Source organism: Streptomyces sp. NPDC101490 (genome assembly GCF_044767145.1).
Classification (GTDB): domain Bacteria; phylum Actinomycetota; class Actinomycetes; order Streptomycetales; family Streptomycetaceae; genus Streptomyces.
Map to the genome: position 1 here is coordinate 266603 of NZ_JBIWNI010000004.1, position 57671 is coordinate 324273.

Annotated in this window: 40 protein-coding genes (2 of these 40 running past the window's edge); 28 read left to right on the top strand and 12 right to left on the bottom strand. The window is 74.0% G+C overall.

Annotation, left to right across the window (positions count from 1 at the left end; all coding sequences use genetic code 11):
• The 4 genes from ACIRQY_RS12290 to ACIRQY_RS12305 form a co-directional block, all read left to right on the top strand.
• A protein-coding gene (locus tag ACIRQY_RS12290) for a hypothetical protein (RefSeq protein ID WP_351781330.1) crosses the window boundary here: on the top strand, positions 1 to 95 show its 3' portion. The gene continues 40 nt to the left of window position 1, outside the view; the window shows 95 of its 135 coding nt (coding positions 41-135); its start codon lies off the left edge, out of view; its stop codon occupies positions 93 to 95.
• A 232-nt stretch (positions 96 to 327) separates the two neighbouring features.
• A complete protein-coding gene (locus ACIRQY_RS12295; RefSeq protein WP_403924344.1) occupies positions 328 to 2607 on the top strand; it encodes a TOMM precursor leader peptide-binding protein in 2280 nt (759 codons plus the stop codon).
• A gap of 33 nt (positions 2608 to 2640) precedes the next feature.
• Positions 2641 to 4128: a SagB family peptide dehydrogenase gene (locus ACIRQY_RS12300; protein ID WP_351781334.1), complete on the top strand. Its 1488-nt coding sequence runs from the start codon at positions 2641 to 2643 to the stop codon at positions 4126 to 4128.
• Between the two features lie 81 nt (positions 4129 to 4209).
• Positions 4210 to 5448 carry a sensor histidine kinase gene (locus ACIRQY_RS12305; protein WP_403924347.1) on the top strand — a complete coding sequence of 413 codons (1239 nt, stop codon included), beginning with the start codon at positions 4210 to 4212 and terminating at the stop codon, positions 5446 to 5448.
• 16 nt (positions 5449 to 5464) lie between these two features.
• On the opposite strand, the gene ACIRQY_RS12310 is transcribed toward ACIRQY_RS12305, so the two are convergent.
• The 9 genes from ACIRQY_RS12310 to ACIRQY_RS12350 all read right to left on the bottom strand — a co-directional run bounded on the left by ACIRQY_RS12310 (position 5465) and on the right by ACIRQY_RS12350 (position 15959).
• Positions 5465 to 6070, bottom strand: coding sequence for a response regulator transcription factor (locus tag ACIRQY_RS12310; protein ID WP_351781338.1), 606 nt, complete (start codon positions 6068 to 6070; stop codon positions 5465 to 5467).
• Positions 6071 to 6121: 51 nt separating this feature from the next.
• Positions 6122 to 6868, bottom strand: a complete 747-nt coding sequence (locus ACIRQY_RS12315) for a 4'-phosphopantetheinyl transferase family protein (RefSeq protein ID WP_403924350.1) — start codon at positions 6866 to 6868, stop codon at positions 6122 to 6124.
• The gene (locus tag ACIRQY_RS12320) at positions 6865 to 7473 is read right to left on the bottom strand and encodes a YdeI/OmpD-associated family protein (RefSeq protein WP_351781342.1); all 609 of its coding nucleotides are present in this window, start codon (positions 7471 to 7473) and stop codon (positions 6865 to 6867) included. The genes ACIRQY_RS12315 and ACIRQY_RS12320 overlap by 4 nt, the downstream gene beginning before the upstream one ends.
• Positions 7470 to 9377, bottom strand: a complete 1908-nt coding sequence (locus ACIRQY_RS12325; protein ID WP_403924353.1) for an NAD(P)-binding domain-containing protein — start codon at positions 9375 to 9377, stop codon at positions 7470 to 7472. Before ACIRQY_RS12325 ends, ACIRQY_RS12320 begins: the two co-directional genes overlap by 4 nt.
• A 25-nt stretch (positions 9378 to 9402) precedes the next feature.
• Entirely contained in the window at positions 9403 to 9888 is a 486-nt protein-coding gene (locus tag ACIRQY_RS12330) for a type II toxin-antitoxin system RatA family toxin (RefSeq protein ID WP_403924356.1), read from the bottom strand.
• Positions 9885 to 11474, bottom strand: coding sequence for an aldehyde dehydrogenase family protein (locus ACIRQY_RS12335; protein ID WP_403924359.1), 1590 nt, complete (start codon positions 11472 to 11474; stop codon positions 9885 to 9887). The genes ACIRQY_RS12330 and ACIRQY_RS12335 overlap by 4 nt, the downstream gene beginning before the upstream one ends.
• A gap of 751 nt (positions 11475 to 12225) precedes the next feature.
• The gene (locus ACIRQY_RS12340; protein ID WP_403924362.1) at positions 12226 to 14256 is read right to left on the bottom strand and encodes a hypothetical protein; all 2031 of its coding nucleotides are present in this window, start codon (positions 14254 to 14256) and stop codon (positions 12226 to 12228) included.
• 93 nt (positions 14257 to 14349) lie between these two features.
• Positions 14350 to 15012, bottom strand: a complete 663-nt coding sequence (locus ACIRQY_RS12345) for a response regulator transcription factor (protein WP_351781350.1) — start codon at positions 15010 to 15012, stop codon at positions 14350 to 14352.
• Complete coding sequence (locus ACIRQY_RS12350; RefSeq protein ID WP_403924364.1) at positions 15009 to 15959, bottom strand: histidine kinase; 951 nt, start codon at positions 15957 to 15959, stop codon at positions 15009 to 15011. The genes ACIRQY_RS12345 and ACIRQY_RS12350 overlap by 4 nt, the downstream gene beginning before the upstream one ends.
• Before the next feature lie 222 nt (positions 15960 to 16181).
• Here ACIRQY_RS12350 and ACIRQY_RS12355 point away from each other — a divergent pair, with 222 nt between their 5' ends.
• Both ACIRQY_RS12355 and ACIRQY_RS12360 read left to right on the top strand, forming a co-directional pair.
• Positions 16182 to 16652, top strand: a complete 471-nt coding sequence (locus ACIRQY_RS12355) for a TrkA C-terminal domain-containing protein (protein WP_351781354.1) — start codon at positions 16182 to 16184, stop codon at positions 16650 to 16652.
• Between the two features lie 7 nt (positions 16653 to 16659).
• Complete coding sequence (locus ACIRQY_RS12360; protein ID WP_403924367.1) at positions 16660 to 18090, top strand: cation:proton antiporter; 1431 nt, start codon at positions 16660 to 16662, stop codon at positions 18088 to 18090.
• A gap of 604 nt (positions 18091 to 18694) precedes the next feature.
• Here the strand turns inward: ACIRQY_RS12360 and ACIRQY_RS12365 are convergent.
• Both ACIRQY_RS12365 and ACIRQY_RS12370 read right to left on the bottom strand, forming a co-directional pair.
• Positions 18695 to 20125, bottom strand: coding sequence for a flotillin family protein (locus ACIRQY_RS12365; RefSeq protein WP_403924370.1), 1431 nt, complete (start codon positions 20123 to 20125; stop codon positions 18695 to 18697).
• A 144-nt stretch (positions 20126 to 20269) separates the two neighbouring features.
• Entirely contained in the window at positions 20270 to 20761 is a 492-nt protein-coding gene (locus ACIRQY_RS12370; protein ID WP_351781359.1) for a hypothetical protein, read from the bottom strand.
• Between the two features lie 180 nt (positions 20762 to 20941).
• Between ACIRQY_RS12370 and ACIRQY_RS12375 the strand changes: the two genes are divergently transcribed.
• Both ACIRQY_RS12375 and ACIRQY_RS12380 read left to right on the top strand, forming a co-directional pair.
• A complete protein-coding gene (locus tag ACIRQY_RS12375; RefSeq protein WP_351781361.1) occupies positions 20942 to 21346 on the top strand; it encodes a BlaI/MecI/CopY family transcriptional regulator in 405 nt (134 codons plus the stop codon).
• Between the two features lie 5 nt (positions 21347 to 21351).
• Positions 21352 to 22284: a M56 family metallopeptidase gene (locus ACIRQY_RS12380; protein WP_351781362.1), complete on the top strand. Its 933-nt coding sequence runs from the start codon at positions 21352 to 21354 to the stop codon at positions 22282 to 22284.
• 84 nt (positions 22285 to 22368) lie between these two features.
• Here ACIRQY_RS12380 and ACIRQY_RS12385 read toward each other — a convergent pair whose 3' ends face one another.
• On the bottom strand, positions 22369 to 23616 hold the full coding sequence (locus ACIRQY_RS12385; RefSeq protein ID WP_403924374.1) for an SLC13 family permease: 1248 nt from the start codon (positions 23614 to 23616) through the stop codon (positions 22369 to 22371).
• Positions 23617 to 23882: 266 nt separating this feature from the next.
• Here ACIRQY_RS12385 and ACIRQY_RS12390 point away from each other — a divergent pair, with 266 nt between their 5' ends.
• From ACIRQY_RS12390 to ACIRQY_RS12485, 20 genes are all read left to right on the top strand, one after another.
• Positions 23883 to 24692, top strand: coding sequence for a GntR family transcriptional regulator (locus ACIRQY_RS12390; RefSeq protein ID WP_403924377.1), 810 nt, complete (start codon positions 23883 to 23885; stop codon positions 24690 to 24692).
• A gap of 371 nt (positions 24693 to 25063) precedes the next feature.
• Positions 25064 to 26290, top strand: a complete 1227-nt coding sequence (locus tag ACIRQY_RS12395; RefSeq protein ID WP_403924380.1) for a PLP-dependent aminotransferase family protein — start codon at positions 25064 to 25066, stop codon at positions 26288 to 26290.
• Between the two features lie 603 nt (positions 26291 to 26893).
• Positions 26894 to 27331, top strand: coding sequence for a cell division protein SepF (locus ACIRQY_RS12400; protein WP_351781370.1), 438 nt, complete (start codon positions 26894 to 26896; stop codon positions 27329 to 27331).
• Positions 27332 to 27386: 55 nt separating this feature from the next.
• Positions 27387 to 28742, top strand: a complete 1356-nt coding sequence (locus ACIRQY_RS12405) for an ATP-binding protein (RefSeq protein ID WP_403924383.1) — start codon at positions 27387 to 27389, stop codon at positions 28740 to 28742.
• Positions 28743 to 28806: 64 nt separating this feature from the next.
• Positions 28807 to 29232, top strand: coding sequence for a nucleotide pyrophosphohydrolase (locus tag ACIRQY_RS12410; protein WP_403924386.1), 426 nt, complete (start codon positions 28807 to 28809; stop codon positions 29230 to 29232).
• Positions 29233 to 29359: 127 nt separating this feature from the next.
• Positions 29360 to 29845, top strand: coding sequence for a DUF6099 family protein (locus ACIRQY_RS12415; protein ID WP_351781615.1), 486 nt, complete (start codon positions 29360 to 29362; stop codon positions 29843 to 29845).
• A 348-nt stretch (positions 29846 to 30193) separates the two neighbouring features.
• Positions 30194 to 31117, top strand: a complete 924-nt coding sequence (locus ACIRQY_RS12420; protein WP_403924389.1) for an LLM class F420-dependent oxidoreductase — start codon at positions 30194 to 30196, stop codon at positions 31115 to 31117.
• Between the two features lie 13 nt (positions 31118 to 31130).
• On the top strand, positions 31131 to 32042 hold the full coding sequence (gene mmuM / locus ACIRQY_RS12425; protein ID WP_403924392.1) for a homocysteine S-methyltransferase: 912 nt from the start codon (positions 31131 to 31133) through the stop codon (positions 32040 to 32042).
• Positions 32043 to 32592: 550 nt separating this feature from the next.
• A complete protein-coding gene (locus tag ACIRQY_RS12430) occupies positions 32593 to 34065 on the top strand; it encodes a 3' terminal RNA ribose 2'-O-methyltransferase Hen1 (protein WP_403924395.1) in 1473 nt (490 codons plus the stop codon).
• Entirely contained in the window at positions 34062 to 36611 is a 2550-nt protein-coding gene (locus tag ACIRQY_RS12435) for a polynucleotide kinase-phosphatase (RefSeq protein WP_403924398.1), read from the top strand. The genes ACIRQY_RS12430 and ACIRQY_RS12435 overlap by 4 nt, the downstream gene beginning before the upstream one ends.
• 583 nt (positions 36612 to 37194) lie before the next feature.
• Positions 37195 to 37920, top strand: coding sequence for a Crp/Fnr family transcriptional regulator (locus ACIRQY_RS12440; protein WP_351781617.1), 726 nt, complete (start codon positions 37195 to 37197; stop codon positions 37918 to 37920).
• Positions 37921 to 38012: 92 nt separating this feature from the next.
• Complete coding sequence (locus ACIRQY_RS12445) at positions 38013 to 38993, top strand: hypothetical protein (RefSeq protein WP_403924401.1); 981 nt, start codon at positions 38013 to 38015, stop codon at positions 38991 to 38993.
• The gene (locus tag ACIRQY_RS12450) at positions 38990 to 41506 is read left to right on the top strand and encodes a hypothetical protein (protein ID WP_403924404.1); all 2517 of its coding nucleotides are present in this window, start codon (positions 38990 to 38992) and stop codon (positions 41504 to 41506) included. Before ACIRQY_RS12445 ends, ACIRQY_RS12450 begins: the two co-directional genes overlap by 4 nt.
• Positions 41503 to 43143 carry a hypothetical protein gene (locus ACIRQY_RS12455; protein ID WP_403924406.1) on the top strand — a complete coding sequence of 547 codons (1641 nt, stop codon included), beginning with the start codon at positions 41503 to 41505 and terminating at the stop codon, positions 43141 to 43143. The genes ACIRQY_RS12450 and ACIRQY_RS12455 overlap by 4 nt, the downstream gene beginning before the upstream one ends.
• 254 nt (positions 43144 to 43397) lie before the next feature.
• Positions 43398 to 43844, top strand: coding sequence for a Pycsar system effector family protein (locus ACIRQY_RS12460; RefSeq protein WP_403924409.1), 447 nt, complete (start codon positions 43398 to 43400; stop codon positions 43842 to 43844).
• A gap of 8 nt (positions 43845 to 43852) precedes the next feature.
• On the top strand, positions 43853 to 46450 hold the full coding sequence (locus ACIRQY_RS12465) for a VWA domain-containing protein (RefSeq protein ID WP_403924702.1): 2598 nt from the start codon (positions 43853 to 43855) through the stop codon (positions 46448 to 46450).
• A gap of 101 nt (positions 46451 to 46551) precedes the next feature.
• Positions 46552 to 50508: a tubulin-like doman-containing protein gene (locus tag ACIRQY_RS12470; RefSeq protein WP_403924412.1), complete on the top strand. Its 3957-nt coding sequence runs from the start codon at positions 46552 to 46554 to the stop codon at positions 50506 to 50508.
• Positions 50505 to 53321, top strand: a complete 2817-nt coding sequence (locus ACIRQY_RS12475) for a hypothetical protein (RefSeq protein ID WP_403924415.1) — start codon at positions 50505 to 50507, stop codon at positions 53319 to 53321. Before ACIRQY_RS12470 ends, ACIRQY_RS12475 begins: the two co-directional genes overlap by 4 nt.
• A gap of 635 nt (positions 53322 to 53956) precedes the next feature.
• A complete protein-coding gene (locus ACIRQY_RS12480; RefSeq protein ID WP_403924418.1) occupies positions 53957 to 56278 on the top strand; it encodes a hypothetical protein in 2322 nt (773 codons plus the stop codon).
• Positions 56275 to 57671, top strand: the 5' portion of a protein-coding gene (locus tag ACIRQY_RS12485; RefSeq protein WP_403924421.1) for a hypothetical protein. 1360 nt of this gene lie beyond the right edge of the window; only the first 1397 of its 2757 coding nucleotides appear in the window; its start codon is at positions 56275 to 56277; its stop codon lies beyond the right edge, outside the window. Before ACIRQY_RS12480 ends, ACIRQY_RS12485 begins: the two co-directional genes overlap by 4 nt.

A 57671-nucleotide genomic window follows, 5' to 3' on the forward strand; every position in this document is an offset into this window, starting at 1 on the left:
AGGACCTGGTCATCGAGGACTTCTTCGGTACGGGCGCCGAGCCGTACCAGCCCGGCACCTGCATCTGCTGGACGGGCGACCCGCTCGCCGAGTAGTCCACCCCGTACGACACGCACGGCACGGCTCGCAGCACGTGAGACAGGTACGGCACGGCTCGCACGGCACGTGAGACACGCACGACACGCACAGCGCTCAGGACGCGCACGGGACGACGGGCACACGCACCTCCGCACCCGCACATCCCAGCGCACGGCACGGGCACCGCACAGGCACCGCACGACACGCACCCGAGCAAGGTCCACAGGCCGCACACCAGAGGAGGAATCGGTGGCACAGCGCCAGGGCACCACGCACGGACTCGGATTCAAGGCCCACCTGAGGGCCGAAGTCGTCCCGGGAGAAGGCGTGTTCCTCATCTCCGAACGCGGAGTCACCGCGCTGCGCGGATCCTGCGTCACCACCCTGGCCCCCCTGCTCGACGGCACCCGCACCCTCGACCGGCTCGTCACCGACGCCGGTACCCTCCCCGCCGACCAGGTCCGCCAGGTCGTCACCCGGCTCCTGGACTCCGGACTCCTCACCCACCGCGCCCCCGGCGCCCCCGCCGCGAGCACCGCGGGCGAGGCCTTCTGGGAACTCGCCGGAGTGGACGGGGACGAGGCCACCCGCCGCACCGGCAGCGGAACCGTCGCCGCCACCGGGCGCGGCGGCGAAGCGGGCGCCGGCGCCGAGGAACTCGTCGCCGCGCTGGGCTCCGCCGGACTGCGGGTCCACCGGCCCGGCCAGGGCAGCGGGACACCCGACCTGGCGCTCGTCCTGTGCGACACCTACCTCGACCCCGCGCTGGCCGAACTGGACGCCGCCTACCGCGCCACGGGCACTCCCTGGCTGCCCGTCCGCCTGAGCGGTGAACAGCCCTGGATCGGACCGGTGTTCCAGCCCGGCGACGGCCCCTGCTGGCACTGCCTGGCCGAACCCCTGCGCCGCAACCGCCCGGCGGAGACCTACCTGGGCCGGGCCCTCGGCCGCCCCGTCAGCGTCCCGCCCTCCAGCCTCGCGGCGGGCCGCGCCGTCGGACTCCACCTCGCCTGCCTCGAAGCCGTCAAATGGATGGCGGGTCACCGTCACCCGGGCCAGAACGCCCTGTGGACCATGGACACCCTGACCCTCGCGGGCCGCCACCACCCCGTGCGCCCCCGCCCCCAGTGCCCGTCCTGCGGCGACCCCGGCGTGACGGCCCGCCGCATCTGGGCACCCGTCCGTCCGGCCAGCCGCCCCAAATCCGCCACCGGCACCGGCGAACGCTCCCTGACCCCCGAGGAGATGCTCGAACGGTACGGACACCTCGTCGACGAACTGACCGGCGTGGTCAAGGAGGTCCGCCGCGACCGGCGCGACCCCGGATTCCTCAACTGCTACCACTCCGGGCACAACCCGGCCTCCTCGGTGACCGGACTCGCCTCGGTGCGCGCCGGGCTGCGCAGCCACAGCTCCGGCAAGGGCACCACCCCCCTCCAGGCCCGGGTCAGCGCCCTGTGCGAGGCCGTCGAACGGCACAGCGGCTACCGTCAGGGCGACGAGCCCACCCTGAGAGCCACCTACCGCGAGGTCGCCGACCGCGCCGTCCACCCCGACACCGTCCAGCTCTTCGACCCGCGCCAGTTCGTCGGCCGGGAGGTCTGGAACGCCGAACACGCCCCGGCCCACCGGATCTGCACGCCCTTCGAGGAGGACACCCCGGTCGACTGGACCCCCGTGTGGTCCCTGACCGCGGGCCGCCACCGGCTGCTGCCCACCTCCATGCTCTACTACGACGCCCCCTGCCCCACGGGCTCCTTCTCGGCCCACTCCAACGGCACCGCCGCGGGCAGCTCCCGCGAGGACGCCATCGTCCAGGGCTTCCTGGAGCTCGTCGAACGCGACGCCGTCGCCCTGTGGTGGTACAACCGCACCCGCCAGCCCGGCGTCGACCTCACCTCCTTCGGCGACCACTGGATCGAGGAGATGCGCACGGCCCACCTCGGACTCGACCGCGACCTGTGGGTCCTCGACCTGACCAGCGACCTCGGCATCCCCGTGTTCGCCGCGCTCTCCCGGCGCACCGACAAACCGGCCCAGGACATCACCCTCGGCTTCGGCGCCCACTTCGACCCCCGGGTCGCGCTGCGGCGGGCCGTGGCCGAGGTCAACCAGATGCTCCCGCCGGTCGTCGCCGCCACCGCCGACGGCGACGGCTACACCTGCGACGAACCCGTCCCGCTGTACTGGTGGCAGACCGCCACCACCGACAACCAGCCCTATCTGGTGCCCGACCCCGGCGGCCCGCACCGCACCGCCGCCGACTTCCCGTACACCCCCCGCTCCGACCTCGCGGCCGACGTGGCGGCGGCCGAGGCACTGGCCCGCGGCCTCGGCAGCGAACTGCTGGTGCTCGACCAGACCAGAGCGGACGTGGGACTGCCCGTCGTCAAGGTGATCGTGCCCGGACTGCGCACCTTCTGGACCCGCTTCGCCCCCGGCCGCCTGTACGACGTCCCGGTACGCCTGGGCCGCCTGGCCGCCCCCACCCGATACGAGGACCTCAACCCGGTCCCCCTCTTCCTGTGACACCGTCGCCGTACCATCCGTGAGGTCCCCGCCATGAAGTCTTCCGCCCCGCCCGCGCCGCGGGACACCCGACTGATCGAACTGTGGTCGCTCCGCGAGGACACCAAGGTGCGGACGGCGGCGGACGAAGCCGGGACCGGCCTGGTCAGCACCCTCTGGGAGGACATCCGGCTGCCGCTGTCCGACCCGGTGGTCCAGCGGGCGCTCGAACGCATGACGTACGGCCCGGTGTCGCTGGACAACGTCCTGCCCGGCTTCAGCGCGACCGGCGCCGTCTCCCGCGATCCGCGCCGCGCCGCCCTGCGCTCCACCCTCGACGCGGTCCGCCAGGCCGTGATCCGCACCCTCGCCCTGACCGACGGCACCGAGCAGCTCTCCGTGGTCCCGATCGTGCGCGAGGCCCGCTTCACCCCCCGCATGCCCGCCCCGGAGACCACGCACCGGCTGTCCCGGTTCGCCACCCTGCGCGCCGGCGGCGGGGACATGGTCCTCGAATCCCCGCTCAGCACCCACCGGGTGGTGCTGCACACCCCCCAGGCCATGTGGCTGGTCAGCTGCTACGTCCGGCCCGCCTCCGTCCGCGACACGGCCCGGCTCCTCGACATCCCCCTCGACGTGGTGCGCAAGGCGGTCGGCTATCTGGAGGCGTCCGGGATGCTGGTCCCCGGCTCCGACGGCCCGGACGAGGGCCACTCCTTCGCCGAGGACCGGGACCCCGCACTGGAGCACTGGTCGCCGCGCGAACTGATGCTGCACAACCGCAGCAGGCCCGGACTCCACGACGAACCGCTCGGCCTGGCCCGCAGGTCCGCCGAGGACCCCGGCGACCCGGGGGAGCGCCGCCGGGAGGGCGGCGGGGCGCCGCTGCCGCTGCCGGTGCCCGACCTCGACCGGGTCCTCGCCACCGACCCCCGTCTGACCACCGCGCTCGAAACCCGCCGCTCGGTCCGCGCGGACGACGGACTGCCGCTCTCCCTCGCGCAGTTGGGCGAGCTGCTGTACCGCGCGGCCCGCGCCCGCCCGGCCGGCGGACGGCCCTACCCGAGCGTCGGCTCCGTCTACCCGCTGGAGCTGTACGTCACCGTGGTCGGCTCCGCCGAACTCCCGCGCGGCTCCTACCACTACGACCCGGCGGCCCACGCCCTCCACCCGCTGGACGCCCGGCCCGCCCTGGTGGACGCCCTGCTCGGCGAAGCGGGCGCCACCGCGGGCCTGAGCGCCGAACCCCCCGTCCTGATCAGCATGACGGCCCGCTTCCGGCGGATCAGCGCCGCCTACCCGGGCATCGCCTACAGCGCGCTGCTCAAAGAGGTCGGCGCCCTCCAGCAGACGCTCTACCTGGTCTCCACGGCCATGGGCATCGGACCGTGCGCGCTGGCCTTCGGCGACACCGCGACCTCCGCCCGGGCCTTCGGCCTCGACTGGCGCGCGGAGTCGGGCGTGGGGGAGTTCGTGCTGGCCGCACTGCCCGGCGGGGCACCTTCCACCGATCACGGCCGAACCGGTACGAGATACCCCTGAACGAAAAATACCGAACACCCCCGGCTCCGTCTATGCTGCACTCCACTTCCGTGCGGCACCGAAGTCGAGTAGGGGGCTCCTGTGGGATGGTCTCGGCCCGCCGGTCCAGACATTGTTCGCACTCCCCGTCCCGTCGAGGGAGGTGATCTGGCGCCGAAGGTCGCCGGTACGATCACGCTCGTCGTCATCCTCTGCTTCTTCGCGGTGGGCCTCACCTACGCGGTCGGCGCGGGGATGGGAGCGGGCCAACTGGCCCTCTGCGGCGTCCTGATGCTGACGCTGCTGTTCCTCCAGCTGAACCATTCGTTCCCGTTGTGGATACCCAGAGCGGCCCGCCACCGCGCGCTGACCCTGGCGCTCCAGGCGGTGCTCACCTTCGCCCCCTTCACCCTGTTCGGCGCCGCCTGGCTCGGGATGCCGGGCTTCCTCGCCGCCTCCGCCCTGCTCGTCCTGCGGTCGGCCTGGGGCTGGACGGTCTTCGCCGGGGTCGTCGTCGCCACCGGCTTCGTCCAGTTCGCCGTGGGCTACGGAATGGGCCACCTCGCCTACAACAGCCTGGCCACCATCCTGACCGGACTGGTCGTGTACGGCCTCAGCCGCCTCTCCGGACTGGTCCGCGAAGTACAGATGGCCCGCGAGGAACTGGTCCGGCTCGCCGTGACGCAGGAACGTCTCCGCTTCGCCCGCGACCTGCACGACCTGCTCGGCTTCAGCCTCTCCACCATCACCCTGAAGTGCGAACTCGCCCACCGGCTCATCCGGGTCCAGCCGGAGCGCGCCGAGATGGAACTCACCGAGATCGTCCAGACCGCCCGGCAGGCACTCACCGACGTCCGGTCCGTGGCCAGCAGCTACGTCCAGATGGCCCTGAACCGCGAGGTGGCGTCCGCCGCCTCGCTGCTGCGAGCGGTGGGCATCCGCACCGACATCCAGGTCACCGAGACCCCGCTGCACGCCTCCGTGGACACCGTCCTCGCCACCGTGCTGCGCGAGGGCGTCACCAACCTGCTCCGTCACAGCAAGGCGCAGAACTGCACGATCACGGCGTACGCGGACGAGAGCACCGTCCGGTTCTCCATCGCCAACGACGGTCTGAGCGAGACGGACGCCGCCCACTACGACAGCGACCGCTCGGGCGCCACGGGCGGTGTCGGCCTGCGCAGCCTGACCATCCGCGCCGAGGCGGTCGGCGGACGGCTCGGCTGGAGCGTACGCCAGGACGGCTGGTTCGAACTCGTCGCCGAACTCCCGCTCCGCCCGGCCACGGACACCTCCCGGAACCCCGGTGGTGGCCCCGGGACGACCGGGGCCACCGACTAGCCGGGCCGGTCCGGTCTCACAGCCAGCCGGCGTCCCGCGCGATCCGTACGGCGTCCATGCGGTTGCGGGCGTTGAGCTTGGTCACCACCGTGGTCAGGTAGTTGCGGACGGTCCCTGCGGACAGGAACAGCTTCGTGGCGATCTCAGGAGCGTCCATGCCCCGGGCCGCCAGCCGCAGCACCTCGTTCTCCCGGGCGCTCAGCGGACTGCTCCCCGCCTGGAGCGTGGCCAGCGCCAACTGCGGGTCCACGACCTGCTCCCCGGCGACCACCTGACGGATCGCGGCGGCCAGCCGGGTGGGGTCGGTGTCCTTCAGCAGGAACCCGGACACCTTCGCCTCCAGCGCCCGGCGCAGGTTCCCCGGGCGGCCCAGACTGGTCAGGATGATCGTCCGGCAGGCGGGCAGCTCCCGGCTCAGCAGTTCCGCGGCCCGGATGCCGTCGATGCCGGGCATGTCGATGTCCAGTACGGCCACGTCCGGCCGTGTCTCCAGGGCGACGGGCAGCACCTGGTCACCGTTGCCCGCCTCACCCACCACCTCCAGGTCCTCCTCCAGTTCGAGGAGCGAGACCAAGGCCCGTCGGAGCATCACCATGTCGTCCGCGAGCAGCACTCTGATCACAACAGTCCCCCCTGACGTGCCCCCCCATAGGGCCCGTTTGTAGGGTGAATCCTACGGGGGACAAGCGGAGTTGGCGGGTTTCCGACGGTCGCGCACGGCCCCGGACGGCCCCGGGAACCGGTCCGGCGCGGTCGCCACGGCCGCGGCGTACCCCTCGGGAGCCGACACGTCCGCCACCGCCCAGCCGTCCGGTCCCGCCGCCGGAACGGGCCCCGTCCCCAGGTAGTCCAGGGCCGCCGAGCGCCCGAGACCCGTCCCGATGCCCTTGAGGTACGCCTCCTTGCGCGTCCACGCGCGGGCGAAGGCCACCGGCCGCGACGCCTCGTCCAGGGCGGCCAGTTCCGCCCCCTCCCGGGGATGCAGGGCCGACGCGGTCTCCGCGACCGTCGCCGCGTCCGGCACCCGCTCCACGTCCACGCCGAGCGGCACGGGACCGATCCCGAGCAGCACCAGCGGGCCGGTGTGCGACAGGGAGAAGTGCGCGCCCCCGCCGAGGACCACCGGACGGCCGTGCGGCCCGCCGCAGCACGGGCACGCGTCCCGTCCCAGGCGGACCGCCTCCGGCGCGATCCCCAGCAGATCACCCAGCAGGGTCCGCAGCAGCACCCGGGAGACCAGATGGTTGCGCCGGTCCCCCGGGCGCCGCAGCTCCTGCGCGCGCCGCAGCTCCCCGGCGTCGAGCAGCCGGGGAGCGAGCCGGCCGGCCCAGCCGGCCAGCGTCTCCGCCTCGACCAGCCGCACCGTCACCGGCCGCGCCGCCGTCCCCGGCGCGCGCGGGCCGAGCAGCGCGGACGTCACGGACTCTTCCGGGGCCCGGTCGGCGGATCGCCCGCCGTCAGCCGCTCCACGTACCCGGCGATCCTGCGCGCCCGGGTCTCCGGCCGCACCGCCTTCGCCACGGTGAGCAGGATCTGGTACCTGTTGCTCCGGCTCAGCGCCTCGAACGCGGTCGCGGCGGCGGGGGAGGCGTCGAGCGCCACCCGCAGATCGGGCGGCACCTCCGCCGTGCTCTGCGGCGCGTACGCGGCCTCCCAGCGCCCGTCGGCCCTGGCCAGCTCGATCTGCGCCAGACCGGACGGCCGCATCCGGCCCGCTCCGATCAGCTTCTCCACCTTGGCGCAGTTGATCCTCGACCAGGGGCTGCGCCGCTTGCGGGGCGAGAACCGCTGCGCCCACCAGCCCTCCGGCACGTCCCCGGAGTAGGCCTTGCCGTCGATCCAGCCGTAGCACAGGGCGACGTCCAGGGCCTCGTCCCGGCTGATCGACGGCACCGGCGTGCCCTTCTTCGGCAGGGCGATCCACACCTCGTCGGCGCCCTCGTGGTGCTCCTCCAGCCAGGCGGCGAACTCCGCCACGGAGACGCAGTGCAGATGGCGCTCCGGCAGTGTCACGACCACGCTCACGCGGCCGTCTCCACTTCCACCGGCTCGGCGGTCCGCACGCCCGGACGGGCCGCCTCCGCGCCGCGCACCGGGACGGGCGCGTCAGCGCCCAGCGCCTCGGCGGCGGCCTTGACGCGCTCCAGCGTGACGCGGATGCCGTCGCGCAGCTCCGCCGTGTGGTTCTCGAAGCCGCCGAGCATCGAGTTGGCGAAGGACGCGGTCCGCTTGCTCTGGCCCGCGTTCTGCCCGGAGACGTCCCAGGTCTCGGTGAGCAGGGTGCCGCCCGCGCCGTCCGGCGCCAGCCGGTAGCCCCAGCGCACCCCGTTGGTGGTGGTGCGGAAGGCGAAGGACCTGCCCCGCTCCGACCGCTCCACCGTGTTGGAGGTGACCCACCAGACCCAGCCGCGCCGGTTGAACCCGATGAAGCGCGCGCCGACCCCGCGCTCGCGCCCGCGCCAGCGGCAACTGCGGCACTCCGGGCTCCACTCGCCGATCCGCGTCACATCGCTGACGAGGTCCCAGACCGTCTCGGGGGAGGCGTCGATCCGGATCGACAGCTCCTCCGGCGCGGCGGGCGCCGCCGCGACCGGTGTCCCGCCCCCCTTGCGCGCCAGCTTGGCGCCCGCGCGCCGGGCACCGCGCAGCTCGGCCAGGTACGGGTAGTGGTCCACCTGCATGGTGTGGCGCTTGGACGTCACGTACCGCTTGACGAGCTTCTCCCGGTACCGGGAGATCTCCCGCAGCATCGCCTCCTTCGAGGGCAGCGCGGCCTTGCCCTGGAGCAGGTCCGCCACCCAGTGCGACTGGGCCTCGGCGAGGACCGTGGTCGCGCCCAGGGGCTGGAAGAGGCCCACGAAGTACAGCCCGGGATGCTGGGGGTCGACGACCCGGTGGAAGAGGGACACGTCGTTGTCGGTGGGGGCGATCACGGACTCGTCAAGGAACGGGAAACTGACCTTGTAGCCCGTGCTGTAGATGACCGCGTCGATCTCCTCGCTGCTGCCGTCGGTGAAGTGCACCGTGCCGCCGTCGAAGCGGGAGATGTTCGGCTTGACCGCGAGCCCGCCGTGACCCAGGCGCGGCAGCAGGGTCTCCGAGACGGTCGGGTGGGAGCCGAACAGCTTGGCCTCCGGCTTCGGCAGACCGAAGTCGGTGACCTTCCCGATCGACATCCGCAGCAGGGCGGCCATGACCCAGCGCTGCGTCGCGCGCGGCATCACCCGGGTGATGAACGGGCTGATCATGTCGTCGCCGGGCTTCCCGAACATGAACTTGGGGAACACGTACCCGCCGGTGCGCACGGACAGGAAGGTGCGCTCGGAGACGGCGGAGGTCTCCACCGCGATGTCCGACGCCGAGTTGCCGAAGCCGAGGACGAGGACCCGCTTGCCCGCGTACTCGTCGGGGACCCGGTAGTGGTGGGAGTGGATCTGCGTGCCGGTGAAGGTGTCGGCGCCGGGGAACGCGGGCTCGGGGTCCCGGGGGTCCCAGTGGTGGCCGTTGGCCACGATCACCGAGCCGTAGTGGCGGGTGGTCTCCTCGCCGGTGTCGCGGTGGCGCACCGTCACGTTCCAGCCGCCGCCCTGGGCGGGTTCCACATGGGAGACCAGGGTGCGGAACGTGATGGACCGGCGGAAGCCGAAGTGGTCCACGTAGTCGTCGAGGTACTGGGCGATCTTCGCGTGGCCGGGGTAGTGCGGGTAGTCGGCCGGCATGGGGTAGGCGCGGTACTCGGACAGCTTCTTGGACGTGTTGATGTGCAGGGACTGGTAGCCCGAGGACATCCCGTTGTCGTTCTGGTAGCGCCAGTTGCCGCCGACCTCGGAACCGGCCTCGTAGCAGTCGAAGTCGATGCCGCGTTCGTGCAGGACCTGGCAGGAGGCGAGCCCCGACCAGCCCGCTCCGATGATGCAGACGTTCTCCATGGTGTCCTTCTCCTTGGGGGGATGCTCAGGGCTGCCGGACGTACGCGGACGGGTCACCCAGCCAGTGGCCACCGGCGGTGACGCGGACCTCGCCGCCCGCGACGGCGGAGAGGACCCGGTGGGCGGTGCGGACCAGGACGACGCCGACGGCGGAGTCGATCGCACCGGCGAGGTGGGGGACGCTCGTGCGGAAGTCGACCCGGAAGGCGATCTCGCTGCCGCCGGGGACCTCGGTGGCCGTCCAACTGCCCCCGAACTCCTGGAAGTCCCCGCTGACCTGCTCGAACTCGACGCGGTACGGGGCCTGCCCGTCGCCCGTGCGCTCGGTGCGCTGCACCCAGCGGGCCGAGCCGCCCCGGAAGGCCAGCTCCCACGCCTGGTGGCCGTCGCCGGTGTTGGACACGGACCGGACGTCCTCGGCGTGGGCGGGGAACGCGCCGCCGTCCGCGAGGAGTTCGATCACCTCGGCGGCCGGTGCCGGGACCGTGGCCTTCAGCACGCGGGTCGTCATGACGTGGGCTCCTTGTCGGTGGCCGGGCGGAGGATGCTGACGGCCTGCAGCCGTGTGGTGCGCAGCATGGGGTGGCTCGCCTCTCCGAAGGCGCCGCCGGTGAGTCCGGGGCCGCCCTGGTTGGGCAGGAAGGGCAGGAAACCGCTGTGCGAGTCGTTGATCTTGAGGTTGCCCGCGTTGGTGACGCCTTCGAGGAACCGGTCGGCCGTCGGGGCGTCCTGGGTCCAGACGGAGTTGCGCAGCCCGTACGCGTTGGAGTTCACGAAGGCCAGCACCTCCCGCAGGAGGTCCTCGTCCGAAGCGCCCGCCTCGGGCACGATGATCGGCAGCAGCGGGAAGAAGGTCTCGTCACGGACGACGGAGAACGACCGGGCGTCCCGGAGCCCTTCGACGCGGACGATGCTCGGTTCGACGAAGAACCCGGTCTCCGAGGGCGTGCCGTCCACTTCGAGCCGCCGACCGCCGTGGACGAGCTTCGCGCCCCGGGCGAGCGCCTCGCCGAGGCAGCCGTAGAACCAGTCGATCCCGAGGACGGGGGTGAGGACCACCTCGGGGTCGTCGGGGTAACCGGGCTTGATCTCGCGGGTGGCGACGACGAGCCGCTCGATGAGCTCGTCGGCGATGGCGGGGTGGGCGACGACCTGGTTGGGCACGTTGCAGATCTGGCCGGAGTTCAGGAAGAACTGGGTGATGGTCTCCACGGCGGCGTCGAGGTCGGCGTCGTGCCACACCACGCAGCAGTCGTTGCCGGCCAGTTCCAGGACGGGCTTCTTGCCCGCGGCGACGGCGTCGGCCTCGAACTCCAGGCCCTTCTTGCTGCCGCCGAAGTAGAGGACGTCGTCGACGTGCTCACTGGCCAGCCAGGTCTCCAGCGCGGGCGGTCCGCAGAACGCGTTGACCGTCCCGGCGGGCGCGCCCATCTCCTCCAGGACCGGGGCGACGACCTCCCGCATCGCGTACATGCAGCTGAGCGCGACCCCGCGCGGTGCCCGGACCACGACGGTGTTCCCGGCGAGTAGGGCGGTGAGCCCGTTGAGCGCGTTCACCGTCGCCGCGTTCTGCGGGGGATTGATGCAGACGACCCCGTCGGGGATCCGGCGCAGGATCATCTCCCGGTCGCCGTCCCGGCGCCGGAACTCCAGCTGCTCGGCACACCATTCGAGGGTCTCCGGGCTCCAGCTGGTGTACGGGATCCCCGTGAGCATCCCCTCGGCGGCGGACCGGGGTGTTCCCTCCGCGACCAGGATCTCGACGAGCGGCTCCCGGTGCTGGAGCAGCCGCTCCCCGATCCGCCGCCCGATCTCCAGGCGCCGGGCCAGCGGAACCCGCCGCCACTCGTCGGCGGCCCGCGCGGCCGACTCCAGGGCGAGCGCCGCCATCTCCTCGTCGGCGACGACACAGGCTCCGACGACGCTGTCCCCGGCGGTGCCGGGATCGACGAGGCCCCGGTCGAGATCCTGTTTGAGACGCAGACCGGTGAACGTGTCCTCGATGAGGGAACGCGCGGTGACGGTGTGCACGTACTGCGGATCGTCACCGACGATGTCCCGGCCGCCGATGTAGGCCGGATAAACCCCGAACTTCATTTCGCCCCCTTCGGTCAGTCCGATACGGCTGACGTGTGTCCTCACACGCTAGGACGGCGACTTCACCGCCCCCATGAGTCCACGATCAAACCTGCTTATCGGACCGATGCGGGGCCGCGTCCGGGGCGAGGCTTCTACGGGGAGAAAGCCATGGTCCCCGACCTGTAGGGGGCTTCGGGGCGGAGCGGCCACCGGAATTTGTCCGTGACGGCTCTTCGGCTCCCGGTAACTCGGAGCCCTGGGTTCTTTCGTCGAAAGCGATGAGCCCCGGAGCGGAATGCGCGACCCGATCCACGGGAGCGGAACGCGATTCGGCCATTCGCCGGACGGGTGCATCCAGCGGTCGCCCGCTGCCGCATTCTCCTGCGATCGAATTCCTGTTCGTGATTCTTTGTCCTTAGCCCTCAGCCCTCAGCCCTCAGCCCTCAGCCCTCAGCCCTCAGCCCTCAGCCCTCAGCCGTCGGCCGTCGGCCCTCAGTCGTCGGCCGGGGAGAGCCTGACGCCGGGTGGGTGGTCCCGTGCCAGGCCCTCCGGGTCGAAGCGGTCCATCAGCACACGGACTTCGTTCCCCCGCCGGAGCCGGAGCCGGAGCCGGAGCCGGAGCCGGAGCCGGAGCCGGAGCTGGTGGCCGGAGCGAGGGCCCGGGTCGGGGCCGTCGGTCGACCTGTGACCTGGGACCCGGGCTGATCAGGCCATCAGGTCCCGAGGGCGTCCCCTGGGGAGAGGTCCGCCGGTGCCGGTCGGCGGCGGGTCAGTGCCCGGGGCCCGGGGGCTGGCCGGAGACCAAGCCCTCCAGGAGGGAGCCGTCGAGCAGTCGGCCCTCGACGCGGACCAGGACCGGTTTCGGGGACCTGACCGCCTGGGCGGGTCCCCTGGTCGTCGTGGTGGTGGAGCCCCGGGTCGTGATGCTTCCGACGTGCCTGCTGCCCGCGGACAGGAGATAGCGCGTGCCCGAGGGCGAGACCCACGAGGTGGCGGCCAGGACGTGCTGGCCGAAACGGCTGCACATCGCCGAGTCACCGAGGGCCGCCACCCGCTGGGGCGGGCGGGCACCCGGGGGTTCGAAGGCGATCGTGGTGCGGCCCGGACCCTCCCAGGTGTCCGCCCGGGAGCAGACCCACACCGCCGTGCCCGCCCGCTCCGGCAGGGCCTGGACCGCGTACTCCCAGCGGTTGACCGCACGCACACCCGCGAGCCGCAACGGTGGCAGCGAGCAGGCGGACCGGGCCCAGGCCGCCAGGCCCCGGGGCCCCGCCGCCTCGCGGGGCGAACGGGCCCGCACATCAAGTCCCGGCGCCGGGGTCCAGGTCAGATGTGCCGGGACAAGCTCACCGAGGTCCGCGAGCAGAAAGGCGTGGTCCTCGACGATCCGCTTTGACGAGGTCAGCTGAAGCACCGGAACCCGTTCGCACCCGCCCCCGCTCGCGTACGGCACCGGGGCCGTGACCCCCTCGGCCGTCACAGCCAGCGGAGCCGCCGCGGCGTCCGGCGCCCGGAGGTCCCGTACCTCCGCGCGGGCGATCCACGGGGCGAGGAGGAAACGAGCCCGCCCGTCGCGCCGGGTGAGGACGACCGCCGCGCCCGTCGTGACGTCGCTGTCGTCCGCGCGCGTCACCTGGAGGGAGGCTCCGCTCCGGCCGTCGGCGGCTTCGGAGTACCGGGCGAGCCGCCGTCCGTCGTGGAGGAGGACCACCCCGGAGCCGTCGACCGTTCCCGCGAAGAGCAGAGCGGGCGGCTCTCCCGGCGGCGCCGTGGCCGTGCCGCGCGCCGCCGTCACCCGTACACCGGTGTCCGTACGCCCCGACCAGGAGTCCAGGGCGCGCCGGAGGAGCGCCGTGTCACCGGTGCGGGCGCCGCGCGGGGGCCAGGCGGTGAGGTCGACGCGGGAGGTGTCCGCCCAGCGTTCGGCGGGGGCCCGTACCAGGGCGGTGGCGGTGAGGGCGTTCGAGGCCGCGACCGGCTCCGGGCGCGCTTCCGGTCCGGTACGGAGTCCAGCCGTGGCGACGACGGCGGCGAGCACCGCCGCCCCGGCGAGAACGGCCAGACGGCCGTGGCGACGGCGGCGCAGAAGGTCCGTGGGGCGGGTGTGGACGATGCAGGGATCGAACTCGCCGCCGGAGAGCAGCGCGGCGACATCGGTGCCGGTCCCCGCGCCGAGCCGGTCGGCGGCGCGTACGGCGGCCTCGGGCTCGGGGACGCCCGCCGACGCCAGCAGTTCGAGGACCGCGTCGGCGGGGAGCTGTTCGAGGGCCCGCAGGGCGATCGCCGCCCGGACCTCCGCGCCGACTCCGGCCAGCGCGCGGTCGAGGGAGAGTTCGTCGGAGCCCCCGGCGCGGGGGAACAGCCGCAGACCGAGGACGAGGGGCAGGAACGGGCCGGGGCGGCGCAACGGATGCCGGGGCCTGAGCGCCGTCCGCACGACCGTCGCCCGCAGCCAGGAGGCCACCGGACGCTCGGCGCTCCGCTGCCCGGGGAGCGGCGGCCCGGAGCGGGGAGCCGGGCCGGACCCGCCGGGCTCCCGGCCGGGCCCGCCGGGAGCCGCCGCCCCGGCGGGCCCGTTCCCCGGCCACGGGCCGGGGAGGCTCGTGGCGTCCGACAGGGTCCGCTGGACCAGGGCGTGGGCGGTGAGGACGCGGCGGTGGCGGCCGAGGGACGGCGGCAGGATCAGATAGGCGAGCCGGACGAGTCGCGGGTAGTTCTCGACGAGGGCCGCCTCGGCGGCCTCACGGGCCGGGCGCCCGGCCGGTATCGAGGTGCCTGCGGTGACATGACGGGACAACATGACCGGCCAACGAGCCCCCGGGCGGTGCCGTCACCTCGGACCTGTGACCGTACGGTTCCCCGGGAGCGGGACCACACATCCGGACAAGAGCCGCTAAGGCTCGATCAGACCCACCCTGATCGCGTACCGCGTCAGCTCCAGACGGTCCCTCAGGCCCAGCTTCTGGAGGAGGTTCGCGCGGTGCCGCTCCACCGTCTTGGGGCTGATGACCAGGAGGTCGCCGATCTCCTTCGAGCTGTGGCCCTCCGCCACGAGCTTCAGGATCTCCTCCTCGCGTTCCGTGACCGCCTTGGCGGGCAGGGGTCTGCCCCGCTCCGCCCGGTCGAGGTAGGTGCGGATCAGGGCCGTCTCGGCACCCGGATAGATGAACGGCTCGTCGCGCACGGCGGCCCGGCACGCCTCCACCAGATCGCGGTCCGCCACCGACTTCGGCACGTAGCCGCTCGCGCCCGCCTTCAGCGCCTCGAAGAAGTACTGCTCGTTGTCGTACATCGTGAGCATCAGGATGCGCAGCTCGGGCCGCAGCCTGCTCAGCTCGCGGGCCGCCTGGAGGCCGGTCCTGCGGGGCATCGAGATGTCCAGGACGGCCAGGTCGATCCGCTCGGAACGCGCCAGGGCCACCGCCTCCGCCCCGTCCGCCGCCTCGGCGACCACCGTCAGGTCCGGTTCCGCGTCGAGGATCAGACGCACCCCTCCGCGCACCAGCGCGTGGTCGTCCGCCAGCAGGATGCGGGTGGGTGTCTTCCGTTCCGTCATGACCCTGTCCTCGTGCCCTGTGTGTCCAGGCGGACCTGAGTTCCGCCGCCGTCGCCTTCGCGGACGGTCAGCTCCGCGCCGATCAGCAGGGCCCGCTCCCGCATCCCGAGGAGCCCCGCTCCGTCCGGCGCCCCACCGAGCCCCCGCCCGTCGTCCTCGACCAGGAGCCCGACCCCGCCGTGCGGGAGGCGGCGCAACCGGATGTCGACCTGACCGGCGGCCGCGTGCCGCGCCGTGTTCGTCACGCCTTCCTGCGCCACCCGGTACAGCACCAGCTCGGTGGCGTCGTCGAGCTTCGGCAGACCGGGCTCGATGTGCGCCCGTACGGTCAGGGAGCGCGTGGAGAACTCGGAGGCCAGCGACCGGAGCGCACTGTGCAGCCCCAGCTCCTCCAGGACTCCGGGGCGCAGACGGCGGGCGATGCGGCGGATCTCCTCCAGGCCCGCCCGTGTCGTCTCCTGCGCCTGGTGGAGTTCGTTCCGCAGTCCGGCGGGCGCGTGGTCCGCCGCGTGCTTCAGCTGGAGCAGCACGGCCGTCAGGGTCTGCCCGACCTCGTCGTGGAGCTCCCGCGCGATCCGCCGCCGTTCCTCCTCCTGCGCCGACAGGGCCCGTGCGGTGCTCGTGGCCCGCTCGGCCTCCAGCCGGTCCAGCATCGTGTTGAACGTACGGGTCAGCTCGGCGATCTCACCGTGCCCCGACACCTCCGGACGCCGTCCCGGCCGCAGCAGGTCCGCCGTCCGCATCGCCCGGGTGAGGCGCTGGAGCGGCGCCAGCGCGACCCGCAGCAGGAATCCGTTGGCGAGGAGCATCGCCGTCAGGCCTGCCATCAGCACGATCGCCTCGCCGAAGAGCACGGGCGAGGAGACGGTCACCGGGCCGAACAGCAACAGGACGGCCGTGACCAGGACGGACGCGTTGAGAAGGAAGATGCGCCAGTACAGCGACACTGCTCCGGCTCTCCCGTCGAATCGTGCACCGGGGTCCCGACGGACCCCTGACCTGCGAAAGGACCTGGGTCCCCGCCCCATCCTGACCAGCTCCGCGGGGTCTTGTCCATCCGTGCCGACACCCATGTCCGCCTCCTTCCGCCAGATGGCACGATGGCCCGCGCACCACGACCATCCACCCCACCACCCCAAGGAAGGGACGGGCCCGTGCCTGCTCCGCGGATGAGAACGACACCCCTGCCCGGCATCGGAGTCCAGTACGACTTCACGACCCGGGAACACCGGCAGCTGTCGGTCATCGCCCACCGCGACGGGACCCGGACCGTGAACGTGTACAGGGGCGACGACCCCGACGCCTGCGCGCAGTCGCTGCACCTCACCGAGGCCGAGACGGCCTCCCTGATCGACGCGCTGCTGCCCGCGCACCACAGCCCGAACGTCCTGCACACCACCGACCTGGGCCTCGTCGCCGAACGCATCGAACTGTCCGCGCACGCGTACTGGAACGGGCGCGTGCTCGGCGACACCCGGATGCGCACCGAGGCGGGCGCCTCCGTCGTCGCCGTACTGCGCCGCTCCGGGGCGATACCGTCCCCGACGCCCGACTTCCGGCTCGCGGGCGGTGACACGCTCATCGTCATCGGCACCCGCGAGGGCGTCGACGCCGCCGCCGCGATCCTCGGCCGGGAGTGAGGGCCCGGTGCACTCCGCGGTCTTCCTGATCGAATTCGGCGCGATCATCCTCGGGCTCGGCCTCCTCGGCCGGCTCGCCGGACGGTTCCAGTTCTCTCCCATACCCCTCTACCTCCTCGCGGGGCTCGCCTTCGGCAAGGGCGGCCTGCTGCCGTTCGACGCCAGTGACGAGTTCGTCGCCATCGGCGCCGAGATCGGCGTCATCCTGCTGCTCCTCATGCTGGGCCTCGAATACACGGCCAGCGATCTCGTCTCCAACCTCAAGACCCAGTACCCCGCCGGGCTCGTCGACTTCGCCCTGAACGCCCTGCCCGGCGCCGCCGCCGCGCTGCTGCTCGGCTGGGGCCCGGTCGCCGCCGTCGTCCTCGCCGGAGTCACCTGGATCTCCTCCTCCGGGGTCATCGCCAAGGTCCTCGGTGACCTCGGACGGCTCGGCAACCGCGAGACCCCGGTGATCCTCAGCATCCTGGTCCTCGAAGACCTCGCCATGGCCGTCTACCTGCCGATCATCACGGCTCTGCTCGCCGGGGTCGGCCTCGCGGCCGGCAGCGCCACCCTCGCCATCGCCCTCGGCGTGGCCGGTGCGGTGCTGTTCGTCGCCGTCCGCTACGGGCGGCTGATCTCCCGGTTCGTCTCCAGCGACGACCCGGAGAAGCTCCTCCTCGTGGTCCTCGGCCTGACCCTGCTGGTCGCCGGGATCGCCCAGCAGCTCCAGGTGTCCGCCGCCGTCGGCGCGTTCCTCGTGGGCATCGCCCTCTCCGGTGAGGTCGCCGAGGGCGCCCACACCCTGCTGAGCCCGCTGCGGGACCTGTTCGCCGCCGTGTTCTTCGTCTTCTTCGGACTGCACACCGACCCGAACAGCATCCCCCCGGTGATCCTCCCGGCGCTCGCGCTGGCCGTCGTCACCACCTTCACCAAGATCGCCACCGGTCACTGGGCCGCCCGCCGAGCCGGGATCGGGGTCAAGGGACGCTGGCGGGCGGGCGGCACCCTGGTGGCACGCGGTGAGTTCTCCATCGTCATCGCCGGACTCGCCGTCACCGCCGGGGTCCAGCCCCAACTGGGCCCCTTCGCCACCGCCTATGTGCTCATCCTCGTGGTGATCGGCCCGCTCACCGCCCGGTACACCGAGCCGGTCGCCTCCTACTTCATCCGCCGCCGGACCCCGGCGGCCCCCGACCCGCAGTCGGCCACCGTCCTGGAGTCGGCTGCCGTCCTGGAATCCGCCTCCCTCCCGATGTCGACCGCCGTCCCGGTCGCCCTCCCGGAGCCCGAGCCGGTCCGGACGCAGGAACCGCAGAGGAACCCGGAACCGCCGAGAAACCCGGATTCCCCGAAGAACCCCAGTCCCGTGAAGCGGCCGGAACCGGTGAAGGAGCCGGGCTCGGCCACGGACCCGCTCGACGAGAGCGTCCCCGTGCCGGAAGCCCTTCCCTGACCCACCCGAGCCCCGGAGCCCGCCGACCGCGCCTGAACGAGCCGGGTTGCACCAGTCCGGTCGAACCAGTCCGGTCGAACCGGGCGGGAAGGACCGGTCGGGATGGACCGGTCGGGTCGACGGGTCCGGTCGAACGGGTCCGGACGGACCAGGCGCGTCGGTCCAGCCGAGCGCGGCCGGGTGAACCGGGTGAGGCGAACCGCCCCAACCTGTCCGCCCCTGCCGACCCGTCCCGCGCCACCCGCCCCTGACTGTCCGCCCCCGCCGACCCGCCCCGGTCGACCCGTCCCCGGCAGAACCGTCCACGGCCGAACGGTAAGGACGGCGAGCGGGTGCCATTGGACCGAGCGGGTCGACACGGTTGCCGGAGAGGGGCCGTCGGGTGCGGGTGCGGGTGCCGGGGCCAGGGCCGGGGCCGGGGCCGGGGAACGGTGCCGGTGACCGGCCCCGAGAGCGTGCGTCGGTGAACAGCGGGCGACGAACGCGGGAGGGCGGACACAGCCCACGGAGGCGCGTCGACGAACAAGGACCGACGCATTCGTGTCGCCGAACGCTCCCGGAGCGAGCTGTCCGGACGTGCCGCCGGTGAGCGGGGCCGTGCGCCTCAGCCCGCTATCTCAATCGTCTCCTGCTTGACCGGTTCCCCCTTCGCCGGTTCACGCCCGCCGTCCTTCCGGGTCATGCCCTGGAGGAGCGCCGCGAGGTCCACTCCGGTGGTGGAGGACAGCAGTTCCATACCCTGGGCGACGTTGTCGGTGACCGTACGGGACAGTCGGCTCGCCCCGTCGGTGGAGATGACCGTCAACTTGTCCACCGCGGACAGCGGCTCGGACGCCTTCGCCACCACCTGCGGCAGCACCTCGACCAGCATCTGCAGCACGGCCGCGTCGCCGTACCCGTCGAAGGCGTCGGCCTTCTTCCGCATCGCCTCGGCCTCGGCCGTGCCCTTCGCGGCGATCGCCGCGGCCTGGGCCTCACCCTCGATCCGTACGGCGTCGGCGAGGGCCGCGCGGTGGGCCTTCTCGCCCTCACCGGTGAGCCTGGCCCGCTGCGCGTCCGCCTCCGCCTCCTTCACCAGAGCGATCCGGCGGGCCTCCGCCTCCTGCTCGGCCTGGTAGCGGGCCGCGTCGGCCGGCTTGCGGACCTGGGTGTCGAGCTGCCGGTCGGTGAGCTCGGCCTGCCGTGCGGCGACCTTCTCCTGCTCGGTCAGGATGTCCTGCTGCCGGGCGGCCTCGGCCAGCGGTCCCGCCGCGTTCGCCTGGGCGGCCGCCTCATCGGTCTGGGCCTTGATCTCCGCCTGCTTCAGGTACAGCGTCCGCTGCGCGATGGCGATCTCCTCCTCCGCCTTCAGCCGCGCCTGCTCGGCGGCGCGCCGGGCGACGGCCTCGGCGATGTCCGCCTCCTGCTTGGCGCGGGCGGCCTCGGGACGGCCCAGGTCCTCCAGGTAGGAACCCTCGGTGGTGATGTCCTGGATCTGGAAGGCGTCCAGGACCAGGCCCTGCCCGGACAGGCTGGCCTCCGCCTCCTCGGCGACCTGCCCGGCGAAGGCGGCACGGTCCCGGATGATGTCCTCGACCGACATACGGCCCACGATGGAACGCAGCGCGCCGGACAGCACCTCCTGGGTGAACCCCACGATGCCGTTCTGCTGCATCAGGAAGCGCTGCGCCGCCGCCCGTATCGAGTCCTCGGTGCCGCCGACCTTGACGATCGCGACCCCCTCCAGATTCGCCTTCACCCCGCGCAGGGTCACCGCGCCGCGCACCGCCACCGGGATGTGACGGCTCGACAGGTCGAGGGTGAACTTCTGCTGGACGAACGGGACGACGAACACGCCGCCACCCACCACGACCTTCTGGCCGCTGTTGTCGGTGAACACCCGGCCGGTGGCCGGATCGGTGGCCTTCTTCCCTCGTCGGCCGGTGATGATGAACGCCTCGCTGGGACCGGCGACCTTGTAGCGCGTGACGACGACGAGGCCGAGCAGCACGACGAGGACGACGATTCCCACCACGGCGGTGAGGACAGGGCTCATGAAGAAATCCCCTTGAAGGAAATGAACGGAAGAAAAGGCGTGAACGGGGAAGGGGGTGGGCGAGAGGACGGGGAACCGAATTCCACGCGGCAACCGCTACCGGATGGGCGCGCCAGGAAGAGACGCCCCGGAACGGCGGTGCCGTCAGCGGTCCACCGGACGGACGGTGACCGACGTCGGCGACAGAACGGAATCCACCCAGACCTCGGCGCCCCGCGCGACCGGCCCGGCCGACTTCGCCGCGTACTTCACCGGCTGGCCCGCGAGATACAGCAGCACCTCGCCGTACCCGTCGACGGGAATCGCGGTGACGACCGCCCCCGACGTACCCGCCAGGTCTTCTCCCCGGGGCGCCGGGACCTCCCCGCTCCGTATCAGAGCGCGGCTGAACCACCAGGTCGACCAGCCCACGACGACACCCGCGACGACCCCGGCGAGGGTCGCGACGAGCGGCCCGGCGCCAGCCGCGCCCCTCACGACGGCGCCGGTGAAACCGAGGGCCGAGACGAAGCCGGCGATCACCGGGAGTGAGAGGAATCCGTCGAGGCCGCCTATGCTTTCCAGGAGCCCGTCGAAGACGAGCGCGAGCGCCAGGACGACCAGTCCCGCGATGCCGAATCCCAGAAACCATCCCATGCGAACCGGTCCCCCTCGTTCTTTCTCGTGCCCTCTCGGTCCCCTTGATCCCTTTCCTATTCCAAATTGTTCCACGTGGAAGTCCTGGGGGATATGGGTGTTACCACCCATTGACTCCCCTAGGGGATCGGCAGCCGTTCAGTACGATGAGTCGCTGATCCGAAGCGGAGGAGGGGCCACATGACGGACCTGAGCGAGGACGGGGCCGAGTTCCCCGCCCGCAGACGCGGCCAGGGCGAACTGGAGATCCAGGTGCTCGCCGTGCTGCGCGAGGCCTCGGAGCCCGTCCCGGTGGCCTGGGTGCGGGAACGGCTCGGCGGTGGTCTCGCGTACACCACTGTCATCACCATCCTCACGCGTCTCCGGGCGAAGGGTGCCGTCGAACGCGAGCGCGCCGGACGATCCTTCCGGTGGACGGCCGTCGCCGACGAGGCGGGGCTGGCCGCCCTGCGGATGCGGAAGGTCCTGGACGCGGAGGCCGACCGGCAGGCGGTCCTGGCCAGTTTCGTGACCGCACTCCCGCCGAACGAAGAGCGACTCCTTCGTGAACTCCTCGCCCAGAACGCCGAGGAGGAGGAAGGCTGACCGTCATGGGAGTCTTCGTCTTCCTTCCCCTGGTCCTTCCGCTCACCGCGTGGCCGGTCGCCCGCCTCGCCGCACAGCGGCTCCATCCGCGTACCGCCACCCGGCTGCTCTCCGCCGTCGCCGGGGTCTGCGCCGTGTGCAGCACGCTCTGCCTCGGCCTGCTCATGATCGTCGGCACCGCCCAGCTGCCGGGCAACCCCCTCCCCGACAGCTGGTCCGACCCCGATGTGCGCGCCGCCGTCCCCTACGACGAGATCGCGGGGCGTGCCGCCATCCCCGCGCTCCTCGCCGTCCTCGCCTCCTGCGGTGTGGCCGCCTGGCGCCAGCTCAGGGTGCGCCGCCGGGCCACTGGCGCACTCGCCGGGCTGCCGCCGACGTCCGTCGCGGTGCTGCCGGACCGTACCCCCTACGCGTACGCGCTGCCCGGCGGGCGGGGCCGGGTCGTCGTCAGCACCGGCATGCTCGCCGGGCTGACCTCGGCCGAGCGCCGCGCCCTCTTCGCCCATGAGCGCGCCCATCTGGCCGGGCGGCACCACCGTCACCTCCTGACGGTCCACCTGGCGGCGCGGGCGAACCCGTTCCTCCGGCCGCTGCGTACCGCCGTGTCGTACACCGCCGAACGCTGGGCCGACGAGGAGGCCGCCGCCGAGGTCGGCAGCCGTCGCGTGGTCGCCCGCGCCATCGGGAAGGCGGCGCTGCTGGCACCCCGGGCTCCCGCGGCCACGCTGCCCGCGCTCGCGGGCGCCGGGCCCGTACCCCGCAGGGTCGCGGCCCTGATGCGCCCGGCCCCGGCCGGTCACGCCTGGCCGCCCGCCTGGACGGCCGTCGGCCTCGCCGCCTGGTGCGCCGCGTTCGGCGCGACCGTGTCGGCCCTGTCGTCCGCCAACTCGGCGGTCGCGCTGTTCCTCGTCCTGCGCGAGGTCGCCGCGCCGGTGTGAGCCGCCGCGCGAGAGGCGGTGCGGGGCCCGCCCCCGACCCGATTCGTCCTCACTACAGGTCGAATTCGTGCGGGGGTGGGTCCGTCAGAGGCCCGCGAGTCGGAGCGAGGCCCACAGGGCCACCGTCGAGGCCGCGAGGGCGGCCGGAACCGTCAGGAGGCCCAGCCTGGTGAACTCCCCGAGGCTCACCGGATGCTCGTGCTCCCGGGCGATCCGGCGCCAGAGGAGCGTCGCGAGGGACCCGGCGTACGTGAGGTTCGGCCCGATGTTCACCCCGAGCAGGACCGCGAGCACCGCCCCCGGGCCCGAGGCCGCCACCAGCGGGACCAGGGCGAGGGTCGCGGGCAGGTTGTTGATGAGATTGGCGAGCACGGCGGCGACCACGGCGATCCCGAGCAGCGCCGGAAGGGAGGTGCCGTCCGGCAGGACGTGGTCGAGGAGAGCCCCGAGGCCGTTGTCGACGACGGCCCGTACGACGACGCCGAGGGCCAGGACGAACGCCAGGAACGGCAGCGCGGCCGAACGCGCCAGCGCGCGCGGGGTCGTGTGCCGCCGCGCCAGGGCCCGTACGGCCAGGACGGCGGCGCCCGCCGCCGCTGCCCACGCGGGGTCGATCCCGGTCGCCGACGCGACGGCGAAGCCGACCAGGGTCGCGGCCACGGTCAGCAGGGCGAACAGGGGAACGGGGGCGGGCGGCGGAAGTTCGACCGGAGTCGCGGGAGCGGCCAGATCGCGCGCGAAGAAACGCCGGAAGACCACGTACTCGATCGCGATCGCGGTCAGCCAGGGGAGCAGCATCAGCAGCGCGAACCGGGTGAAGCCGAGGCCGCTGGCCGTGAACGCGAGCAGGTTCGTCAGGTTGGACACGGGCAGCAGCAGTGAGGCGGTGTTCGAGAGGTGGGCGCTCGCGTAGGCGTGCGGTGCGGGACGGGCTCCCATCCTCGCGGCGGTCACGAACACCACCGGAGTGAGCAGGACGACCGTCGCGTCCAGACTGAGGACGGCGGTGATCAGCGAGGCCAGGGCGAACACGGCGCCGAGCAGCCGCCGCGGGCGACGGTCGGCCCAGCGGGCCGTCCAGGTGCCGCACGCCCGGAAGAGCCCTTCGTCGTCGCAGAGCTTGGCGAGAACGAGGATGGCGGCCAGGAAACCGATGACCGGACCGAGGCGTTCCGCCTCCTGGAGCGCCACCTCTGGAGTGATCGCGCCCACGGCGAGGACGGCGCCCGCGGCGGGTACGGCGAAGACCGCCTCGGGCAGCCGGAACGGACGGACGACGGCGCAGACCAGCACCACGGCGAGGGCGAGTGCGGACACGGACGTGACGAGCATGTGCCCGATCATCCGGGGTGCCCGAAGTCGGCGGGTCGGCGGGTACGGCCAGGGGTGCGCGGCCCGGCCGGAGGGCGTTCGGCTACGGGGCGATCCACGGCGGAGGTCCGCCCGGCGGCGGATTCGGGGAATCCGGTACGGGGAAGCGGCCGGTCCGACGGTTACGGGGAAGTGGTCGGCCAGGCGGTCGGAAGGTGTCCGTACCCCCGACTTCTGCAACGTGACATTGTACAATGCGACCTCGGTAACTTCCCGGAGGGCGCACGATGGGTGACCTGAGACAGTACGGCCTGGTCAGGGCGCAGGAACGGCTCCGCGACCAGGTCGGCCACGCCCTCCGTGCCGCGCTCATCGCGGGTGAACTGCGCCCCGGTCAGATCTACTCCGCACCCGGACTCGCGGGCGACCTCGGCGTCTCCGCCACCCCGGTCCGCGAGGCCATGCTCGACCTGGCGCGGGAAGGGCTCGTCGAACCCGTCCGCAACAAGGGCTTCCGCATCACCGAGGTCAGCGAACGGGACCTCGACCAGTACACCGAACTGCGCACCCTCATCGAGGTCCCCACCGTCGGGCGCGTCACGCGGACGGCCGACCGGGAGCAGTTGGAGGCGCTGCGGCCGGTCGCCGAGGAGATCGTCGCCCGCGCCCGGCAGCACGACCTCATCGGCTATCTGGAGGCGGACCGCCGCTTCCATCTGGCGGTCCTCGCCCTCTCCGGCAACAGCCGCCTGGTCGAGACCGTGGGCGACCTGCGCAAGCGCTCCCGTCTCTACGGTCTGAACGGGCTCGACGAGGCGGGCAGGCTCGTCTCCTCCGCCGAGGAGCACCTCGAACTCCTCGACCTGATGATCGCCGGGGACGTGGCGGGCGCCCAGGCGTGCATGACGCGCCACCTCGGTCACGTCCGTTCCCTGTGGGCCGTCGCCCACGACGAACCGGCCGTCGCACGCGAACCGGGTCGAGCCGCCGCGCGTGAACCGGATCACGCCCTCACGGACGGACCGGGCCGTCCCGCCGCGAGCGCACCCGGCCGGGCCGCCGCCCGGGGTCTGGAACCGGCCGGGCGCCCCGGCTGACGGAGCGGCGGGCAAACACCCAGGGAACCCCGAGACGTCCCGGACCCCGCGACGACGTCGGGCCCCGGAAACACCTCGGGGACCCGAAAGAGACCCGGACATGAACCCGGACATGAACCCGGACGTGCCCCGGAGGCGAACCCGGACGGTCCCCGGACGCGCCTCCGACGCGAACCCGGAAGCGACCCGGATCCCAGGAGTCCGGAGACGCCCCGGAAACATCCGGCGGGCACCCCAGGGGCACCCCCGGGAGCGCCCCGGAGCGCCCGGGGAACCCGCTCCTCCCGCACGCTCCGGAATCCCCAACTCGCCCGGGGCGGGCGGGAATCCCACCATCTGGACAGCATCTTGAAGCTCTATATGCTGACACCATGCTTTCTGCCGCCTCCGCGCCCGTGAACGCCACCCCTCCCTTCCCCGTCGCGCCCGTCCCGGCCACCGCCGCCCGGCTGGCCGACGTCGGCTCGTCGCCGGTACGGGAGATCCTGGCGCTCACCGCACGGCCCGAGGTGATCTCCTTCGCGGGCGGCCTCCCGGCGCCGGAACTGTTCGACGTCGAGGGCATCCGGGCGGCCTACGACCGGGTTCTGACGGACAACCCGGAGTACGCGCTCCAGTACTCCACGACCGAGGGCGACCCGGAACTGCGCGCGACCGTCGCCGACCGGCTCACCGCCCGCGAACTGCCCACCGGGCCCGACGACCTGCTCGTCACCACCGGCTCGCAGCAGGCCCTCACCCTCCTCACCACCGCGCTCGTCGAGCCCGGCTCCGTCGTCCTCGTCGAAGACCCCTGCTACCTCGCCGCCCTGCAGACCTTCGGCTTCGCCGGTGCCCGGGTCGTCCCCGTGCCCACCGACGACCAGGGCATCGTCCCGGCCGCCCTGGAGGAGATCGCCGCCCGCGAGAAGCCCACCCTCCTCTACCTCGTCCCCACCTTCCAGAACCCGACGGGCCGCACCCTGCCCGCCGAGCGCCGCCACGCCGTCGCCGAGGCCGCCGCCCGGTACGGCTTCTGGATCGTCGAGGACGACCCGTACGGCGAACTGCGCTACGAGGGCGAGCACGTCCCCTTCGTCGCCGCCGACCCCGCCGCCGCCGACCGCACCGTGCTGCTCGGCTCCTTCTCCAAGGTGATGGCCCCGGGTCTGCGGCTCGGCTACCTGCGCGCGCCCGCCGGACTACGGCGCGCCTGCGTGATCACCAAGCAGGCCGCCGACCTGCACACCTCCACCGTCGACCAGGCGGCCGCCGCGCGCTACCTGCGGGACAGCGACCTCGACGCGCACGTCGAGGTGATCCGGGCCGCCTACCGGGAGCGCCGGGACGCGATGCTCGAAGGACTGCCGGGAGCCCTGCCCGAGGGCAGCGGGTGGAACAGGCCGGAGGGCGGCATGTTCATCTGGGCGACCCTGCCCGAGGGGCACGACGCGACGGCGCTGCTCACCACCGCGATCGGCCACGAGGTGGCGTACGTGCCCGGTGCGCCGTTCTTCTGCGGCGAGCCGGACCCGGGCGCGATGCGCCTCTCGTTCACCACGCACTCGCCGGACGAGATCAGGGAAGGGCTCCGGAGACTGGCGAAGAGCTTCACGTAGGGCCCATCCACCGCACCCCTCCACGCGAGGCCCGTGGAGAGCCGAACAGCATGACCCGGTACGACCTGGACATCCTCCGCCCCGACCTCGCGGGGCTTCCCCACCGGGACGTTCGGCGGCTTCCGGCGCGGAGGAGCGCGGGTCGTACCGCCCAGGACGACCCTCTGGCCCATGAGGCGGCGGCGGCAGACCGGACCTGACAGAAGCACGCTCCGGCCATCAGGACACCGAGACCCGTGCCGTCGCCCTCCGGGGCGGCACCAGGATCGTGGTCCCGAGGACAGCGACGTCCAGGTGCGCGGCCTCGGGCCGTTCGGCGTCTTCGACGGGTGCGCCGCCGGAACGACCGGCACCCCGGGAGTTCCACGCGCCGTCATCAAGGGACTTGCACTCCTCGGCCCGGTGCCGACCCGCACCGAGAAGTGACGGCCCAGCCGTGGAGCACCGTGATCCGGACCCGGCTCCACCCGTCCTCCGCGCGTGCGGGCGAGGAGGCGCCCGCACCCGGGCCGACCGGCCCTCCGACCCCAGCACGGTCTCCTCTCACGTCATCACCTCGTGTCGTTGTTGGGCCGAACGGGTGAGGAGCGGGAGGATGGGCCCATGAGTAGGTACGAGAGGTACGACGTCACCGACGAGCAGTGGGAGGGCCTCGCCCAGGTCGTGCCCCTGCGCGGTCGCGACGAATGGCCGTCCAGGGTCGACCACCGCACGATGCCCGAGCAGTACGAATCCGCCGAACAGCGCCGCATGGTCGTGCTCCGCGTGCAGGTGTTCGCCGACGCCCGCGAGGTCGCCGAGTACCTCACCGCACAGATCCCGGTGCTCCTCGATCTCACCAGCGCCGACACCGAGGTCGCCAAGCGCATCCTCGACTTCAGCAGCGGCGTCGTCTTCGGACTCGGCAGCGGAATGCACCGCGTCGACCGGAACGTCTTCCTCCTCGCCCCCGCCGGCACCGAGGTCGAGGGCGCCGAAGGCGAAGGAGAGGACGAGGAGGACGTCATGAGCGGCAGGACCGCCGGAGTCCCCCGAAGGTAGGAAGGTCATCTAGACGTAACGGTTCGTCAGGGAATGGACTGCGTACGGTCCGGGCATGGATCTCACCGGCCGCCCCGCGCTCGCCCGCACCCCAGACGCCCCTTTCCCCGCCGCCTCCGCCCCCGGCCCTGCCGCAGCCGTCGCCCCTCCGGCATCGGCCGCCACCGGCCCGGCCGCCGACGCACCGGTCCCGGCCCAGGCCGGTCCGGTTCCACGCGTCCCGGCCCCCGCCGCTCCTGTCGCCGCCGCCTCCGCCTCACCAGGGCGGCGGGGCGGGAGCGGCGGGCAGCTCCACGCCCGGCCCGCCGTCACCGAGCTGCGCCTGTCCGCCTTCGCGGGCCACCGTTCCGCCGTCCTCCCCCTGGGGCCCGTCACGCTCTTCGCCGGACCCAGCGGCAGCGGCAAGTCCACCACCCTGAGGGCGTACGAGGCGCTCGCCCGGCTCGGCGCGGGCGACCCGCTCGAAGAGGTCTTCCCCGACGCCGCCGACCTCGTCCCCGAGCGCGCCAGGCCCGACGCCCAGGGCAGGCGCGGCTTCCGCATCGGATGTACCGTCGACGGGCCCGAGGGCCCTGTCCACCTCGACCTCGCGGTCCAGGCCGAACCCGAGCTCCGCATCGTCGGCGAACGGCTCACCGGCCGCGGCCGCACGCTGCTCTCCACCGCACTGCGCGATCCCGGCCGCTCCAGCGTCCAGGCCGAATGGCACACCGCGGGCACCACCCCCGTCACCCGCGCCCCGCTCCCCGACGACCTCCTCGGCACGGCCCTGTTGCCGTTGAGGGTCGCGGGCAAGACCAAGGGACAGCTGGAAGTCCTCGCCGCCGCCGAACAGGTCGTCATCGGCCTCCGGTCGGCCTTCTCCTGCGACCCCCGGCCGGAGGGGATGCGGGCGCCCGTACCCTTGGGCGAGGGACGCCTGCGGCGCGGCTGCGACAATCTCGCCGAGGTCCTGCACCGCACCCACAACGACTGCCCGCGCCGCCACCAGCGCTTCGCCGCCGTGGCGGGGGCGGGCTGCGTCGGCGCCGTCACGGGCGTCGCCGTCCAGGAACTGCCCGAGGGCACCGTCCGTGCGGTCCTCGAACGGGGCGGTCGTCCCGTCACCCCGCTCAGCCGCCTCGGCGACGGCGAACTGCGCTACCTGGCACTCGCGCTGACACTGCTCACCGGCCCCGGGGTCCTCGCGATGGACCGGATCGCGGAGGTCCCCGACGCCATGCAGTCCCTGACACTGCTCGCGGACGGCCTGGACCGGGGGCTCGACGAGCGCCAGGCGCGCGGACTGCTCGACCTGGCCGTGGACATCGCCGCCGACGGACACATCCGGCTCGCGGGCACGGCCGGAGCGCGGACGGGGGCGACGGCACGCGCGATGCCGGGGGTGACCGTGGTGGACCTGGAGCCATGAGGGGCGCTCCTGCCCGCCCGGCCCGTGACGAGTGGGGGAGGAGAAGGGTGGTAGACCTGGGCGGATGACGGACAACGACGTAGCGGGACTCCAGCGCAGGCTGGCCGCATTCGCGGCCGCCCGCGACTGGCAGCCCTTCCACACACCCAAGAACCTGGCCGTGGCCCTCAGCGTGGAGGCGTCCGAACTCCTGGAGATCTTCCAGTGGTTGACGCCCGAGCAGGCCGGACGGGTGATGGAGGAACCCGATTCCGCGCACCGGGTGGCGGACGAGGTGGCGGACGTGCTCGCCTACCTCCTCCAGTTCTGCGCGGTGCTCGGGGTCGATCCGCTGGAGGCACTCGCGGCCAAGATCGACCGGAACGAAGTCCGCTTTCCGGTGCGGAAGAGCGGCGAAGAGACGGAGAAGGCCCCGGCGACGCCCCCGGGAGCCGTCGCGGAAGAGACCTCCAGGACGGCTCCGGATGGAGATCGTCACTCTTCGGAGTGATCGACTTGTCCCCGTCGGGCCGCCTGTCCACAGATTTCCGAATTCCCCTGCCGTTGGGGCTCAGGCTGCCTCACTCTGGGTAATGGAATGAATGAGTGGACAGGTCGTTCGAACGGGGGCGGTGTTGATGGAGGCGGAACGGCTCATCGGGCTCGGCCGACAGGCGTTGGCGGAGAGCGGCACGGCACAGGACATCGTGGCGGAAGCCTGGCAGGCCCAGGCCCTCGCCCAGGCCATAGGGAACCGGCTCGCGCTCTGCGGACCGCAGGAACTGCGGGGCGAGGCGCGGGGACTGAGCGAGACCGGCGACTCCCCGGCCTGGGGACCCGGCGGACCGAGGGCGGCCCGGCTCACGGAAGTGGCCGACCCCCAGGGGGCGTTGACCGCACTGGGGGCACTGCTCGGAGAGGTGGGGATCGCCCTCGTCGGGGTGGCGTGTGCCACCGATGAGGAAGGGCTCTACTGGGCGTGCATCGAGGCCATCGACGCGGCGGACGAGTCGAGCGACCGGGTACGGGGAATGCTGCACCGCCTCGCGGTGCGCGACGGGGAGCGGGCCCGCCCTCCCGACCCGGTGCGCGGCCGGGCGGGCCCCGGGCGGGGGCCGTCATGAGGGGACCGGTGTGTGGTGACCGGCGCCTCCTGCGGACCGGTCCCCTTTCGGACCGCGCTCCTCCGGGCGAAGCTCCGTAGTGCGGTGTTCCGCCTCCTGGCGGTCGGTGGCGGACCGGCGGTCTGCGTCCGACCGGGTGAGGCCAGGCGGAGAGCGGCACACCGGCATCGGCCGTCGGCACGCGGGCCGGGCGGTCCGGCTCCGCCTGAGCTGGCGACCGGCGCCGGGCCACGGTCACTGAACGGGGCGGACGCAGCCCACCCGGGGCGCGATGTTCACCCGACCGGGCCGGGCCACCAGCGGACTGACGGAGAGGTTGACACGCACCGGGCGGTGCAGGATGGAGGCATGGACCTTCGCATCTTCACGGAGCCCCAGCAGGGGGCCGACTACGACACCCTCCTCGCGGTGGCCCGCGCCACCGAGGAACTCGGATTCGACGCCTTCTTCCGGTCGGACCACTATCTCCGGATGGGTTCCGCCGACGGGCTTCCGGGACCGACGGACGCCTGGATCACCCTGGCCGGGCTCGCCCGGGAGACCCGGCGGATCAGGCTCGGCACACTGATGACGGCCGGTACGTTCCGGCTGCCCGGTGTCCTCGCCATCCAGGTCGCCCAGGTGGACCGGATGTCCGGAGGCCGGGTCGAACTGGGACTCGGCGCGGGCTGGTTCGAGGAGGAACACAAGGCCTACGGCATTCCGTTCCCGAAGGAGAAGTTCGCCCGGCTGGAGGAGCAGCTGGCGATCGTCACCGGTCTGTGGGAGACCGAGGTCGGCGAGACCTTCAGCTACGACGGCACGTACTACCAGCTCAGCGATTCGCCCGCACTGCCCAAGCCCGCGCAGGGCCGTGTCCCGGTCCTCATCGGCGGACACGGAGCGAGTCGCACACCGCGTCTGGCTGCGCGGTACGCGGACGAGTTCAACATTCCGTTCGCCTCCCTGGAGGACACCGAGCGGCAGTTCGGCCGGGTCCGGGCCGCCGCCGAGACCGCCGGACGTGCACCCGGTGACCTCGTGTACTCCAACGCGCTGGTCGTCTGTGTCGGCAAGGACGACGCCGAAGTGGCCCGGCGTGCCGAAGCCATCGGGCGGGAGGTGGACGAACTGAAGGCCAACGGGCTCGCGGGCTCGCCCGCCGAAGTCGTCGACAAACTGGGGCGGTACGCGGATGTCGGCTCCTCCCGGGTCTACCTCCAGATCCTCGACCTGGACGACCTGGAACACCTGGAGCTGATCTCCTCCCAGGTCCAGTCGCAGCTGGGATGAGCGGGACAACCGGATGAAACCGGCCCGCACGCTGGCCGAAGCCCTCAGGACGGGCGTCCTCGTCCTCGACGGCGGACTCTCCAACCAACTGGAGGCGCAGGGATGCGACCTCTCGGACGCGCTCTGGTCCGCCCGGCTCCTCGCGGACGGTCCCGAGGAGATCGAGGCGGCCCACACGGCGTACGTGCGGGGCGGAGCGCGGGTGCTGATCAGCGCCGGCTACCAGGCGACCTTCGAAGGCTTTGCCGAGCGGGGCACGGACAGGAGGGAAGCGGCACGGCTGTTCGCCCGGAGCGTGGACCTGGCGAGGGCGGCCGGTGAACGAACGGGTGAGGAGGTGTGGGTCGCCGCGTCGGTCGGACCGTACGGCGCGATGCTCGCGGACGGTAGCGAGTACCGGGGACGGTACGGGCTGTCCGTACGGGAACTGGAGGCGTTCCACCGCCCACGGATCGAGGCGCTCGTCGCGGCCGGGCCCGACGTGCTGGCGCTGGAGACCGTGCCGGACATGGAGGAGGCCGAGGCCCTGCTGCGGGCCGCCGAGGGGTGCGGGGTGCCGGTGTGGCTCTCGTACACGGTGGATGGCGGCCGGACCCGGGCCGGACAGGACCTCGCGGAGGCCTTCGCGGTCGCCGCCGGGAACGAACAGGTCGTGGCAGTCGGAGTGAACTGCTGCGACCCGGCCGGGGCGAGGGACGCCGTGGCACTTGCCGTCGCCGTGACCGGGCGGCCGGGCGTGGTCTACCCGAACAGCGGGGAACGCTGGGACGCCGCCGCGCGTGACTGGCATGGCGGCCCCACCTTCGACCCGGCCCACGCCATCGACTGGGCCACGGCGGGCGCCCGCCTGATCGGCGGCTGCTGCCGAGTGGGCCCGAACGTGATCAGGGACGTCGATGTGGCTTTGTCGACGTATTGGGCCTGAGGGGAGAGGGGGGAGGGGAGGGAGGGAGGGAGGGTGGGGCGGGGGGATGGGGGGGCGGGGATCCCCCCATTCCCCCTCTGCGGGGGCCCACTGGAAACAGCACCCCAGAGTGAGCCCTCAGGGGACGCACCCCCGAAGGGGAGACCCCAGAGGAAGACCCAGAGGGTGGCCAGAGGAAGACCCCAGAGGGCCCCAGGGAAGTAGGGCCCTCAGGCGAGAGTCTCCTGAGGGAAGCGCCCGAGGGAAGAACAGAAGAGCCTCGGAAGGCTTCCGCCCGGACAGGCTTCCGGGCGGAAGCCGCCGGAGGGAAGCCTCCGAGGGGAAGCCGCCGAGGCAAGCCCTGAGTGGAGCCCGCAGGCCAAGCGGCTCTCCGCTCTCCCGCACCGCCCTCCCCTCCCGCACTGCCCTTCCGTCTCCCGTATCTCCCTCCCTTCCCGTCGGCGTCTTCCTCCCGCACCTCCTTCCTGCCCCTCCCTTCCTCCGGTCCTCCCTCTCCGGCCTCTCCGAAAATGCCTGGTCGCCGTAGGTGGCGGTCGACATACTCGACAGGGTGTTCCTGACGATCAGTACGACCGGCAATCCGGAGAGTCCTGCGACCGATCTCGGTTTTCTGCTGCACAAGCATCCTGAGCGGGCGCAGGCGTTCTCGACTTCTCACGGCACGGCGCACGTCTTCTATCCGGAGGCGGGCGTCGAGCGGTGTACGGCGGCGCTCCTTCTGGAGGTGGACCCCGTGGCGCTGGTGCGCCGGGGGAAGGGCAAGGGCAGGGGTGGCGCGCCCGACTCCGCGCTGGCGCAGTATGTGAACGACCGGCCCTATGCGGCGTCCTCGTTGCTGGCGGTGGCGTTGGCGAAGGTCTTCAAGACGGCGTTGCACGGGGTGTGCGGGGCGCTGCCGGAGCGGGCGGCGGCGCCTTTGCCGCTGCGGGTGGAGGTGCCCGTACTGCCCGCGAGGGGCGGGCCCAGGCTGGTGCGGGCGTTGTTCGGGCCGTTGGGCTGGGACACGGTGGAGGCCGAGCCGCTGGCCTTGGACGGGCGGTTCCCCGAGTGGGGCGACTCGCGGTACGTGCGGCTGGTCCTGGAGGGGGAGCTGCGGCTCGCGGACGCCCTCAACCATCTGTACGTCCTGCTGCCGGTGCTCGACGACGCCAAGCACTACTGGGTCGCGCCCGACGAGGTCGACAAGCTGCTGCGGGCCGGTGACGGCTGGCTCGCCGGGCATCCCGAGCGGGAGCTGATCACCGCCCGGTACCTGTCCCGGCGCCGGGGTCTGGCGCGGGAGGCGACGGAGCGGCTGGAGCTGCTGCGGCTCGCTGAGGCCGAGGGGCTGGACGTGGACGACGTGGACAACGCCGTCGACGAGACGGAGGACACCGAGGAGCGGCCGGTGCCGCTGGCCGAGCGGCGGCGGGCTGCGATCCTCGCCGCGCTGACGTCGGCGGGTGCGGCCCGTGTCCTTGATCTGGGCTGCGGTCAGGGGCAGTTGGTGCAGGCGCTGCTCAAGGACGTCCGGTTCACGGAGGTCGTCGGCGTCGACGTGTCGGTCCGCGCGCTGACGGTGGCCGCGCGGCGGCTGCGGCTCGACCGGATGGGGGAGCGGCAGGCGGCCCGTGTGCAGTTGATGCAGGGTTCGCTCGCGTACACCGACAAACGACTCGGCGGTTATGACGCGGCCGTGCTCAGTGAGGTGATCGAGCACCTGGACCTGCCGAGGCTGCCTGCCCTGGAGTACGCCGTGTTCGGTGCGGCGAAGCCGCGCACGGTGGTGGTGACGACGCCGAACGTCGAGTACAACGTGCGCTGGGAGTCACTGCCCGCCGGGCACGTCCGGCACGGCGACCACCGTTTCGAGTGGACCCGCGAGGAGTTCCGGAGCTGGGCGGAGACGGTCGCCGGGCGGTACGGGTACGGCGTCGGGTTCACCCCCGTCGGCCCGGACGACCCGGAGGTCGGGCCGCCCACCCAGATGGCCGTCTTCACCCGTACCGCCGACCTGCCCGTGGAGAAGGAGGGACAGGCATGACCGTTCCCGTAGAGCGCCGGGAGCTTCCCGTCCCCGATCTGTCCCTGGTGGTGCTCGTCGGGGCCACGGGTTCCGGCAAGTCCACTTTCGCGCGGCGGCACTTCAAGCCGACCGAGATCATGTCCTCCGACTTCTGCCGGGGGCTCGTCGCCGACGACGAGAACGACCAGTCGGCGAGCGGGGACGCCTTCGACGTCCTCCACTACATCGCGGGCAAGCGCCTCGCGGCGGGGCGACTGACGGTCGTCGACGCGACCAATGTGCAGCAGGAGGCGCGGCGGCAGCTGGTCCGGCTGGCCCGGGAGCACGACGTGCTGCCCGTCGCGATCGTCCTCGATCTGCCCGAGGCGGTGTGCCGGGAGCGCAACGAGGGCCGTCCCGACCGGGCGGGCATGCCCGCGCACGTCATCGGACGGCACCGGCGCGAGCTGCGCCGCTCGCTGCGCGGCCTGGAGCGGGAGGGCTTCCGGAAGGTCCATGTGCTGCGTTCCGTCGAGGAGGTCGAGGCGGCCGAGGTCGTCATGGAGCGCCGGTTCAACGATCTGCGCCATCTGACAGGGCCGTTCGACGTGATCGGTGACGTGCACGGCTGCCGTTCCGAGCTGGAGACCCTGCTCGTGCGGCTCGGCTACGCCGACGGCCGCCACCCCGAGGGGCGTACGGCGGTCTTCGTCGGCGACCTCGTGGACCGGGGGCCCGATTCGCCGGGGGTGCTGCGCCGGGTGATGGGGATGGTCGCCTCGGGCGACGCGCTGTGCGTCCCCGGGAACCACGAGAACAAGCTCGGCCGTTGGCTGAAGGGCAAAAAAGTGCGGGAGACCCACGGTCTCGCCGAGACGATCGAGCAGCTGGGGCGGGAGAGCGAGGAGTTCAGGGCCGAGGTCGGACGGTTCATCGAGGGGCTCGTCAGCCACTACGTCCTCGACGGCGGCGACCTCGTCGTCTGTCACGCCGGGCTGCCGGAGAAGTACCACGGCCGCACGTCCGGGCGGGTGCGGGCGCACGCGCTGTACGGGGACACCACGGGCGAGACCGACGAGTTCGGGCTGCCGGTGCGCTACCCGTGGGCGGAGGATTACCGGGGGCGGGCCGCCGTCGTCTACGGGCACACGCCCGTGCCCGACACCTCGTGGATCAACAACACCCTCTGTCTCGACACCGGGGTCGTCTTCGGCGGGAAGATGACCGCGCTGCGCTGGCCCGAGCGGGAACTCGTCGACGTACCGGCCGAACGGGTCTGGTACGAGCCGGCGCGGCCGCTCACCACCGAGGTGCCCGGCGGGCACCAGGGGCGTCCCCTCGACCTGGCCGACGTGCACGGGCGGCGGACCGTGGAGACCCGGCACCTCGGGAACGTCGCCGTGCGGGAGGAGAACGCGGCGGCGGCCCTGGAGGTGATGAGCCGGTTCGCGGTCGATCCCCGGCTGCTCGCCCATCTGCCGCCGACGATGGCGCCCACCGCGACCTCGAAGGAGGACGGCTATCTGGAGCACCCCGCCGAGGCCTTCGCCCAGTACCGGGCGGACGGCGTCGAGCGGGTCGTGTGCGAGGAGAAGCACATGGGCTCCCGGGCCGTGGCCCTGGTCTGCCGGGACGCGGCGGCGGCCCGCGAGCGGTTCGGCGTCGAGGAGGAAGGGGTGACCGGCGCGCTCCACACGCGTACCGGACGGCCCTTCTTCAACGACCGGGAGGTCACCGAGCAGGTCCTCGACCGGCTGCGGACCGCGATCGGGGCCGCCGGGCTGTGGGAAGAACTGGACACGGACTGGCTGCTGCTCGACGGCGAGCTGATGCCGTGGTCGCTCAAGTCGATGGGGCTGCTGCGCGCGCAGTACGCGGCGGTCGGCGCGGCCTCGGGGGCGGTCCTGCCCGAAGCGGTCTCCGCGCTCGAACGTGCGGTGGCGCGCGGGGTCGACGGTGTGGAGGGGCTGCTCGGGCGGCAGCGGGAGCGGGCGGTGGACGCGGCGGCGTTCACGGAGGCGTACCGGGGGTACTGCTGGCCGACGGAGGAGCTGGACGGTGTGCGGTTCGCGCCCTTCCAGGTGCTCGCGGCGCGCGGGCGTTCGCTGGCGGCCGTGCCGCACGACGAGCAGCTCTCCTGGCTCGACCGGCTGGTGGAGCACGACCCGACGGGTCTCCTCCAGGTCACCCGCAGGCTGGTCGTCGACACGGGCGACGAGGAGTCGGTCCGTGCGGGCACGGACTGGTGGCTGGAGCTGACCGGTGCGGGCGGCGAGGGCATGGTGGTCAAGCCGCTGGCCGCACTCGTCCGCGACCGGAAGGGGCGGCTCGCGCAGCCGGGCGTGAAGGTGCGCGGCCGGGAGTACCTGCGGATCATCTACGGCCCCGAGTACACGCGGCCGGAGAACCTGGAGCGGCTGCGGCAGCGTTTCCTCGGGCACAAGCGTTCGCTCGCGCTCCGTGAGTACGCGCTCGGCCTCGAAGCGCTCGACCGGCTCGCTGATGGGGAGCCGCTCTGGCGGGTCCACGAGACCGTCTTCGCGGTCCTCGCCCTGGAGTCGGAGCCGGTGGACCCGAGGCTCTGAGAGGCCGGGCGAAGCCACCCCGGGTCTTCGGGCCCGGGCTCTTGGGCTCAGGCTCTCGGGCCCGGGCTCTCGGGCCTCGGCACCTGGGCCTCGGCTTTCGTGCCCCGGGTGAAGCCGTAGGCGGGTGGTTCGAGGCCGGGCGGGCGGGGCCGGGCGGACGGACAGACCGGACAGCGAGACCGGACACGGGGACCGGACGGGGACAGGCGGCGATTCGTCCGTTCCTCGTGGAGTGCCCGGTGGAGGTGCCCGGTGAGGGGTGCCCGGTGAGGGGTGTGCGGTGGGGGTGTCCCGTGAGGGTGTCCCGTGGGGGTATGCGCGGGCTCCGGGGGGTTTTCGTGGGCGTTCCGCGGGCACGTCGCGGGGGCGCAGGGGTGTCGGGGGTGGCGCTCCCCTGCGCCCCCCGTGCCGGTTGACGCGTTTCTCCCGTACCTCTAGCGTTCTTCACCCCGTGGCGTGACACAGCGTCAACAACGTTGCGTGACAAGGCGCATGGGGCGAAAACGTACGCGCGAACGCGCCGGTCGATCACCGGCAGGCGGTCTTCCCCGGAGGGCCCGAGGACGGTACGGGGGTGAGCGCGGTGAGTCTCTTCGGCCAGGACCGGTCGTTCCTCCATGCCCTCCCGCCCGCCGACCGCAGGGCGCTGCTCGCCGAGGGCGCCCGGCGGGTCTTCGCCCCCGGGGAGGTGATGATCCGCGAACGGGACACCAGCGCCTACGTCCTCGCGCTCCTCTCCGGCTGGGCCGTCGTCTCGGTCGGCACCGAGCGCGGCTCGCGGCTCATCCTCGCGCTCCGGGGCGAGGGCGAGGTCGTCGGGGACCTCGCCGCCGTGGACCGGCGCCCGCGCAGCGCCAGCGTCACCGCCCTGGGCACGGTCGAGGCGGTGGCGATCTCCGGCGACCGGTTCCGGCGCTTCCTCGCCGCCCGGCCGCACGCCACCTCGCTGATCCTGCGGCAGCTCGCCACCCGGCTGCGCAGCGCCGACGTCGAGCGCCGCTCGCTCGCCTCCGAGACCGTCCTCCAGCGTCTCGCGGCCCGGCTCGTCGAGCTGGCCGAACGCGCCGGACGGCGGGGCGATACCGGGACCGTACTGGAACTCCCGCTTCCGCAGCACGATCTGGCCGCCGCCGTCGGGGCCACCCGGGAGGCGGTGGCCAAGGCCCTGCGGCTGCTGCGGGAACAGGGCGTGGTCCGTACCGCGCACCGCACCGTCGTCGTCCTCGACATGCGGGTGCTCGTGCTGCTCGCGGAGGGGCGCGCCCGCCCCGGCGGGAGTTCGGCCGACGAATCTCCGCCAGGTGTGTAAACGGCTACATCGCCGACCGCGGAACGCGGTCAGTCTGGACGCACGGCATCACGGCACGAACGGCACCGGGGCATCACACAGGGAGTCCGAGAGTGAGCACTGCGGGACGGAACGGGCAAGCGGGTGGCGAACCGGCCGGGATCCACCGGTTCGTCGTCTTCGGAGACATCTGCGGCTCCGGTTCGCTGGACCTGGCGGAGAAGAAGCTCCAGCGGACGGCGATGTACGAGGCGTTCGACGAGGCGTTCGGCTCGGTCGGCGTCGAGCCCGGCACCTTCCACCAGGAGGACCGGGGGGACGGCATCCTCGCCGCGCTGCGGCCCGACGTGCCGCCGACCCTGATGGTCGGCCGGTGGATCGACACCCTGTACGAGAGCCTGCGCGACCACAACCAGGGGCGCGGGGTGCCGCTGCGGCTGCGGATCGGGATGAACGCGGGGCTCGTCGTCCAGGACCGGCACGGGCTCGTGGGCCGCGCGGTGGACCTTGCCGCCCGGCTCTGCGACAGCGCCCCGGCCAAGCGGATCATGAACGAGGTCCCCGGGATCGACCTGCTGGTCGTCGTCTCGGACTGGCTGTACGTGAGCGTGGTCTCCGAGGGCGGGCGATACGTGGAGCCCGGTCACTACCGGGCGGCCCGGGTCCGCGCCAAGGAGACCGACGAGACCGCCTGGTTCCATGTGCCGCGCCTGCCCGCGCCGCCGCTCCTCGGGGCGGACGGGGACCTGGCGCGGGGGGACGAGGGGGCGCCGCCGACGCCGTCCGCCGAGGGGGAGCGGGCGGCGGAGGGGTCACGGACCGGCGTTGGGCCGTCGCGGGGGGACGGCCCAACGCCCCGGACCGGGGGAGGGAACCGCACGTACCACGTCGGGGGGGATCTGCTCGACGTCCACGGCAACACCATCCACGGCGGGTTCACCGGCATCCGGAAGGACGCGCGCCCCGAGCCGGGCGCGGGCCGGGGTGGGGCCAGGGGTACGGGCGGGGCCCAGGGTGCGGGCGGGGGTGCGGCGGCGGCCCCCGCCGCGGACCCGGCGGCGGAGGCCGCGCCCACGGCGGGTGAGGCGCGGTGAGCGACGAGGACGAGGGCGCGCCGCACGGCGACCCGGACTCCGGGCCGGGGTACGGCGACCGGGGCGGCGCCGAGGACCGGGGGTCCGACCGGGGCGGGGACCGCGGCTCCGACCGTAGCTCTGACCGCAGCTCCGACCGTGGCTCCGACCGCGGTGACAGGAGTGACCGGGGCGGTCGAGGGGATCGGGGCGACCGGAACGACAGAGGCGGTCGCGGTGACCGGGGCGAGAGGGGTGACCGGGGCGAGCGCGGGGGCCGGGACGGCGATTCCCGTCGGGACGGGGCCGACGGCGGCGACCAGCCGCCCCGTGAGCCCAGCGTCTTCGCCGCCGCCGACCGGGGGCCCCTCGGGGGCGAGGGCGACACCGGCGGCGCCGCCACGGCCCGCCGGGCCGTCCGCACCTGGGCGGGCGGCGGGGCCGACCGGCTCACCACCATCCACGGCGACGGCACGGTCTTCGAGGGCAACCAGATCTTCGCCCTGTACGGCTCCGACCGCGCCGCGCACTTCGTCCAGGGCCCCGTGCCGCCGGAGACCCTCGACCACCTGGGGCGGGTGTACTGCGCGACCGCCGCGTACCCCCGGATGCGGGACCGGCTCCGCGACCACCGGGTGCTCGTCCTGTGCGGCGAGCCCGGCAGCGGCCGGAAGGCCACCGCGCTCGCCCTCCTCGACGAGCTGACCGGCGGGAGGGTCTTCCGGCTCGACCCGCGCCACGGCGTCGACGAGATCACCGAGGACGCCCTCCAGGAGGGCGGGGGCCACCTCCTGGAACTGCTCGCCGAGGACGTGCGCGCCGAGCTCGAACCCTCCGGCGGCCGGGGCGAGGGGAACACCCCCCGGAGCCGCCGCCGTCCCACCCCCCGGCTCAGCGAACTGCACCTGGACCGCTTCGGGGACCTGCTGCGCGGCCGGGACGCGTACGGGGTCGTCCTCGTCGAGGACGGAGAGCTAGCCGACCGGCTGCTGCGCGGCCGCTACGGGATGTACTGCGCGCCGCCGCCCGCCGAAGAGGTCCTCCAGCGGCACCTCTGGCACCGGCTGCGCGCCGAGTCCGACGAGGCCGTCGGAGAGGCGCGGGCGCACGCCGGACGGCGGGAGGTCGTCGCCGCGCTCGGTCTGGAGGAGCTCCGCCCCCGCGAGGCCGCCCGGCTCGCCGACCACCTCGCCGGGCACTGGCGGGGGGAGATGTCGGACGAGCGGCTCCTCGTGGAGTGCCGGTCGTTCGTGCGGTCGCAGGCCCGCGAGTGGTTCGCCGGGGCCGACCGGCCGGGGGCGCTCCCGGAGGCACTGCCCGCGCTGAACGCCGGGGCGTTCCGCATCGCCGTCGCCGTCTTCGACGGCTCCGCCTACAGTCTCGCCGCCGAGGCCGCCGAACTCCTCTCCTGGGAACTCGCTGTCACCCTCGACCCCGAACACGCCCCGGGACGCCGCCTGTTCGGCACCCACGCCGAACACCGCCCGGTGCAGGCCCGCGCCGTCCTGGAGGACGGCGAGCTGGACCTCGGACCGGCCAAGGTCCCGGTGCGGGCCGTCCGCTTCCAGGGCGAGGCCCTCGCCGGGGCCGTCCTCGGGGAGGTGTGGCACGGCTACCACAACGTGCGCGGCCCGGTCGCCCGCTGGCTGCGCGCCCTGTGCGACGACCCCCGCCCCGAGGTGTGGGTGAGGGCGTCCATCGCGGCCGGAGTGCTCTGCTCCTGGGACTGGATCCACGGCTTCCGCGAACTGGTCGTGCCGCTGGCCGTCACCGACGAGCCGGTCGCCCGCATGGCCGCCGCCACCGCCCTCGCCGAGGCCGCCCGCGACCCGCGCGTCCGGCCCGCCGTCGCCGCCGTGCTCAAGGACTGGGCGGGATCGGGCGAGGACTCCCTCGTCAGGACCGCCCTGCTCGCCCACGGCTATGTCCTGGCCGCCGGGAGCGTCCCCGGCTCCCTCGACGCGCTGGCCCGGACCGTCAGGGCCCGCGAGGCGACCGACATCGAGGTCCTCGTGCCCGCCTCCTTCAGCGTGGCCCGGCTGCTGGCCTCCGGTGAACCCGGGCCGGTGCTCCGCAGGCTCCGGCACTGGCTGGAGGACGGACGGCTCAATCTGGCCAACCTCGTGCACCTCTCAGTCATCCGGACGCTCACCACCCGCACCACCCATCTGTGGGGGCTGCGCGAGGTGCCCGAACTCGACGGACACGCGGCCCGTCCGCTGCTCGTCGCCCTGCTCGCCACCCGGCCGGAACTCGCCCCTCCGCTGGCTTGGCTGCTGCGCCACGCACTGACCACGGCCCGATCCGGGGAAGCTGCCCTGGAGGCGCTCGGCGGTCTGCTCCGGCGGGCCGCGAAGGACCCGGAGTCGCTCGGGCACGTCGGTGGCTTCCTGCCGCTCCTCGCGGTGGACCGCCGCGACCGCGACCGGCTCAGGGGCCTGCTGAACGAACTGGTCAGGGACCGCGACCGGCCCCTGGACCGTGAAGCGGCGCGCCGTATGTGGGACGCCGTGACGGAAGGAGCGAACCGATGACCGGGCCCGAACAGGACAGGAACCCGCGGCGGGACGAGCGGGCGCGCCCGCAGGACGGGGAGCGGGCGTACGACCCGGACCGCGACGGCCGCGACCGTGCCCGTGCCCGTGACGAGCGGGCCCGTGCCGGGGACGGCCGGGAACGGCAGCGGCACGAAGGGCAGAACGGCGGCCGTCGGGGTGGCCACGACGACGCGGAGGACACCGACCGGGACGCGGACGCCCGGGACGGGGAGCGGGACGGCGCGGCGCGGGGGCGGTCGGCCGGTGACCCGTACGACGGCCCCGGCGGGGGCTCCGAATCCGGTTCCGCTTCCGGCCAGGCCGGCCGGCCGCGCGGCCCGCTGGTCGGTGAGTACGCGCCCCCGTACCGGCGCCGGAGCGGCCGGGTCGCCGCTGTGCTCCTCTACCGCAACGGCGGCCATCGGATCATCTGGCCGGACCGCACCGAGGACGTGAACAAGCCGATGTTCGGCACCCCCTACACCGTCTTCGAGGTGCGGCTGGGGCGCAACGTGACCGAGTTCAGGCTCCAGCTCCCGGCCGCCGGGGACGGCGTCTTCTTCGAAGCCGTCGCCAAGGTCCAGTGGGTGGTGACCGACCCGCACCTGGTCGTCCGCGAACAGGTCGAGGACGTCGCCGAACTCCTCCACGACGAACTGCTCGACGGTCTGCGCAGGCTCTCCAGGAGATTCCGGATCACCGAGGCGCAGCGCGCCGACGAAGCCGTGCGGGAGGAACTGGCGGCCGGGCGGCTCAGCTTCGGCCGGGACATGGGCCTGCGCACCCGGGTCCTCGTCTTCATCGACCTCGACGACTCCGTCAAGGCGGAGGTCTCCCGGCGGGACCGGGTCGGCGTCACGATGGAGGCGGACGAGCGCGTCGCCGAGGCCGAGCGGCGCCGGGAGGCCGCCGAGCGGGCCCTGATCGCCGACCGGGCCCGCGAGATGGAGGCCCTTTTCCGGCGCGGCGACCTCGCGCAGATCGCCCACCACATGGCGATGAACCCCGACAAGCAGTGGGAGATCCGCACCCAGCTCCAGCGGGAGCGGCGGGAGAGCCAGGAGGACTACCTGGCCGTCTTCAACCGGCTCCTGGACACCGGTGTCCTCGAACGGCACGACATCGGCGAGCAGATGTACCAGGTGCTCATGTATCTGCGGACCCAGACCGGCAGCGTCCTCGGCGGCATCACCGACCGGGTGCTCAACCCGCCGGGCGACACCGGGCGCCGACGCCTCGACCCGGGGCCCGCGCACCCCGAACCGAGCTTCCCCGACTGGGACGACGAGCACGGGGAGCACGGGGACGCGCCCCGCGAACCCCGGGTGTACGAGCCGACCCGCGTCGAGTCGGGCTCCGAACGGGAGCGGGAGCGGGAGCGGGGGAGGGGGCGCGACCGCGAGCGGTCGCGGTCCCGTGACGACGACACCCGTGAGGGGCGCGGTGACGGCCCCCGGGAGGAGACACCCGCCGACCGCCGTGACGGGGGCCACGACCGGTACGACCCGGACGACCCCTACGGGCGGACCGACCGGGACGACCGCTACGACCGCGACGACCCCTACGACCGGTCCCGGCGGACCACCCGCCCCGGCAGGGCCAGTTCCGCCTTCGACGACTGGGACGAGACATGACCGCGCCGGTCCCGATACCGGACCCGGAGCCCCCACCGGACGCCGTACGGGGGCCCCGGACCGGTCCCGTACGGGGGCCGGGGGACGGGCCCGTAAGGGAATCCGCCCCCGGTCCCGTAGGGGAGCCCACCGGTCCCGTACGGGTTCCGGCGCCCGGCCCCGGACGGCGCCCCGCACCCCGTCCCGTACGGGAGCCCCCGGCCGGGACCGGGCCGCACCCGGTCCCCGTACTCAGGGAGGAGGAGCTGAGGTTCATGGCGGAGCACCTGCTCTCCACCGTCCGCGAGGACATCGGGCGGGCCGACACCAAGGCCGCGATCCTGCTCTCCGGCGCGCTCGCCTTCCTCGCCGTCGTCTTCTCGGGGGAGCGCTCCCTCCTGCCCACCACCGGGACGGGACTCGTGTTCCTGCTGGTCGCGGGCGGGCTGTGGACGGCCGGTGTGGTGATGCTCGTCTCCGTGGTGCTGCCGCGCACCCGGATCGGCGCCGACCGCACGCTGCTGCGCGAGCTGACGGCCGGCCCGACCGGGCCCGCGCTGCGCGCCCGGCTCACCGCCACCGGCACGGACGCCACCGGCTGGCTCCTCGAACAGGCCGGTGTGCACGGCCTCGTGCTCGCCGCGAAGTACCGGTGGCTGCGCCTGGGCGTCTGCGCGCTCGCGCTCGGCGCCCTTCTGGCCCTCTTCAGCGAACTGTGGTGAGAGTGAACATGCAGTGGACCACCAGGGGCAGTGTCCTGCTCCTCGCCGGAGCGCTCGTCGCCCTCTCCGGACCGTTCGCGGCGACCGCCGCCCCGGGCGCACCCGGGGCGCCCGCGCGCCCGGCCGCCCCGACGGTGTTCCCGTACGCCCCGGCCGCGTCAGCGGTGTTCCCGTACGCCCCGGCCGTCCCCCACGCCCAGGCCGCCCCGCACCTGCCGGGCACCCCGTACGCCCGGGTCGCCCTTCGTGTCCCCGCCGCCCCGCTCGCCCCCGCCGATCCCACCGACGGGCCCGACCCCATCGACTTCGCCGTCGTCGTCGACCAGTCGGCCAGCCTCGCCGACAAGGACCTCGCGCGCGAGACCGAGGCGGCGGCGCTCATCAGCCAGGGCGAGATATCGGAACGCTCACGGGCCACCGTCATCGGCTTCGGCAGCTCCGAGAAGCCCGGCCAGTCACCCGTCCGCGAGGTCTGCCCGCTCATCGCCGTCGACGCGGCGGGACGCCAGCGGCTCAGCGACTGCGTCCAGCTCCTCAACGACCGCGACGCCGCCCGCACCGGCCCCGGCACCGACTTCCCCGCCGCCGTCCGGCAGGCCGTCACCCGCCTCACCGGGAGCAGGCCGCCCACCGGCGCCGGGACGCCCGCCGTCCCCAAGGTCGTCTTCCTGCTCACCGACGGGCGGCTCGACGTCGCCGACAGCCCCGAGTACGGCACCGACCGCGACAGCCGCCAGGCCAACGGCGCCCGCAGGCTCACCGAGGAACTCGCCCGCGCCCGCGCCGCGGGCGTCCAGATCTGGCCCCTCGGCTTCGGCGGCGAGATCGACCGCGCCGCCCTCACCGCCATGGCCGAGGGCGGCTACCGGGGCGCCTGCTCCGGAATTCCCGGCTCCGTCCCGCGGATGCGGGTCGTCGGCACCTCCGCCGGGATCGACACGGCACTCCAGGAGACCTTCGCCGCCGCCCGCTGCGCCCGGATCGCCCACGGCACCGTCGGCAAGCCCCCCGCCGACCTGACCGTCACCATCCCGCCCATCGCCACCGACGGTTCCCTGACCGTCGCCAAGCACGATCCGAAGGTACGGGTCACCTACTACGACCCGGCGGGCCGCAAGGTCCCCGCCCAGGGCGAGCTCGACGGCTCCGTCTTCGAGGTGAGCGGCCAGAACGGCCCCGTCGAGGCGCTCCGCGTCACCAACCCGCTGCCCGGCCGCTGGCGGGTCCACATCGAGGCCCCGGAGGGCCACGGGGACCGCGAGGTCGCCGTCCGGGCCATCTGGCAGGGCCGGCTCCGCTCCATGGTCGTCCTCGACCCCGCGTCCCCGCGCCCCGGGGAGAAGGTGACGGTGGAGGTACGGATGCAGACCCGGCGCGGAGTCGTCATCACCGACCCGGGCCAGCTCGCCGGGCTCGCCGTGACGGCCGACCTCAGCGGCGACGGCTTCGGCCCCGTCTCCTTCCGGCTCGCGGACGACGGCAGGGCCCCCGACGCCAGGGCCGGGGACGTGCGGTTCACCGGTACGTTCACGCTGCCCGCCGGAGCCACCGGCGACCTGGAACTCCTCACCAGGATGGCCGCCCCCGGCATCGTCTCCGACCGGCGCCCGCTGCACGCCCGCGCCGCCGACGGCGTCCCCCTGGTGACCGCCGGGCTCGTCACCGACTCCGTCACCGTCCACCCCGGCGGCACCGTCCACGGCACCCTCGACGTCACCAACAACGACACCGCGCCGCACACCCTGCGCCTCGCCCTGGCGGACCAGGTCCCCGGCGCGGAACTCGCCGTCACCCCGGCGACCGTCACCGCCCCGCCGAACAAGGCCGTCCGCGTCCCCTTCACCGTCACCGTCGGTCCGGGCACGCCCCTCGGCGAACTCGGCGGCCGGATCACCGCCGTGGACACCGGAGACGGCGACCGGGCCCTGCGCAGCGCCTTCCTGAACGTCCGGGTGGTGGCCCCGCCGACCTGGTGGGACCGGTGGTGGTGGGCCGTGGCCGCGGGCGCCACCGTCGTCCTCCTCGCGGGCGCCTTCGCCGGAATCCGGCTCGCCGCCCGCCGGCGCCGCCGCGACCTGACCGGTGTCACCCTCGAACTGTGCCAGGACGGAAGGCCGTTGGACTCGCTGACCGTGCGCAGGGGACAGTGCCCCGGCGGCGCCTTCGCCTTCACCGTGGACGAGCCCTACGGGGCGCCCCCGACCCTCCGCCGTGTCCCCGGCGGCTCCGCCTCCAGCGCCCACGTGCTGCGCCGCGACGGCGCGGGTGAACTGCTGCTGCGCCTCCGGGGCGGTGGCCAGGCCCCGCTCAGGTCCGGCGAACCGACCGGCATCGGCGACCACGAACTGGTCGTACGGAGCGGCCGCACGGCCCCGCGCGGCGACGGGGACCGTACGGGCGTCGGAAGCCGTACCGGTGCCGGGCGCCAGAACCGCGGGTCCCGCACCGGCCGGGCGGCCTGGTGGCCCGGCGCGGCCCGGCGCACCGAGCCCGTCGGCGCCCCCGGAGCACGGAGGGGAGGCCGTACGGACTCCGAGGGCCGACCCGGCGACCCGGGCGCGGGCACCTCACCCGACCCGGGCGGTGGCTACGACGACAACTTCTGAACGGACCGGCACCCGACCGATTCCGGACGGACCTCATCCGGCTCACCGGATCGGTCGGCCCCGAACGCGTGAGCTCTGAACGGGGCAGCGAGGAGAAGGACATGAAGATCTACCAGCCGATGCTGTTCGTCGGGCTCGGCGGCACCGGCGGACGCATCGGCAGCGAACTGGAGCGCGGCCTGCGCCGGGAACTGTGCGGACCCGACGGCACCGACCTGGTCGACGGCGGCCGTCGGCTGCCCTTCCAGCTGCCCGACTGCCTCCAGTTCGTCTACGCCGACTTCAGCGAGGGCGAACTGCTCAACCAGCCGCAGTTCCGCGCCAAGGGCGCCGAGGGCGCCGCCTTCGCCCGTACCTCCCGCATGGTCCGCGACCTGCTCCCCACCGACCTGGAGAGCTCGCCCGACGTGACCCGCATGCTGCGGGTCTCCCTCCCCGAGGAGACCCGGCTGTGGCTGCCGCCGCAGGCCCGCCAGCCGCGCGTCGCCCCGCTCAACGCGGGCGCGGGCCAGCTCCCGACCGTCGGCCGCGCCGCCCTCTTCGCGACCCTGCGCTCCGGCCTCGAACCCGTCCTCCGTCAGCTCCGCGAGGCCATCGGCGCCATCGGCCAGGCAGCCGGGGACCTCCGGCGGGTCGGCGGCGGCCGGATCAGGGGCTGTGACGTCTTCGTCGCCTTCTCCGTCGCCGGAGGAACGGGCGCCGGGATCTTCTACGACTTCATCCACCTCATCGGCCACGAGTTCCGCAACGCCCGGGTCCCCGGGGTGAAGATCTACCCGCTGGTCGTCATGCCGTCCGCCTTCCCGCCCGAGGCGGGCGGCGGACGCGAAGCCGAACTCAACTCGGCCCGCGCCCTCGTGGACCTCTCACGGCTCGTCGACGACCAGAACGTGCCCGACGCCCTCGACCAGGTCGGCGACGTCGAGGACCGGGGCAGGCTGAGCGTCACCTACCCCGGCGACGGCGTCGTCGCGCTGCGCCCGGCCACCATGCAGACCGCGTTCCTGTTCTCCAAACCCGCCGTCATCGGCAGCGAGGACCTGCGCCGCTCCATCGCCGCCATGGTGATGTCGCTGATCGGCACCGACATCGGCGACGACAGCGGTTCGGCCACCCGCGCCGACGAGGACTACCAGTCCTTCGCCGCCAGCTTCATCAACAAGAGCGTCGAACGCTCGACGCCCGCCCGCACCGGCATCGGCTACCGGGGCATGTCCACCAGCCTCGCCGCCTCCCTGACCGTGCCCGTCGACGACCTCGCCGAGATCGTCGCCGCCCGCCTCCTCGCCCAGGCCGTGAGCGGCATGGCCGAGCGTGCCGCACGGCCCGACCGGGAGGGCCAGAACCACGTGCGGGACCTGTTCACCCGCTCCGGCGTCGGCCGCCTCTGGAGCCGTGAGGCCCCCGACGTGCCCGCGCCCGAGCAACTCCCCCGGGGCCGCAACCGGATCACCCAGGAACTCCGGAACCGGCTCGGGGACATGGAGGAGGCCCTGCGCCGCCTCGACAGCGGTCTCGCCCGCGAGATGCCCCGCCTCACCGAGGACTTCCGGCCCAGCGCCGGAGTCCGTGAACTCCTGGGCCGGATGGACCCGTTCCAGGTCGAGGTGGTCCTCGCAGGACTGCCCGGCCACCCCGACCGGGTGGCCAGGGAGGGCTTCACCGGAATGCTCGACAACCGGCGCAACGAACCCGAACGGCCGCCGGACGTGGGGACCTCCGCGCCCGCCATCCCCGCCGTCCGGGGCAGCGTCGGCGGAGTCGTACCGGCCCGGTGGAGCGATCCCGACGTCCAGGACGCGCTCGCCGCCCAGGAAGCCTGGTACCAGTGGCGGGCCCGCACCCTCTGGCACCGGGGCTGGCAGGCGGGCGAGGCCCAGTGGCGGCCCTCCCTCAACCGGGTCACCGTCGAGGTCGCCGAACTCGCCAAGGCGCTGCGCGCGCACGAGCACGACGAGGCGAAGTCCTTCGCCGAACGCCGCCGCGACCTCTACCGCGACGACCGCGCGGGCATCGCCTACCTGCTGCCCCCGCAGAACACCCTGCGCGCCTTCTACGACGACGTCGTGGACCGGCTCGCCGAGAGCCTGGGCCTGCCGGAGACCGCCGACCCCGCCGCCATCCTCGGCAGGCTCGTCGGCCCCGACGATTGGCGGCGGGCCCTCGACACCGTCCGGCGGTCCGCGGGGGCGGCCGTGAAGGAGATCAAGCAGGTCGTCGAGCGCCGGGTCAAACGTCTTTTCGGCGAGGCCAACGACGACGTCTTCGCCCGCCCCCTGCTGCCCTCCATGGAACTGCTCCTGCGGGCCGCGTCCGGCGACGAGTCCGCCGAGGCCAAGGTCGATCCGCGCTGGCTCGACCAGTTCCGCGCCCGGCTCGCCGGGCTGATCCCGGTGGGGTTCGTCCCCGACGGCAGCGGGCCGCTGAAGATCCTCATCGTGCACCCGGCGAGCGAGGCGGACGGCCGGGCCCGCGACTTCCTCGAACAGGAACTCAACCTGCCCGCCCGGGTCACCCCGGAGAGCCGCGCGGGCGACACCGACTCCATCACCGTCGTCTTCTTCCGCAGCGGCATGAACCTCACCGACATCTCCGAGGTCCGCGGTGTCCTCAGCGTCTGGTCCGAGGCGCGCGACGCGGGCGGCGAGGACGACTTCCTGCACTGGCGCCAGCGCCTCGGCTACCAGGACGACTGGCTGGTCTCCACCGAACACGACCGGCAGCGCATCCTGCACCGGCTGCTCTGCGCGATGTGGAACGGGCACGTCGACGCCGAGGGCCCGGCGGACTCGCCCCACCGGGTGCGCATCCGGCTCCAGGACGGCGAGTCCGCGACCATGTCGCTGCGCCTGGAGGACTTCGACGGCTCCCTCTCCAGCTGGGCCGGGCTGCTGCGCGCGTACGAGCGCTGGGCACTGCTCGACGAGGGGCAGATCATCGAGCAGTTCTGCGAACGCCTCATGCAGGCCCTGCCGAAGGGGCTCGCACAGGTGCCGGTGCCGCCCTCGCCGCTCTTCGCACGGTTCGTGGAAGAGGTCGCCCCGCGCCAGCTCGACCTCATCGACGGGCTGGTCGAGGAGTTCGGCCCGGCGGACAGCGAATGGCTCGCCCCGCTGCGCCACTTCTGGTCCGTCACCTACCCCGGCGCCCTGGCCATGCGCTTCCCGAAGGCGGCCCGCGCGACCAAGTCGAGCCTGCGCGCCCTGTACGACCGGCACACCCCGCGCCCGGCACCCGGCCGGGGCCCCCGCCCGCAGGGGACGGGGGAGCGGGGCGGGTACGGGAGCGGGGGCGGACCACGTGCCCCGTACGGGAACGACGAGCAGGGCCCCTACGGGACCGGCGACGGCCCGGGGCCCGACCCCCGCGTCCCCTACGGGGACAGGGACACCCGGGGCCCCGGCCCTGGCGGACGGACGCCCCGGCACCGGTCCGCCTACGACGGCGAGTGGGAGTTCGACCCCGAGCCGGACCCCGCGCCCGACCCCGAGCCGGACCTCGCCCCGTACGACGACGAGCCGTACGAGAACCCGTACGAGGAGCCGCACGGACACCAGGACGGACGTCGGGACGGATACCAGGACGGACTTCGGGGGCGAACACGGGAGGGAGACCGGCGTGGAGACAGGCGCGGGGCCCGGGAGGAACAGTGGGACGAACAGCGGAACGGACACCCGAACCGACACCGGGACGGCCGCGGGGACGGCCGCGGGGACGGCCGCCGGGAGGGAAACCCGTACGGGACCCCGTACGCCGACCCGTTCGATGAGCCGTTCGAGGACCGCGACCCCGGACGCGACCCTGTGAGGGATCCCGTAGGAGATCCCGGCCCCGGACGTGGGACCGACCGCGAGCCCGGCCGTCGGCCCGGCCGGGATCCGGACCGCGACCCGGGTCGTCACCCCGGGCCCGGCCCCGCGCGGGGCCACGGTCGGGGCTCCGGTCAGGGTTCCGGCGGCTCCGGCTCCGGCTCCGGCTCCGGTGTCCGTGGTGACGGCGGGGCCGGGCGGGACGACCGGAGGGCACCCCGCCGCGACCCGGAGAAGGAGGCCGAGTGAGCCCGCGCGTCCTTCCCGAACGGCCCCTCCCGGGGCACGCCGTCTGCCTGGACCTGAGGACGGCGACGGCACACGACCCCGACGACGCCGTCCGGGCCGCCCTCGACGCACAACGACCCGGCGGCGAACGCCGCTTCCTCGTGCTCGACACGGCCGACCGGCTCGTCGCCCACCAGCGGCTCTACGAGCGCCTCTCCTCGTACGGCCCCGCCCGCGTCGTCTGCCTCGCGGTCGGCGACCGGAACGGGCGGACCGTGCGCCGCACCCTCACCCTGCGCCCGCCCGCCGCGGGCGTCCTCTGGCTCTTCGACGGCGTCGAGGACGAGGTGCCCGGCGATGCCGTACTGCGCCCGCTCGTCGACGTCCTGGCCACCCCGGAGGTCTTCGACGCGGTCCTGCGCGCGCTCGGCGAGGTCGTGCACGGGGTCGCCGTGCCCGCCGTGCGCGTCCTGGAGCACGACCTCACCGACGAGGCACGGGAGCGCGCCTGGCGGCAGGCGGTCGAGGGGCTCGTTGGCCAGGAGGTGCCCTCGGGCGCGTCCGCCGCCGAGCGGGTGCCCGGCGCGCCGGCGCTGCTCCTCGACGAGGGCGTGCCGCGTTCCCTGGCCGGTCACCAGTGGCTGCCGCCCGGGGGCAGGACCGGGGCCGCGCTCGCCGCCTGCGAGGAGGCCGTCGCGGACGCCGTCGACGGACACCAGCGGGTCCGGGGCGCGGCCGGACTCCTCACCCGGGCGGGCGTGGACGTCGATCTGCCGGGGGACATCGAGCGGGTGGTACGGGAGCTGGGCCGGGTCCGGGCCGTCGTCGCGGACGCGTTCGGCGCCGCGGGCGGCAGCCGCCCCACCGTCGAGCACCGGGCCGTCCTCCGGGACCGGGGCGTCGAACTCCCCGAGATGCCACGGGAGATCACCCGTGCCGGGATCGTCCCGGCCCTGCGCGACCACACCCACGAACTGATCGGCCGGGGTCTCCCGCTGCGTTCGGTCGCGGCCAGGCTCTCCGCGCTGTCCGCGCGCACCGCGCCCGTCGGCAGCACCGCCCGGCTCGCCCGGCTCGACGCGCTCTGCGGCCCCGAGCGGCTGCGGCGGCTCGACGGCCGGTACGCCTTCACGGCCGGGGGCCCGCGTCCCACGGCCTTCGCGGTCACCGGGCTCCTCGCCCTGCTCGCCGGGGTGTGGCCGGTCCTCGGCTGGGTCCTCGGCCCGGCCGTCGGCGCCGTCGCCGCCGGACTCGCCCGGCTGGCGCTGCGACGCAGGCCCAACCGGTCGCCGGACGGCCGGACCGACGGCGGCGGGTCGACGGGGGCCGCGCCCCGGCTGCTCGGCGGCCTCCTCGGTGGCCTGGCCGGGGCGGCCCTGGGGCTGTTCCTCGGCCCGCCGCCGTGGGCGGGGGCCCTGGCGCTCGCCGTGTCCCTCACGGCCGTCGTCCTCCTCGCGCTGCGGGACTGGACCCGGGGCGTGGACGACTGGTGGGCGCGGGCGGACCCGGAGGAGGCCTGGCGCGTCCTCGGGGAGGTCCGGAACCTCGTCGTCACGACCGCCGTGCACGACTGGCTCTTCGCCGAGGTGCGCCACCACTGCTCGGCGGGCGCGGGCGCGGTGTCCCGGCTGCTCGGTGACCTCGCGGACACGGCCGACAGGCACAGGTCCGGCACCGCCGTCCCGCCGGGCGCGGACTTCCGCGCGGCGACCCGGAACCGGGAGGACCGGAGCCGGGAGGACCGGAGCCGGGAGGGCCGGGGAGGCGGCGAGTGGGATGGCGGCGAGTGGGGCGGCGGCGAGTGGGGCGAGAGCCTCCCGCCGCCGTCGGCCCGCTCCTCCGACGCCTCCCGTCCGCTGGACCCGTACGGGAACCCGCGCGGGGACACCTACGGGGGCCCGTACGGGAACGCGCACAGGGGTTCGTACGACCCCCACGGAGACTCGTTCGGGGACACCTTCGGGGACACGTTCGGGGACAGGGGTGACGACCACTACGGAGACCCGTACGGGGACACCTTCGGGAACCGGGACGACCTCCACGGGAGGAGCCCCTACGGGGGCCGGGACAACCCGTACGGGAGCCCCTACGGAGCCGGAGACGGGGACGGGGACGGGGATGACCGGGACCCCTACGGGTCTTCCGGCAGGTCCACCGCCGGGGTCCCGGGCTTCTCCGCCCGGGACCCCGAGGACCGCCATGGAGGGTCCTCGGCACCGCCCGCGCCCGCCTGGCTGGAACGGCGGCACGGGGACGGCGGCCCGTTCCTCGTCGACACCCTCGTCGGCGACCTGGTCGCGGGTACCCTCCTGATCCTCGACCGCTGCTGGGCGGGCGTCGAGCGCGACCCCGGCGCCCCCGCCTCCCCGGTCCACGCGCAGCGGCTCACGGAACTCCTGGACGACACCCGGCTGCGCCTGGAGCGGGACGTGGCCGCCTCGCCGCCGTCCCGCCCCGACGGGCCGCGCGACCCCGGGGGCCCCACCGGGCTCACCACCGCCCCCGTCGACCGGCCCGACGCCGCCCGGCTCAGCGGGGTCGCCCCCGACGCGGTGGCCCGGCTGCTCCTCGCCGGGGACGACCCCGGACTCACGGTCGCGCTCTGCGGGCCCGAGCACCTGCGGCTGCTCTCGCACGACCCCCTCGCCGCCCGGCAGATCCGGTTCGTACCGGAGGCCATGCGGCGTGGGGCGGCCGGCGACGACATCTGGCGGGGCACTCCCGAGGACGTCGTCTGGACCGGCGCGGGGCGCCACGCGGGAATCCTCCGTCTCGTCCCGCTCCGCGCGGACGTCGTGCACACCGTCCGCGCCGAGGAGGCGGAAGACCAGTGACCGACCCGAACCGTCCGAACCACGGGAACGACCCCGGGGACCCGAACGACCCCGGGGCCCCGGACGAACCGTGGGATCCGGACGACCCGGCGGGCCCGGGGCGTCCGGAACCGTACCGCCCGAAGATCTGGCGTCCCGCCGACAGGTCCCTCCCGCCGCCCGCGCGCCCGTACCGCCCGACCGGCCCCGGCCTTCCGGGCGACGCCGATTCCCCGGGCGGTACGGGCCGTCCGGCCGAGACGGCGTTCCCGGGCGACCCCGGGCACCGGACCGGTCAGGCCCGCGCCGACGGCCCGGCCCGCAGACCCGAACCGGCCCGCCCGGACGGACTGTTCGGCCCGAACGGCCCGGTGTACCCGAACGGCCCGGTCCATCCGGACGACCCCGCACGCCATGAGAGTGCAGGCCGCTGGGGCGATCCGTACGCCCCGCCCGCCGCTGCCTTCCCCGGGCCTCCCGGATCTCTGACCGGGCCCGGATCCCCGACCGGTCCCCGGGCGCCGCGTGACCCCGCCCGCCCGGAGGCGTTCGGGTCTCCGTCCGGCGGCGGGCGTCCCCGGGAGGCCGGGGCGGGGCCGCCGGGCGGTGGCGGAGCACCTGGTGGCGGACCGGAGTTCCCGGTCGAGGTGGGCCGGATGACCGCCGACCCCGGCCGCTCCCTCGGGCCGGAGGACCCGGACCATCTCCGGGTGCCGACCCCGCCACCCCACCCGTACTACCAGGAGGTGGAGTTCCTCACCCACGGCGAGGCGCCGGTGCGCTTCGCCGTGCGGTACGGCGAGGACCACCAGGCCCCGGGCCGCCCCGGCTTCCTGGCGCGCCGGGCGTTCCTCGGGACCGCGGCGCAGCCCGTCGTCCAGTACCGGCTGGCCTCCCCGGCGCTCGCCGACCCGTACGCGTACGGCCGTCTGGAGCGCGAGGTGGCCGCCGCCGTCGCCCTCGAACGGCGTTACGGCGGGGCCAGGTTCGGGGCCGTCCTCACTCGGACCGTCGGCTTCGACCTCACCTCGGCGGAGCCCTTCGTGCTGTACCGGCCGCCGACCGGCCGTCCGCTCGCCGACTGGGCGGGCCGCCTCGCCGCCGAGGAACAGGAGCGGATCATCGGCCAACTCGCCACGGCCGTCAGGCTGCTGGCCGACGCCGGTCTCGTCCACCGGGCCATCGATCCCGGCACCGTACGGTGGGACGGCACCCGGGTGCGGCTGTGCGAGCCGTACGCGGCGCTGCGCGCCGGGGAGCCGCGCGAGCCCTACGGGGCCGCCCCCTGGGCCTCGCCCGAGCAGCGCGCGGGCCACGGGACCGCCGACCCCCGCGACGACCTGTGGTCCGTCGCCGAGATCGCCTACTTCCTGCTCGCCGGACACCCCGACAGGGGTGAGGGACCGCCCCGGGACCTCGCCGACTACCGGCGGCTCGCCGCCCTCGAACACAGCGGTCTCTTCTCGCCCAGAGCGTCCGAACGGCCCTGGCCCGAGGACCTGTTGAGGCTCCTCCACGTCCCCGACCCGCTCGCCTCCGGGATCGGTACGGCTGATCCGCTGGACCGGTGGCGCGCCGCGTACGACCACCAGCTCGCCCGCAAGCGCGCCCTCACCGGGGCGGGCCGCCCGGACGGCGGGGCCGCCCCCCGCGCCGCCGCCCACGAGCCGCGCGCGCCCCGCTCCTCCCTCTTCGGACGGATCTTCGGCGGCGGTGACCCGGCCCGGCCCACCGGTGCCGACCGGCACCCGGACGAGGACCGCGGGACGGGTCGCGGCCAACCAGCCGACGGGGAGCGGAGGTTCACGTCCGACGCGCGCGGCGGTCCGGCGGTACCCTCCGGCCCCGCCGCCTTCGTGCCGCCGTCCGAGCCCCTGTCGGCGGCCCTCTCGCGGGGCCGCATGTGCCCGCACTGCCTGCTGCCCGTCACCTACGACGAACGGCTGCTCGTCACCATCGACGCCAAGGGCAATCGCATCCCGCTGGACCTCGCCGCCGAACGGCGGCCCGGACACCGCGCGGACGCCCTCCGCAAGGCGTACCACCTCTGCCCCCACACCGGCGCGGGCGACGAGGAACACGAACTGCCCGTGCCCTACCTCACCAACGGCGAGCCGCTCACCGTCGCGCTCGTCGGCAGTTCCTCCGTCGGCAAGACCCATCTGCTCGCCGCGATGCTCGGCGAGGTCGAACTGGGCGGGCTCGAACCGTACGGACTGAAGTGCCGCCCGCTGAACCCCGAGGCCCACCGCACCTATCTGCGGGAACGGGTGCAGAGCCTCCAGCAGGGCAGACAGCTGGGCCGCACCGGACAGCAGACGTTCGCCCGGTTCGCCGACGGGCTGCTCGTGTCGGCGGGCGGCGCCACGCCCCGGCCCGTGGTCTTCTTCGACCTGGCGGGGGAGGACCTCGCCCAGGACAGCGAGGTCGGCCGCTTCCTCATGGGGGTCGACGCGTTCGTCTTCGTCCTGGACCCGCTGCGCGCGCTCCGGCTCACCTCCCTCGACCCCGTACGGCAGCAGAGCGGTCTGCGACGGCGCGAACTCGGCGACGAGGCCTTCGCCACGGTCCTCAACCGCATCCCCCGGGAGCGCGGCGGGCTCGTCGCCGCCCCGGTGGCGCTCGCCGTCAACAAGAGCGACCTGGTCCGCTTCGAACCCGTCGTGGACCGCTGGCTGGGCCGCGCTCTGACGGGTCGTCATGATCCGGTCGCCGTCGGCGCCGAGAGCCGTGACGCGTACGCCTTCCTCGCCCACCACGCCAGCCCCGCCTGGCTCAAGCCCTTCGACGACTGCGCGGACTGCACCCTGCACTTCGTGGCCGCCACCGGAGGGCAGGCGCGCGGCGACCGGTTCCCGCACGGGGCCCGGCCGCGCCGGGTGCTCGCGCCACTGCTTTCGCTCTTCGCCTCGTGCGGGCTGCTGCCCGGGGTGGACACCGCCGGACCCCTGGGGCCCGGAGAGGGGAACGTCCGATGACATGGCCGGATGACCGGCAGCGCGAAGTCGACCAGATCGTCTTCCGCTGGGACAGCGAGAACCTCTCCGGCAGCACCGGCTTCGGCCCGGTCGCCTGGTCCGGATCCCGTGAGGAGGCCGAGACCCTCTTCCGGCTCGCCGGACCCGTCCTGCGCGCCAGCGGCGAGGAGACCCGGCCCGCCCTGGTCCGGATCGAGCGGCGCGCCGACGTGATGCTGATCCGGCGCGTCCCGTTCACGGGGGCGGACGGCGGCGCCTCCGTGTTCTGCCACGCCCTGGTCGGTCCCCCCGCCCTCCTCGACCCCGTGACCTGTCTCGGGCTCCACGCCTGGGACTGGGAGGGTGCCGGTCTCGACCCGGCCGTCCGGGGGCCGCTGCCGTGCGTCACGGACTCCGCCCTCGACCGGGCGGCCCGCCGGGGACACGACGGACTCGACCGGGAGCTGGCCCGCGTCCCCGGGGAACTCATCGGAACCGTCGCGGAGTTGCTGCGCCACCCCGATGACCGCTTCACCGTCCTCGACGCGCACGGCGACACCGCCGCCCCGGTGCTCTGGGGCCTGTACGGGATGTTCGGCGAGGTCACGGAACGCCGGTGGACCTTCGCCACCCATGACACCGTCGAGGTCCCGGCGGTCCGCTTCGTCTTCGTCGGCCGCTGGTCCGGGGCGGCGAGCGGCAACACCGGTTGCCGCCGGGTGGATCCCCGCGAACGGACCGGCGACCGGGCGGAGGCCGTCGCCGCCCGCCTCGTCGCCCACCACCTGCGGGACGTGGCGGAGGGGGAGGGCGGCAGCTACGCGGTCGCGGCCGCGCTCCTCGCCGTCCGCTCCGCCCGGGCCACCCTCCTGGAGACGGCCGCGCGGGCCCTGGACGGACTGGAGCGGCACGGCGGGTCCGGGGAACGGGGGCCCGCCGGGCCCCGGAAGGGAGGTCCCCCACGGGACTTTCCGGACGGGGGCCGGGGCGGTGGCGCCACCGGCCGGGACACCGCCCGCCGCGCCCCCACCTCACCCTGGGACGCCCCTGCCGATCCTTCCGGAGCCGCTGCTCCGGAAGGGCCCTGGGACGCCCCGGACCGCTGGTTCCGTCCGGCCCCGTCCCCGCACGGCACTCCACGGGAGGTACCGGGACCCACGCATGGGGAACACCCGGACACACTCCCCGGACGTCCGGGGGACCCCGAGAACCCGGGGAAGGCGTACGGGCCCTCCCGTCCGCAGCACCCGCAGCCCCCGGACCACTCTGACCGTTCTGACCGTCCGGTCGGTCCGGACGGTCCGGACCGGCAGGATCGCCCTGACCGCTTCGATCGTCCTGACCGTCCGGATCAGCCCACGGTCCGGCCAGGCCAGGACCGCCGGGGGGACCGTCCCCAGCCTCCTGACCGCCC

Bases quoted from the DNA above. Each gene is read 5' to 3' on its own strand.
- ACIRQY_RS12300 (WP_351781334.1), top strand. From the start codon at position 2,641: ATGAAGTCTTCCGCCCCGCCCGCGCCGCGGGACACCCGACTGATCGAA.
- ACIRQY_RS12325 (WP_403924353.1), bottom strand. From the start codon at position 9,377: ATGGAGAACGTCTGCATCATCGGAGCGGGCTGGTCGGGGCTCGCCTCC.
- ACIRQY_RS12330 (WP_403924356.1), bottom strand. From the start codon at position 9,888: ATGACGACCCGCGTGCTGAAGGCCACGGTCCCGGCACCGGCCGCCGAG.
- ACIRQY_RS12335 (WP_403924359.1), bottom strand. From the start codon at position 11,474: ATGAAGTTCGGGGTTTATCCGGCCTACATCGGCGGCCGGGACATCGTC.
- ACIRQY_RS12340 (WP_403924362.1), bottom strand. From the start codon at position 14,256: ATGTTGTCCCGTCATGTCACCGCAGGCACCTCGATACCGGCCGGGCGC.
- ACIRQY_RS12345 (WP_351781350.1), bottom strand. From the start codon at position 15,012: ATGACGGAACGGAAGACACCCACCCGCATCCTGCTGGCGGACGACCAC.
- ACIRQY_RS12355 (WP_351781354.1), top strand. From the start codon at position 16,182: ATGAGAACGACACCCCTGCCCGGCATCGGAGTCCAGTACGACTTCACG.
- ACIRQY_RS12365 (WP_403924370.1), bottom strand. From the start codon at position 20,125: ATGAGCCCTGTCCTCACCGCCGTGGTGGGAATCGTCGTCCTCGTCGTG.
- ACIRQY_RS12370 (WP_351781359.1), bottom strand. From the start codon at position 20,761: ATGGGATGGTTTCTGGGATTCGGCATCGCGGGACTGGTCGTCCTGGCG.
- ACIRQY_RS12375 (WP_351781361.1), top strand. From the start codon at position 20,942: ATGACGGACCTGAGCGAGGACGGGGCCGAGTTCCCCGCCCGCAGACGC.
- ACIRQY_RS12380 (WP_351781362.1), top strand. From the start codon at position 21,352: ATGGGAGTCTTCGTCTTCCTTCCCCTGGTCCTTCCGCTCACCGCGTGG.
- ACIRQY_RS12385 (WP_403924374.1), bottom strand. From the start codon at position 23,616: ATGCTCGTCACGTCCGTGTCCGCACTCGCCCTCGCCGTGGTGCTGGTC.
- ACIRQY_RS12390 (WP_403924377.1), top strand. From the start codon at position 23,883: ATGGGTGACCTGAGACAGTACGGCCTGGTCAGGGCGCAGGAACGGCTC.
- ACIRQY_RS12395 (WP_403924380.1), top strand. From the start codon at position 25,064: ATGCTTTCTGCCGCCTCCGCGCCCGTGAACGCCACCCCTCCCTTCCCC.
- ACIRQY_RS12400 (WP_351781370.1), top strand. From the start codon at position 26,894: ATGAGTAGGTACGAGAGGTACGACGTCACCGACGAGCAGTGGGAGGGC.
- ACIRQY_RS12405 (WP_403924383.1), top strand. From the start codon at position 27,387: ATGGATCTCACCGGCCGCCCCGCGCTCGCCCGCACCCCAGACGCCCCT.
- ACIRQY_RS12410 (WP_403924386.1), top strand. From the start codon at position 28,807: ATGACGGACAACGACGTAGCGGGACTCCAGCGCAGGCTGGCCGCATTC.
- ACIRQY_RS12415 (WP_351781615.1), top strand. From the start codon at position 29,360: ATGGAGGCGGAACGGCTCATCGGGCTCGGCCGACAGGCGTTGGCGGAG.
- ACIRQY_RS12420 (WP_403924389.1), top strand. From the start codon at position 30,194: ATGGACCTTCGCATCTTCACGGAGCCCCAGCAGGGGGCCGACTACGAC.
- mmuM (WP_403924392.1), top strand. From the start codon at position 31,131: ATGAAACCGGCCCGCACGCTGGCCGAAGCCCTCAGGACGGGCGTCCTC.
- ACIRQY_RS12435 (WP_403924398.1), top strand. From the start codon at position 34,062: ATGACCGTTCCCGTAGAGCGCCGGGAGCTTCCCGTCCCCGATCTGTCC.
- ACIRQY_RS12455 (WP_403924406.1), top strand. From the start codon at position 41,503: ATGACCGGGCCCGAACAGGACAGGAACCCGCGGCGGGACGAGCGGGCG.
- ACIRQY_RS12460 (WP_403924409.1), top strand. From the start codon at position 43,398: ATGGCGGAGCACCTGCTCTCCACCGTCCGCGAGGACATCGGGCGGGCC.
- ACIRQY_RS12465 (WP_403924702.1), top strand. From the start codon at position 43,853: ATGCAGTGGACCACCAGGGGCAGTGTCCTGCTCCTCGCCGGAGCGCTC.
- ACIRQY_RS12470 (WP_403924412.1), top strand. From the start codon at position 46,552: ATGAAGATCTACCAGCCGATGCTGTTCGTCGGGCTCGGCGGCACCGGC.
- ACIRQY_RS12480 (WP_403924418.1), top strand. From the start codon at position 53,957: ATGACCGCCGACCCCGGCCGCTCCCTCGGGCCGGAGGACCCGGACCAT.